The organism is Promicromonospora sp. NPDC110617 (assembly GCF_055598465.1).
This window is the reverse complement of sequence record NZ_JBVKBM010000001.1, coordinates 459,121-515,291: the sequence shown is the minus strand read 5'-3', so window position 1 is coordinate 515,291 and position 56,171 is coordinate 459,121. Positions and strand designations below refer to the sequence as shown.

Here is a 56,171-nt window from a genome sequence, read left to right as displayed (position 1 = left end):
CGTTGAGGGGGGTCGGAGCCATGGGCCGCGGCCGTCAGAAGGCTAAGCAGACCAAGGTTGCTCGCGAGCTGAAGTACTACAGCCCGGACACCAATTATCACGCCCTCGAGCAGGAGCTCAGCGGAGAGTCCCGCACGGATGTTGCGACACAGTCGCGGTGGGACTCCTCGGAGGACGAGGAGTACGACAACAGGTACTCCGACTGGGCAGACCAGGACGGCAACACGCGCTGAGGTGCCGGCGCTCTCGCGCCGGCCCCCAGGCCTGGTCCTCGGACCGGTCTGCCACCGCCTCAGCGGTAGTCGTTCACCAGTCTGACCGCGCCGCCGGACACGCCCTTCGTCCCCGCGACCAGGTCTTCCTGTGTCGTCGAGGCGTCCAGGGTCTCCACGGTGCCCAGCGTCCATGCCGGCACGCCCAGCGCCGACAGTCGTGCGAGCGCCGCGTCAGCGCCGTCGGCGCCGACCACGGCCACCATGCCGACACCCAGGTTGAGCGTGTTCTCCAGGTCGCGCCGTGGCACGCCGCCGAGGCTGCGCACCATCTGGAACACGGCAGGCACGTCCCAGGACGCGCGGTCGACGGTCGCCACGAGCCCGGCGGGCAGCACGCGCGCCAGGTTGGCCGCGAGCCCCCCGCCCGTCACGTGCGTGAACGCGTGCACCTGCGCCGCCTCGTCGGCGGCCAGCGCCAGGCAGTCCGAGGCGTAGACGCGCGTGGGCTCCAGCAGCTCCTCGCCCAGGGCACGTCCCAGGTCGTCCACGTGCCGGTCCAGCGTCCAGCCCGCGTGCTTGATCACGGCGCGCACCAGGGAGTACCCGTTGGAGTGCAGGCCGCTGGAGGCGAGGGCGATCAGGACGTCGCCGGGCTGCACCCGGTCCGGGCCCAGCACCTTGTCGGCCTCCACGATGCCCGTGGCGGCGCCGGCGACGTCGTACTCGTCCGGGTCCAGGAGGCCCGGGTGCTCGGCCGTCTCGCCGCCCACCAGGGCCGTGTCGGCCACCTCGCACGCCTGGGCGATGCCGCGCACGATGTCCGCGATGCGCTCCGGCACGACCTTGCCCGTGGCGATGTAGTCCGTCATGAAGAGCGGCTTGGCCCCCATCACGACGATGTCGTCCACGACCATGCCCACCAGGTCGAACCCGATGGTGTCGTGCTTGTCCATGGCCTGCGCGATCGCGACCTTGGTACCGACGCCGTCCGTGGACGTCGCCAGCAGCGGCGCGCGGTAGCTCTTGAAGGCCGACAGGTCGTACAGGCCGGCGAAGCCGCCCACCCCTCCGAGCACGGCCGGGCCCTGCGTGCGCCGGACGGCGTCCTTCATGAGCTCGACGGCCTTGTCGCCCGCCTCGGTGTCCACGCCTGCGGCGGCGTACGTCAGGCCTTCGGAAGTCACGGGTGCTCCTGCGTCGTTCGGGTGGTGTTCGTGGGTCACGGGTGGTCGAGCGCGGTCGAGCCGCCGGTGCTCACGGTGAGCTGCTTGAGCCCGTCCTCGGGCTGGCCCAGCGGCAGCTCCGCCTGCTCCAGGAGGTGCTTGCCGAGCTGGTCGTCCGGGGGCAGCTCGATCGGGTACTTGCCCGTGAAGCAGGCGGCGCAGAGCTGCGAGCTCGGCTGCTCGGTCGCGGCGATCATGCCCTCGGTGGTGATGTAACCGAGGCTGTCGGCGCCGAGCGACTGGCCGATCTCCTCGACCGCCAGACCGTTCGCGATGAGCTCCGCGCGCGACGCGAAGTCGATGCCGTAGAAGCAGGGCCACTTGACCGGCGGCGACGAGATGCGCACGTGCACCTCGGCCGCACCCGCCTCCCGCAGCATGCGGATCAGGGCGCGCTGGGTGTTGCCGCGCACGATCGAGTCGTCCACGACCACGAGGCGCTTGCCCTTGATGACCTCGCGCAGCGGGTTGAGCTTCAGGCGGATGCCGAGCTGCCGCAGCGTGTCGGACGGCTGGATGAACGTGCGGCCGACGTACGCGTTCTTGGTGAGGCCCTGCCCGAACGGGATGCCGGACTCCGCGGCGTAGCCGACGGCCGCCGGTGTGCCGGACTCCGGTGTCGGGATCACGAGGTCGGCGTCGACCGGGTGCTCGCGCGCCAGGGTGCGGCCCATCTCGACGCGCGCGGCGTGCACCGAGCGCCCGTTGATCGTGTTGTCCGGGCGGGCCAGGTACACGTACTCGAAGACGCAGGCCGCACGCTCGGCCTGGGCGAAGCGAACGGAGCGCATGCCGTCCGCGTCGATGCAGATGAGCTCGCCGGGTTCGACGTCGCGCACATAGGAGGCGCCCACGATGTCGAGGGCCGGCGTCTCGCTGGCGACCACCCAGCCGCGGTCGAGGCGGCCGAGCACCAGCGGGCGCACGCCCTGCGGGTCGCGTGCCGCGTACAGGGTGTTCTCGTCCATGAAGACCAGGGAGAAGGCCCCGCGGAGGCGCGGCAGCACCTCGAGGGCCGTGGCCTCCAGCGTGTGGTCGGCATCACCCGCGAAGAGCGCGGTGATCAGGGCCGTGTCCGTGGTGTTGCCCCGGGCGAGCTCACCGCGGCGCTGGGCGCCGTAGCGCTCGGCCACGAGGTTGACGAGCTCGGCCGAGTTGGTCAGGTTGCCGTTGTGGCCGAGGGCCACCGTGCCCGACGCCGTGGCGCCGAGCGTCGGCTGGGCGTTCTCCCAGGTCACGCCACCGGTGGTGGAGTACCGGCAGTGCCCGACGGCGATGTGTCCGGTCAGGGCGTTCAGGGCTGTCTCGTCGAAGACCTGGGAGACGAGTCCCATGTCCTTGTAGACGAGGATCTGCTCACCGTTGCTGGTGGCGATGCCCGCGGACTCCTGTCCGCGGTGCTGGAGGGCGTACAGACCGAAGTACGCGAGCTTGGCGACCTCCTCACCGGGTGCCCAGACCCCGAAGACGCCGCATGCGTCCTGGGGGCCCTTCTCGCCGGGCATGAGGTCGTGGTTGAGTCGGCCATCTCCGCGCAGAGGCATGTTCCGAGTATCCCATGCGGCCGGATCTCCGTGACCGGCCTCGCATGTGACCTCCGCGTCAGCGGCCGCGCAGGCTCCGGCGGTCCGCGATCACCGCGAACAGGCCGGCCAGCAGGGTGGTCACCATCGTGACGAAGGCGGTCAGCACCGTGACGTAGACGCCGGGCTTCATGAGCCCGGTGCCCGAGGGCGAGCTGACCAGGTAGAACGACAGGAGCAGGCCGAGCACGACGCCGACCAGCGCGCCGGTCAGGAAGAACGCCCTGTACCGCGGGGCACGGCGCACGGTCGCCGGGTCGACGACGTCGCGCACCTCCACGTCGTCGGCGGAGTCGCTGGCTGCCTGGGTCTCACTCACGCCACCCAGGGTACGCGTCCCGGCCCCGGCGGCCGAAAAGCCCGGTCGGGGCGGGACGACAGACCGCCGGCCGGGTGTGCCGGGACCTGGGTCCCGGCACACCCGGCCGGCGGTGCGGCCGTTCTCGGATCAGCCGATCAGCTTCCAGGGACCGTGCTTCTTGAAGCCCGGGATCTGGAGGATCGTCGGCCGGGTCGCCTCGTAGACCTTGCCCTTGTAGGACACCTGGTCGCCCCACCAGTAGAGCTTCCACGGCACCCATGCGGGAGCCTCGGGCTCCTCGGGCTCCGCGGCCTCGACGGTGATCGGCAGCCGGGCCGTGGTGCCCGACGGCGACGCCTGCACCACGAGCTGGTACTGGCCCGCGGCGGTGTTCGCCGGAATGGTGACGGACGTCGACGTCGCGCCGTTCGTCACCGTGCCGGTGCCGAGCGGGACGCCGTCCTCCGGCGCACCGCCCGACGGGACCAGGAACGTCTCGACGCCCGTGTTCTGGGGCGCGCCGAGCGAGGTCAGGTTCAGGCCGGACAGGCCGACCGTCGTCGCCGTGCCGGCCTGGACCGTGCCCGGCAGGGCCGAGGCCACCGTGCGGGTGCGGGCGAAGCTCGGCGTGACCGGGGACGAGTCCTTGAGGTACGTGATCCAGGCGTCCCGGTCCACCAGACCCGAGTCGCGACCGTCCGTGCCCTCGGTGAAGGCCCGGAAGTTGTCCCCGCCCGAGATCAGGAACGAGAACGTCGCGATGCGGTACTCCGCGGCGGGGTCCACCGGCACGCCGTCGATCGTGATCGACGAGACGTTGTCGCCCGGCGTCGCGTTCGGGTCGGCCGTCGTCGTGGTGTACGACACGTTGTCGGACAGCCCCAGCGCCAGGTACGGGCGCGACGGCCGGTTGCCGTTCGCGTCCGTCTGCCACTGCTCCTCGAGCAGGGTGTCGAGCTGCGCACCCGTGAGCGTGATCGTCCACAGGTTGTTGACGAACGGCAGCACCGCGTTGGCCTCGGCGTAGGTGATGATCCCGTCCGCGCCGAAGTACAGCTCGTTGCGCAGGCCGCCGGGGTTCACGACGCCGATGTCGGCGCCGCCCCGCTCGTCCGCGGAGAGCGAGTCGCGCAGCGAGTTCGCCACCAGGTTGCCGAGCGCCGACTCCGACGCGCGGTCGTCCCGGTTGCCGCCGGCGTAGCCGCCGTCGGTGTACGAGCCGCCCGCGAACGCCGTGGTCACGTCGGCCGTGACCTTGCCGACCGGCTGGGCACCGATCTCCTCGGCCTCGGCCAGCGCGGCGTCCACGATCGAGTCGACCTCGGCGACCGCCGGGTACGTCGCGATCAGCTCCGCGGCCGGGGTGGTCGTGCGCGCCACGTTCTCGACCGTGTAGTCGGTGACGTCGAACGTCTCCGTGTCCACGGTGAGGGAGACATGCCCGAGGAACTCGCCGTAGTTGCCGGTCTGGATGATCGGCCGGGTCTCCCCCGCCGCACCCGGGACCGGGGCGTCCCACGCGTACTGCTTGTGCGTGTGGCCGGTGAAGATGGCCGCGACGCGCGGGTCGGTCTGCTGCACCAGGTCGGCGAACGGACCGCCGGCGGCGATCTCCTCCTCCAGCGTGGCGCCGTCGGGCGTGCCCGCGCTCGCGCCGTCGTGCGCGAGAGCCACGACCACGTCCGCCTCGCCGTTCGCGGCGTCGCCGTCGAGCAGCTCGTCGGTGACGCGGTTCAGCGCCTCGACCGGGTCGCCGAACTCCAGGCCCTCGATTCCCGAGGGCGTGACCAGCGTGGGGGTCTCCTCGGTGACCACGCCGACGAAGCCGACGTCGACGCCGTTGACCGGCACCACCTGGTACTCGGGCAGGGCGGGCTCCCCCGTCGCCTCGTCGTAGACGTTGGCGCCGAGGTAGTCCCAGTCGGCGGCGTCGGTGACGCGGCCGGTGAGGTCGGACATGCCCTGGTCGAACTCGTGGTTGCCGACCGCGGAGGTCTTCAGGCCCAGCGCGTTCAGCACGTCGATCGTCGGCTGGTCCTGCTGCAGCGCCGAGGCGAACAGCGAGGCGCCGATGTTGTCACCCGCCGAGACGAACGCGGTGCCCGCGGGGTTCTGCGCCCGCAGCTCCTCCACGGTGCCCGCGAAGTTCACCGTGTTGGCGTCGATGCGGCCGTGGAAGTCGTTGATGGCCACGAGGTCCAGGTCCACCGAGCCGGGCTCGGTCGTGGTGTCGCCCAGGTCCAGGCCCACCAGGACCGGGTCGTGGTCGGACGACCGGAAGGGCGTCTCGTCGTAGAGGATCGTCGCGTTGTAGTTGTAGCGGCTGTACTCGTTCGCCACCGGCTCGTACGCGTTGATGTTCCAGATGTCCGTGCCGGACACGACCTCGGCCGCGGCCGGGGAGGCCAGCACGTGGTCGAGCGAACCGACCATGCCGTCGAAGTTGTACGAGTACTCGCCCGTGGTGGGGCCGAGGTCGGTGTACCCGGCGTCGGCAAGGACCTCGATCGGGTCCTCCTGCTCGTACGAGTTGAAGTCACCGACCAGCAGGACCTTGTCGGTCCCGGCCGCGGCCGCCCGGTCCTCCGCGAACGACACGAGGGACGTCGCCTGGCGGGTGCGGGACTCGTTCGAGGCGCCCTGGCCGTCGCCCTGGTCGGCGTCGCCGGGCCACGGTCCGGCCGAACCCTTCGACTTGAAGTGGTTGGCGATCACCACGACGTCGTCGCCGGCGCCGGCGGCGCCGTCCGCGGGCTGGAACGTCTGGGCCAGCGGCTGACGGGCGTTCTGGAACGCCTCGTCGCCGACGAGGATCGTCGAGCCACCGACCGGCTCCGCCGTGGCGGTCCGGTAGATGAAGGCGTTGCGGATGACGTCCTCGGCGTCCGGCACCTCGGCCGGGGAGGCCACGTAGGCCCACGTGCCGGCGCCCTCTGCCGCGTTCAGCGCGTCCACCAGGTCGCCCAGGGCCTGGTCACGGGGACCGCCCAGGGAGGCGGTGTTCTCGATCTCCAGCAGCGCGACGACGTCCGCGCCGAGCGCCGAGATCGCCGCGACGATCTTGGTCTGCTGCCGCTGCAGGTCCTCCTCCTCGGCCGCGCCGCGGGCGTCGCAGCCGCCCGAGACGGTGACCGGGTCACCCGCGCGGTCGGTGTAGTACGTGCAGCCCGTGAGCTCGTCGCCCGTGGTGGTGAAGTAGTTCAGCACGTTGAACGTCGCGACCTCCAGGTCGCCACCCACCTCGGCGGGCGCGTCCTCGCGGGTGTTCTCGAAGGTCGCGGGCTGCACGGCGTCGGCGACGTCCGGCGTCAGGTGCGACGTCGGCTGGAAGCCCCAGGCGTCGAACCGGTAGTCCAGGACGACCGGACGCGTGAACGTGACGGCCGCGCCCACCCGCAGCGGCGCGCCGCCGGTCAGCCAGGGCAGCGGCTTCGACTTGTTCGCGGTCGAGTTGTAGTTCGTGGACGAGCCGTCGTCGAGCTGCACCGCGCGCGCCGCGTTGTCCGCGACCTGCGCGTCGTACTCCGCCGAGCCGGGGCGCCCCGCCGTGGTGGGCTGCACCAGCGGGCTGTCGCCCGCCGCCAGCCCGACCGTGCCGTAGTAGTTGGTGTCGTAGTTGTCCGTCACCGTGAACGCGCCCTGCGGCGCGAGCAGCATGCCCTCGAGCGCCTCGCGGCCGGCCGCGGTGGCGGGCCAGGCGGTCACGGTCGGCTCGACCGTCGCGGGCTCGTCCAGGACGGTCCAGCCGCCCGACGACGGCGTGAGCTCCGTGAGGCCGTTGAACTCCGACACGACGCCGGTGACCTCCACGTGGTCACCCGCGGAGAGGTCGGCGGCAGCCGCCGCCGAGAAGACGAAGACGGCGTCCGACGCGCCGGGCGTCGGGTCCGCGCCGCCGCCCGTGCCCGCGGTCTGCAGGTAGAGGCCGTTGAAGCCGCCGGTCGGGTAGACGGCGGTGACGACGCCCTGCGTCGTGACCGTGTCGCCCACCAGCGGGCTGGTGTCGCCGGTGCCCTGGATCTCGGCGATCGGGGTAACCTCGCCGGGCTCGGTCGGCACGGACGGGCTGGGGCTGGGCTCGGGCTCGGAGCCCTCGCCGTTGGTGGGGGTCACCTCGGCGCTGAACACGAAGTCCGCCGAGTTGTCGCCCGCGTCGCCCGTGCGCTCCAGCGACCCGACCACGCCGGTGCCCTGGCCGGCCGGGCCCTGTGCGGTCTCGAACGTGTCGGCGGTGCCGTAGCCGAGCAGGTCGACGACGCCCGCTGCGCCCGCGGCCGGTACGGCGCCCTTGGCGGGCGTGACCGCGTTGGCCTGCGACGCGAGCGCGATGACGCCCGCCGTGCCGCTCAGGTTGAGGGTGCCGACGGCGTCGGGCGTGGGGAGGGACTCTCCGTTGGCCGCGTTCGAGGCGCCCTGCACCAGGTAGTGACCGCCGGCGGCGATGGTGCCGCTCAGCGCGGTGATCCCGGAGAACGCCGCGCCCGTCGCGGACTTGTACTGGACCGACCAGCCGTCGACGCTGACCGGCTCGTCCGTCGGGTTGTACAGCTCCACGAACTTGTTGCGGTACGGCTGGCCTGAGCTGCCGCCCACGAGGTAGGCCTCGCTGATGACGACGTGCCCGGAGTCCGGGCCGTCGGAGGTGGCCGCGGGCGCGGCGACGGCCGCCGTCGCGGGCACGGTGAGCGCCGCGGACAGCGCCACGGCGACGGCGGCTGTCCCACGGGGTCGGGGGTGCGGTCGCGGGGACCGGAGCGTGCTGGGTCTCACGCTGACTCCTTCTGCAATAGCCGACCGAGGGCCGGGCTGGAGTGCACTGCTGCTGGACGACGTGCTCGGCGGCATCGCCGCGGCCGGGCGCGCATCAGTTGCGCAGGCGGTCCGGCACGAGCGGCACCAACCAATCACTGCCTCGTGAACCGGCGGTTACGGTCGGGCACCCGCCGGGAAAACTGAGGTCCTGGCACCGGGTGAACCCGCCCGCGGCCGAACCACGAGATCGACGCCGAGGCTAGCGGCTGTCACCGACATCGCTGCCCGGTACACGCCGCCCGCGCAGGGTTCACCCGGGTACGGCAGGAGACCCCGGCTCGCCGCCCGACCCGGACGCCGCCCGGCGTCCGGCGGTCAGGGGCAGCAGGTGCGAGATGTCGGACCGGTCGCCCGAGGCGCGCACCCGCCCGTCCGCGACGACGTCCGCCCAGGTGACGGTGCCCGTGGCCAGGCCGAGCCAGGTCTCCGGGTCGGTCTCGACCACGTTCGGCGGGGTGCCGCGCGTGTGTCGCGGCCCGGGCACGGCCTGCACCGCGCCCGCGGGCGGCACGCGCACCTCGACGGAGTTCCCCGGCGCGACCGAGGCGAGCTCCTCCAGCGTGAACCGCACGGCCGTGGTGACGTCCCGGCGCTCCGCCTCGCCCCGGGCCCAGACGGCGACGGCGGCGCGCCCGGCCGCCGGGTCAGTCCGGCGCCGCGGGGGCACTACCGCACCGCCAGGAAGTCGCCGAGCCGCGTCCAGCCGGTCTGCTCGAGGCTCGTGAAGTCGGTGCCGGGCACGACGAACATCGCCTTGCTCGTGCCGTTCGACACCTCGGTACCCGTCGGGTTGGGCGTCATGGTGCAGCTCGACACGCCCTCCCCCGCGGCGTCGTCGACCAGGACGAGGCAGGTGGAGGCACCCTCGTTCGACCGTGCGGCGTAGAAGGTGGCGTCGTCGTCCGCGCCCAGGCGGCGGGTGGTGCCGCCGTCCACGGCGACGTCGTCGAGCACCGTGTCGGGGAGGACGTCCTCGGCGTGCTGCTCCTCGTCGAACAGCGCCTCCAGCTCCTGCACCCCGTCCGACGACGTGCAGCCGGTCAGCAGGGCCGCGCCGAGCACGGCGACAGCGCCCGCGCGCCGGGCGGCACCAGGAACAGCGTTGGTCATGGGGTCAGTATGGCCGACCGTCGCCTCAGTACCGGTACACGTCGGGCGTCGGGCCCTCGACCGCGAGCAGGTCCGCCGCCACCACCATCGGCAGCTCGCGCGAGGACACGGACGGGAACCTCGCGACCTGCACGACGCGCGGCAGGCCGCCCGTCCGCACCGCCGGCACGGGCTGCGACAGCGGCCCGGCGGCCGGCGCGTGCCGCGGCCAGGGTTCCGACAGCGGCATCTCGTCCCGGACCTGGGGCCGTACCGGCCGGCTGATCGGCGGGTAGTCCGCACGCCGCACGCGACGGGGGACCTCGGACACCGTCGGCCGGAATGCGGGCGGCTGCGGCTGCGGTGGTGCGGGCTCGGGGCGGGGCTGCGGTGTCGGACGCGGCCGCGGGACCGGACGGGGCTGCGGGCTGGGGCTCGGCTCCGGCCGCTGCCACGGCTCGGTGGCCACGACCGGCTCGGACCAGCGCCGGCGCTCCGCGCGCGACCGGAGCTGGGGCACGGGGCGGGGTCGCGGCTCGCCCAGCGACTGTGGTTCCGCCAGCGACTGCGGTTCCGCCAGCGACCGCGGTTCGAGCAGCGGCCGCGGCGACAGCAGTGAGTCGGGCGAGTGCAGGGGCTCGGGCGGGAGCGGGCGGTCCGGTCGCAGCTCCGTCTGTGCGCGCGGCGCCTGCCGGGCCTCCACGGCCACCTCGGGCCCGGGAGCCGCTCCGTCGCCTGGCGCCGCGAACGGCGTCGGGGCGGCAGCCGGGCCGCTCGGGCCCGCCGAGGCGCGCCGGGCCGCGCGCCGTCCGCCCCGCTCAGGTGCGCCGGGCGTGCCGGGCGTGCCGGGTGCACGAGGCGCACCGGCCGCTCCTCCGGCGCGGTGCTCCCCCCGACCGGCGGTGTCCGCCGCTCCCCCCGCCGGCGGGCCGCCGAGCGTGAACGTCACGCGCCGCTCGGCCACGTCGGCCTCGGCGAGCTGGACCCGTACCTCGTCGCCCAGGGGCAGCGCGGGACCCACCACGCGCGCCCGCACCGCCGGGTCGCGCAGCACGACCTCGCCCCGCTGCAGCTCCTTGTCCTGCTCGTCGACGTCGACCACCACGCCGTCGAACTCCTCGCCCAGGCGGTCCGCGAGGAGCGACGCCTCGACGATGTCCACGCACTCGCGCTCGAACGAGGAGGCGCGGCGGCCGGTGTCGGCCATGACGGCGGGCAGGGTCGGCAGCGCCTCCAGCACCCACGAGGGCACGGGGACGCCGGCAGAGACGGCGAGGCAGACCTCGGTCGCGTACCGGTCCACGAGGCGGCGCAGCGGCGCCGTGACGTGCGCGTAGTCGGCGGCGATCGCGGCGTGGCGGGTGTTCTCGGGCGTCGGCACGACGGCGCCGTCGGGCCCCGGCATGCCGAAGGCGACGTACCCCGCGCCGCGGAAGAGCGTGGTCGCCTCGTTGAGGAAGGCCGCGTGCTCAGGGATGCGCGAGACGAGCGTGGGGACGAGCCGCGCGTACGGGAGGTCGTCCGGCCAGTCGATGCCGAGCGCGCGGGCGGTGCGGTGCAGCCGGGCCAGGTCGCGCGGGTCGGCCTCGGGCAGCGTCCGCAGGATGCCCACGCCCGCCTCGCGCATGAGGTGCGCGGCGGCGATGCCCGTGAGCAGCGAGATCTGCGCGTTCCACTCCTCGACCGGGAGGTTGCGCCGGAACGACAGCGTGTACGTACCGTCCTCGCGCCGCTCCACCTCCTGCTCGGGAACCGACAGCGAGACGCCGCCGCGCGCGAGCTCCAGCGACTGGCGCAGGCGGCCGACGTCGGCCAGGAGCTGCAGCGACTCGCTCGCCGTGCCCGCGTCGAGGGTCGACTGCACCTCGGCATACGTGAGCCGTTCCCGGCTGCGCACGTACGCGCGCTCCAGGGCGGCACCCTTGATGATGCCGCGCGCGTCGAGGGTCACCGTCCACAGCACGGCCGGGCGGTCCTCCTCGGGCAGCAGGCTCGCCGCGCCCTCGGACAGGACCTTCGGGTGGAGCGGCGTGCGGGCGTCCGGCCCGTAGACGGTCATGCCGCGCCGGTGCACCTCCGCGTCGATCGCGCCGCCCGGGACCACGAACGCCCCCAGGTCCGCGATGGCGTAGTGGACCACGTAGCCCTCGCCCGACTGCTCCACATGGACCGCCTGGTCCAGGTCCTTGGAACCGGGCGGGTCGATCGTGACGAACGCGATGTCGCGGCGGTCGGTCCGGCCGGCGGAGACGTCGTGCCCGGCGGCCGCGAGGGCCTCCTCGAGCACATCCTGCGGGAACATCGCGGGCAGGCCGACCTCGGCGCGAAGAGCCGCGAGGGCACCGCTCACGTCGTCGGTGGCGGCGGGCGCGAGGCGCATCTGACGGGTGGGCACAACTGCGAACATAAGCCGGTTCCGCGCTCCCCGCGCGGTGTCGCTGTGCTATTCGACGACGACGGTCGCCACCAGCGCCCGGTGGTCGGTCCCGGGTACCTGCATGGACACCACGTCGGAGACGGGCATGTCCTTCTCCACCACCACGTGGTCCAGCGCGAAGAGCGCCGGGATCCGGCTGCCCTCCGGCCAGGTCACGGTCGGACCCGCACCCCACTCGCGCGTCGCGTCCAGGAAGCGCGACCCGAGCAGGTCGCGGAAGGTCGCGTGGTCGTAGCCGGCGTTGAAGTCGCCGGCCAGGATCTGCGGCGTCGCGTCCTCGTGGACCGTCTCCGTGAGCTCGACGAGCTCGGTGCGCCAGGTGGTGACGTCCTCCGGCATGGGCGGGTACGGGTGCACCACGGTGACACGGACGTCGGTGCCGCCCACGTCGACCAGGGCCGACGGCATCGCGAAGGTGGTGCCGCTCATCTGCTCCACGTCGGTCAGCTCTGTGGTCGACCAGAGCCCGCTGCCCGCAGGGGTGTCCTCGGCGGGGACGGTGAAGCTGTGCGCCAGCAGCTCGTCGAGGCCGGCGTCCGCGAGGGCCTGCTCGAAGTCGGGCGTGAGCTCCTGGACCGAGAGCACCTCGACGTTCTGGGACTCCACGAGCCCGACCACGGTCTCGGCGTCGGCCCGCCCGTACAGGGCGTTCACCGTCATGACCCGCAGCGTGCCCGCGTCGTCCGGGTCGGCCGCCGTGGACGACTCCGGCGGCATGAAGAAGGGCACCATCCAGAACAGGAAGCCCGCGAACGAGAGCCCGAGCAGCGAGGTCAGCACCCAGCGGCGCGAGAACAGCGCGACGATCAGCAGCGGCAGCGTCGCGAGCGTGGCCCACGGCGTGAACGCGACGAGCTGGGGCAGGGGCACCACGTTGTCGAACGGGAGCACCCGGGCGACCGCCACGAGGAGCAGGGGGATCGCGATGATCCAGAGCACGAGGGAGATGAGGCCACGGACAAATCGCACCCCCGGACCCTATCGGCTGCCCGGAAGCGCCTTGACCAGCCGGCAGGTCCACCGGCCGGTCAAGGCTCCTCGGATCAGCCGAAGATGCGCGGGAGGGTTCCCTCGTGGGCCGTGCGGGCCTCGTCGAGCGGGAGCTCGAAGTGGCCCTCGACCACCACGGCGTCGCCGCCGGTGGTGCCCAGGCGGAGCACCGGCACGCCGGCGTCCTCGGCCAGGTGGGTCAGCTCGCCCTCGTGCTCCGGGTCGACCGCGACGACCACGCGGCCCGTCGACTCCGCGAACAGCGCGACGAACGGGTCCACCTTGTCGCGGCCCGTCACGCCCTCCAGCGCCACCGAGGCGCCGACGCCGAACCGCAGCGAGGCCTCGATCAGCGTCTGGACGAGGCCGCCCTCGGACAGGTCGTGCGCGGCGGCCGCGAGACCCGACCGGCGGGCCTCCACGAGCACCGAGGCCAGGGCCTTCTCGGCGGCCAGGTCCACGCGCGGGGGCACGCCGCCGAGGTGCGAGTGCACGACGTCGGCCCAGGCCGAACCGTCGAGCTCGTCCCGCGTGGTACCGAGCAGGAGGAGCGACAGCCCCTCGGTCTGCCAGCCGGACGAGAGCGCGGTGCTCACGTCGTCGAGCACGCCGAGCACGCCGACCACGGGGGTCGGGTGGATCGACGAGTCGATCTGGCCCGGCTCGCCCGTGCCGTTGTAGAGGGAGACGTTGCCGCCGGTGACCGGGACGCCGAGCTCCTGGCAGGCGTCCGCGAGGCCCTCGATCGCCTCGACGAGCTGCCACATCGAGTCCGGGTGCTCCGGCGAGCCGAAGTTCAGGCAGTCCGTCACGGCCAGCGGAGCGGCACCGGTCGTGGCGACGTTCCGGTAGGCCTCGGCGAGGGCCAGGGCCGCACCCGCGCGCGGGTCGAGCTTGCCGTAGCGGCCGTTCGCGTCGGTCGCGAGAGCGACACCGAGGCCCGTGGTCTCGTCGACGCGCACGACGCCGCCGTCGTCGGGCTGGGCGAGCGCCGTGTTGCCCTGGACGAAGCGGTCGTACTGGTTGGTGACCCACTCCTTCGAGGCGAGGTTGGGCGAGGCCAGCAGCCGCAGCGCCGTCTCCCGCAGCTCCTCGCCGGACGCGGGGCGGGCGAGGCCCGCGGCCGTCGTCGTGTCGGCCTGCAGGCCGTCCTGCCACCCGGGACGCGCGTAAGGCCGCTCGTACACGGGGCCCTCGTGCGCCACGGTCTTCGGGTCGACGTCCACGATCCGCTGGCCGTGGTGGTCGATCGTGAGGCGGCCGGAGTCGTTGACCTCGCCGATGACGGCGGTCTCGACCTCCCACTTGCCGGTGATCGCGAGGAACGCGTCGAGCTGGTCGGGCCGCACGACGGCCATCATGCGCTCCTGCGACTCCGACATGAGGATCTCGCCGGCGTTCAGCGTGGGGTCGCGCAGCAGCACGTCGTCGAGGTCCACGTGCATGCCGCCGTCACCGTTGGAGGCGAGCTCCGAGGTGGCGCAGGAGATGCCCGCGGCGCCGAGGTCCTGGATGCCCTCGACGACCTTCGCCGAGAACAGCTCGAGGCAGCACTCGATGAGGACCTTCTCCATGAAGGGGTCGCCCACCTGGACGGACGGGCGCTTGGCGGGCACGCCGTCCTCGAACGTCTCGGACGCGAGGATCGAGGCGCCGCCAATGCCGTCGCCGCCCGTGCGGGCGCCGAACAGCACGACCTTGTTGCCGAGGCCGGTGGCGTTGGCGAGGTGGATGTCCTCGTGCCGCAGCACACCGAGGCAGAGCGCGTTGACCAGCGGGTTGCCCTGGTAGGAGCCGTCGAAGACGAGCTCGCCGCCGATGTTCGGCAGGCCGAGGGAGTTGCCGTAGCCGCCCACGCCCGAGACGACGCCGTGCACGACGCGCGCGGTGTCGGGGTGGTCGACGGCGCCGAAGCGGAGCTGGTCCATGACCGCCACGGGGCGCGCGCCCATCGAGATGATGTCGCGGACGATGCCGCCCACGCCGGTCGCGGCGCCCTGGTAGGGCTCGACGAACGACGGGTGGTTGTGCGACTCGACCTTGAAGGTGACGGCCCAGCCGTCGCCGATGTCGACGACGCCGGCGTTCTCACCGATGCCGACGAGGAGGTGCTCCTTCATCTCGTCGGTCACCTTCTCGCCGAACTTGCTCAGGTGCACCTTCGACGACTTGTACGAGCAGTGCTCGCTCCACATCACGGAGTACATCGCGAGCTCGGCCGCGGTGGGGCGGCGGCCCAGGATGTCCTTGATGCGCTGGTACTCGTCCTCCTTGAGTCCGAGCTCGCCGTACGGCTGCACCTCGTCAGGGGTGGCTGCGGCGGCCTCGACCGTGTCCAGTGACGGAACGGCGGGAGTCGGGCGGGAGGGTGCCTGGGACGCGGGCGCGGTCATGTAGTTCCTCGCGTGCGGGGTAGGTTTCTGGGCGCCGGAGCGCCCCGCCAGTCTACGACGTGGGCCCGCCACCACGTGTCAGACGCCCAGGTCCCTCCTGTGACCTGTGCGTCTGACACGTGAAGGGCGGGTCAGCCCTGGTCGTAGACGCGCACGTAGTCGACGACCATCTGCTGGGGGAACTGGGTGGTGCCGTCGGGGTAGCCGGGCCAGTTGCCGCCCACCGCGACGTTCAGCAGCATGAAGAACGGCTGGTCGAAGACCCAGGGGTTGCCGCCGGTGTCCGCCGTGGTGCGGGTCTGGTAGACGTTCCCGTCGACCGACCAGGTGATGCGGCCGGGCGCGCGGTCCACCGCGAACGTGTGGAAGTCGTCGGCGAAGGACCAGCCCTGCGGGTGCGTGTACGCCGCGCCGATCCCGGCGCCGCCGGAGTAGCCGGGGCCGTGGAGGGTGCCGTGCACCATGTGCGGCTCGAAGCCCACGTTCTCCATGATGTCGATCTCGCCGGAGTCGGGCCACGGGACGCCGGAGTCGATCTGCCCGCCGAGCATCCAGAACGCGGGCCAGATGCCCTGGCCGCGGGGGATCTTGATCCGGGCCTCGACGCGGCCGTAGGTGGGCTCCACCTTGCCCGCGGTGGTCAGGCGCGCCGACGTGTAGCCGCCGTTCCCGTCCTGGCGGGCGGTGATGACGAGGTTGCCGTTCCCGTCCAGGGCCGAGTTGTCGCGCGAGCTGGTGTAGTTCTGCAGCTCGTTGTTGCCCCAGCCGCCCGCGCCCGTCTCCTGGTTCCAGTTCGCCGGGTTGGGGGCGCTGCCCGCGGCGCCGTCGAACTCGTCCGACCAGGTCAGGGCGCCGACGGCGGCGGGCGCGGCGTTCTGCGCGGCCGGCGCGGAACCGCCGTCGGGCACCTTCTGCGTCGCCGCGGAGGCGACGAGCGAGGCGGACAGGACCAGGGTCAGGGCGGCGGTCGCCGTGACCGTGCTGCGGATGGTGCGGTGTCTGGTGGTACGCATCGGTCGCTCCTTCGCGAACATGTGTCTCCCGTTGCCCGCGACGCTACTTTTCACCCGCTCGGTGGAACAAGATCGTGAAAGTACGTAGTCATGGCCCGGTCACCGTTCAGCACCGCTGAACAATCGGCCAGTGATACGCGATGGACGCACCGGGTCGGGGCGGCCGACGATGACGCCATGCCCCTGCGCCACTCGCTCCTCGCCGTGCTCGTCATGATCATCTGGGGCACCAACTTCCTCGCGATCGACATCGGCGTCGACGACGTGCCGCCCGTGCTCTTCCTCGCGATCCGCTTCGTGGTGGTGCTGGTCCCCGCGATCTTCCTGGTCCCGCGCCCCGCGGTGCCCCTGAAGGACGTGCTGGTGGTCGGGCTGTTCCTCAGCCTCGGCCAGTTCGCGCTCATGTACACCGCGATCTGGCTCGGCATGCCGCCCGGCCTCGCCTCGCTCGTGCTCCAGGCGCAGGTGGTCCTCACGGTCCTGTTCGCGAGCGTCGCCCTCCGCGAGCGCCCGACGCCGCCGCAGCTCGTGGGCGTGCTGCTCGGCGCGGTGGGGCTCGTGATCGTGGGGCTCGGCCGGTCGGCCGCGACGCCGGGGCTGGCATTCCTGCTCACGCTCGGGGCCGCGGCGTCGTGGGCCACGGGCAACGTGATCGTCCGGCGGCTGGGGTCCGTGACGCAGGCGACCGGCGCCCGGCCGACGCCGCTGGCCGGCCTGTCCATGACGGTGTGGTCGGCACTGGTGGTCCCCGTGCCGATGTTCGCGCTCGCGCTCGTGCTGGACGGGCCCGCCGCCGTCGGGTACTCGCTGACGCACCCGACCTGGGCCGCCGTGCTGTCCACCCTGTACACCGCGTGGCTCGCGAGCCTGGTCGGCTACGGCGTCTGGAACACGCTGCTGGCACGGCACCGGGCGAGCGCGGTGGTGCCGTTCACCATGCTCGTGCCGGTGTTCGGCATGACGGCGGCCTGGCTGGCGCAGGGCGAGGTGCCGAACACGGCCGAGGTGGGCGGCGGGGTGCTGCTCCTGCTCGGGGTCGCGATCACGTCGGGGCTGCTGCGGTGGCCGGGCAGGCCGCGGTCCGGCGCGAGCGCCTAGCCCCTACAGGTCGAGCGTGTAGCAGAGCAGGTCCACGCCGGGCACGGGCGACCAGTCGCGCCCGGGCTCGCGCACGAAGCCGAGGCGCTCGTAGAGCCGGTGCGAGCCGTGCGCGACCGTCTGCGTCGAGAGCACGACCCGGCGCGTGCCGGAGTCCCGGTTGCGCGCCGCCCGCGCCAGGCACTCCCGCATCAGCGCGGTCCCGGCGCCGCGCCCCTGCGCGTCCGGCGCGACGCCGAGCATGCGGATCTCCGCCTCGCCGTCCCGCGCGATGTCGGCCATGGGGCCGCCGCGGGGCACGAACGTCACGCCGCCCACCACCGCGCCGTCGTCCAGCGCGACGACGATCTCCGCCGCGTCCGCGCGAGCGCCCACGTCCCGCAGGACGTCGGCGTAGAAGGCGGAGTCGGGCGCGTCGAGCTGACCGTCGGCGAAGAACGCCGCGACGACGATCCCGCCGATCGCCTCGTACTCCGCGGGGACGGCGTCCCGTACGTCGATGCTCATGCCGAAACGGTAGGCCGTGCCCCTGACACTCCCGCGGGTACGCGCCGCGCGCGGCCGCCCGCCCGGCGCCCCACCGGCCCGCCCGCTCGGCGCGGTGTCTGCCCCCGCACCCGGCCCCAGGGCTTGTAGACGGACAGCACGGTGGCCACCGCGAGGGCCGTGAGCGACACCGTGGGCGGGAAGACGAGGAACGAGAGGTCGGTGGCCGGGACCTGGCCGGCCTCGATCGCGCCGCCGGCCGCGCCGACGTCGGGCAGGCCGGGCCGCAGGGCCACCAGGATCAGGGTGCACAGCACCAGGTTCGTCACGAGCTTGACCGCCACCCACCAGTAGCGCACCAGGCCCCACCTGGTCGCGAGGCCGAGGAGCACGCCGGAGCCGAGGCAGACCAGCGCCGAGACCAGCATGGGCGTCACCACGAACTCGGCGAGGGCGCGCAGGGCCAGCCCGCGGACGGCGTCCGAGCCGCCGCCGAGCCCGATCCCGGCGAGCACCGCGACGAGCACGTCGATGCCGATCCACGCGCCCGCGGACACGATGTGCACGGTGAGCACGGCCTTCCGGACGCGCGGCGGCAGCGTCATGGCGGCCGATCCCCTGCGACTCATGATCCTGTCCCTTCCCCCGGGTGCCCGACCGGCGCCCACCTGCCCAGCGTCCCGGCCCCGGCCCGGTCCCGGATCGGCCGTGGGGCGGCAACCGTGCTGCGCTCGCCGGCGGCGCCGGACGGCCCGGCCTACGCCCCGCGACGTACGCCCGGCTACGACCCGTAGGGGGTGACGCGGCGTCCGGCGTCGGACACAGTGGGCCTGTCGGGCACAGTGGGGCCGGAGGTGAGACATGGGAAGGCTGCGTCTGGTCGACGTCGGTGTGAGCGCGGTGCTGACGGCGCTGGTGCTCGTGAGCCTGCCGTTCCTGGACGGCTCGTCGGCGGTGGACCGGCCCGTCGACGCGCTCGGCTACACCCTGGCGGTGGTCGCGGCAGCCGGGACGCTGTTCCGGACGCGCCGGCCCGTGCCCACGCTGGGCGTGGTCACGGCCGCCACGGTCGGCTACCTGCTGCTCGCCTTCCCGTACGGCCCGGTGATGCTGTGCCTGGCGGTGGCGGTCTACTCCCTGGCCCGACGGCGCCCGCTCCGCCCCGCCCTGGTCTGGGCGGCGGCGACGCTCGCGCTCCTCGTGATCCCCGTCTTCACGCACCCGGCCGGGCTGGGCGCCCCCGCCGGCCTCGTGCCCGCGAGCGCCTTCGTCGCGGTGCCGTTCAGCATCGGCGTCGCGCGGCGCACGTGGGACGAGGCCCGGTCGGCGCAGCACGCCGCCGCGGAGCAGCAGGCCCGCGACGACGAGCGGCTGCGGCTCGCACACGAGGTGCACGACGTGGTGGGGCACGGGCTGGCCGCCATCCAGATGCAGGCCGACATCGCCCTCCACCTGGGCCGGCCCGACGACGCGACCGCCGCCCTGGAGGCCATCTCCCGGGCCGCGAACGAGGCGCTGACGGAGTTGCGCACCACGCTGGCGGACATCCGGCCCGGCTCCGGGGCCGGCCCCGAGCGGGCGCCGACCGCGGGGCTCGCCAACCTGGAGGTGCTCGCGCAGCGTGTCCGGTCCGCGGGGATCGCGGTGGACCTCGCGGTCACCGGCACGCCCCGGCCGCTGCCGGACGCCGTCGACCTCGCCGCCTACCGGGTGCTCCAGGAGTCGCTGACCAACGTGGTCAAGCACGGGGTCGGATCGGCCGCGCGGGTCGAGGTGGCGTACGAGCCGGACGGAGTCCGGCTCGCGGTGTGCAACCCGCGCCCGTCCGGTGCCGCGTTCGTCGCCGGGTTCGGCATCACCGGGATGCGGCACCGGGTCGAGTCCCTGGGCGGGCGGCTCGACGCCGGTCCCGTCGACGAGTCGTTCGAGGTGCGGGCGGCGCTGCCCGCGGGAGGTGTCGCATGATCTCGGTGCTGCTGGTCGACGACCAGGACCTGGTCCGCATGGGCCTGCGCGCGCTCATCGCGGGCGAGGCGGACACGACGGTCGCGGGCGAGGCCGCCGACGGCATCGCCGCCGTGGCCGAGGCCAGGCGCCTGCGGCCGGACGTGGTGCTGATGGACATCCGGATGCCCGGCATCGACGGCATCGAGGCGACGCGGCGCATCGCCGAGGACCCCGGCCTCGCCGCGACGCGCGTCGTGGTGCTGACGACGTTCGAGCACGACCAGTACGTCGTCGACGGGCTGCGCGCCGGGGCGAGCGGATTCCTGCTCAAGAACACCCCGCCTGCTGAGCTCGTCACCGCGATCCGCACCGTGCACGACGGCGGGGCGCTGCTCGCGCCGTCGGCCACCCGGACCCTCATCCGGGAGTTCACCGCGGCGTCGCCGCGTGCCTTGGAACCGCACCCGCGGATCGGCGACCTCACGGAACGTGAACGCGAGGTGGTGGGCCTCGTCGCGCAGGGGATGAGCAACCACGAGATCGCCGAGGAGCTGGTGCTCAGCCCGGCCACAGCCCGCACGCACGTGTCGCGCGCGATGATCAAGCTCTCGGCGCGCGACCGGGCCCAGCTCGTGGTGTTCGCCTACCAGTCGGGTCTGGCGTGACCGGCCGGGACCCGTCCCGTTAAGGGTGAAACAAAGATGTCACGTAGGGGTTCCCGACGTTTACCCGAAAGTGGTTTCATTCGGACATGAAGCTGCTCCGGACTTTCCCGAAGGTTTCCTTCGAGTTCGGGCTGGCCTCGTGGCACTGGATGGGGATCCGCGAACAGACCCCGCGCTTCGCCACCTGCTTCGGCGACATCTTCCTGGAGTCACTGGACGGATGGTGGTTCCTGGACACGGTCGAAGGCACGCTCGAGCTGCGCTGGAACTCCGCCGTGACCATGTACGCGGAGCTCGAGTCCGCCGAAGGGCGCGCCACGTACCTCATGGACGACCTGGTCCGTGACGCCCGGAGCCGCGGCATCCGGCTGGGCGAGGAGGACGTGTACACGTTCAACCCGCACCCCGCGCTCGGCGGTGAGCTGGGTGTGGACGGCCTCGGCACCATGCGCTTCGAGCTCGCCCTGAACTGGGTGGGGCAGATGCACGACCGCGTACGGCACAGCTCGGGCGAGATCCGCCTGCCCCCGATGCCCGACGACGGCCGGCGGGCCGCCCCGGTCCCGGCCGCCGAACCGTGGGACTCGTCCTGGTCGCACGACGAGACCTTCGACGTCCCGTTCGAGCAGTACCTGGCCACGACCACGTTCGCGGCGGTCTCGGCGCCGCGGCGGAACGACGACGGCTACCCGTCGCTCCCGCCGACGCCCGGGCGGGAGGACGCGTTCGGCCAGACCCCCTATGTCGCGCAGAGCCACTTCGGCGAACAGGCCTACGACTCCCCGAACCGTGCCGAACCTGCCTACGGCGGCCGGCACGGTGACACCCGGGACGACGGCGCCCAGTCGTACCAGACGCCCAGCGCCCTGGACCGGCCGTGGTCGCAGGAGTACCCGGCCGCACCCCTCTGGACCGGACAGACGGAGTCGGCGCAGCCCTGGCTGGAACCGCACCAGCCCACGCAGCCGGCAACGCCGCCCGGGGGCTACGACGCCCCGTACGACCAGGACTACCCGGCCACCCCCGGGTACGGCGCCGGCGCGTCCGGCGAGCAGCCGGGCTCGCCGTACGGCGAGCAGCACTGGGCCCCGTACGACACCGCACAGGGCGCTCCTCAGGGCGGCGGTCAGGAGCAGCCGCCCCCGTCCGCGCCGGTGTGGGACGCCCCGGCCTGGGGCGGCCAGGCACCCGCCGGTGGCCAGCAGCCGAACCGGCACACCGACGAGGCCTTCACGGCGTGGGACGACCTGTGGGGAAGGCGCTGACCCGCTGACGCCGGGACCGACGCTCGGCGGGCGTCGCGACCTGCGGCTCAGCCCTCCGCACGGGACGCAGCCGCCGCTCCCGCTCGGCCCGCGCCACCAGGCTCAGCCCACCGGGCGTCGTGGTGCGCGCATGCTTGAGGAGGCGGGTCTCCAGGGCCACCCGGTTGCCCCGCCGCAGCCCGTCCGTGTATCCGAGGATCGTCTGCGCGTGCGCGTGCGTGATGTGCCCTCCGCGCAGCGCGGCGAGCGTGCGCGGGTGCTCGTGCACCAGCGCCCGGGACTCCTCGATGAGCGCGACCGCCGAGCTCTCCGGCACCCGGAGCGCCGTGGCCAGCCGCTCGACGAGCTCGGGCGCCAGGCCCGCGAGGTCGTCCGCCTCGACCTCGGGGGCGTCGAACAGGTCGGGCTGGTCGGCCACCCACTCCCGGACCGACTCCATCAGCACGGCGCGCGAGGCCGCGAGCGAGGAGAGCAGGGAGTCGATCGCCGCCACGGCGTCGACCGCCTCGGAAAGGTTCGCGAAACCGCTCGCGAACCCCGACTCGCGCGGCACGGACGCACCACGCGGAGACTGGTCCGGCACGTCGGCCGGACCGCGAGTCACCAGCACATTGTTCGAACGCATGTTCTAACTGTAGGGGGTGAGGTCGAGGCGCGCCACCCGGCACGCCGACCCGGGCCCACCTCCACACGGCCGCCACCCCGCACAATGGGCACGTGCAGATCCGCCGGGCCGTCGCCTCTCCCCTTGCCGCGTGCGCCGCGCTCGCGGCCGTCCTCGCCGTGGGCGGGTGCAGCCTGATCGAGCGCGCCCAGGGTTCGGACGGGGCCGGTGACCCGACGGCGACAGCATCGCAGCCGTCACCGACATCGACGTCGGCGCCGCCGTCCGAGCAGGGCGGCACCGGGCCGAAGGCACGGACCAGCACCGTCACCGTCGGCGACGTCGTCCTGGACGTCAGCTCGCGGAAGGCTGCCGACGTGCGGGAGGACGAGCTCGGGCCGGGCACCCGGACGGTCACGCTCTCCCTCGGCCCCGAGGGCTCCGCCCGGCTCTCCCTGACCTCGCCCGGCGCGCTCGACGTCGACACCGACGGGAGCATCTCCGTGCTCGACGGCAACGGCACGCCCGTCGCGGCGATCGCCCCGCCGGAACCGCCGTCCGACGCCGAGGACGCGCCGCGCATCGAGGTGACCGACATCGACGCGACCCAGGCCAGGCTGAGGATCGACGACCGCACGGCGACCTCCGGGACCGGCGGGCAGACGGCGCGCACCGAACCGGTGACCGTGACGTTCGTGGTCGGCACCGAGGCGATCGAGAGCACCACCTGGGGCGAGAACGAGGGTGGACGGTCCCTCGCCGTCGACCCGGCGGACTGGGCCCGGCGCGCCGGAGAGGCCGGCCTGGACCTGATCCGCACCCAGCTCGTGGCCGCCGAGCCGGAGGCGGACAGCGACACGATGGAGCACCAGCTCGTGTGCCACGCCGTGGGCGCCATGGACAAGGAGACGTGGAACCTGGAGCCCTGGCGGCCCGACGTCGGCCTGATCCTCACCGCCACCGCGCACTGCAACCCGGTGTGAGCGGAGCGGCCCGTACGGAGCCGTGACCCAGTCGTGACCAGGACCTGTGCTGTTCGGGGTGCGGAGCCGCGCAGGTTGGGGTTTCCTGGAAAAGCGGCGAGGCAGGCTCGCCACGAACAATCTGATGAGCCCCAGCTCGGCCGGGCCCCAGTACATGCTCTTCGTGCGCCCCCAGACGCCCGAGGGGCGTCCTCCGGAGTGCGGCACCACAGAGTTCCCCCCTGGGGTCAGGCAATTTCTCCTCGGAGACACCTTGGCAGGGAGGCTCCAGATGACCCGCGTACTCGTTCTCGGATCGTCCGTCGCGGTAGGCGTCGGCACGCTGCTCGGAATGACGCTCGCCTATCAGCTCGTACCGCTCGCAGTGCTCGCCGCCCTCCTGGGGCTGGCGGGCACTTTCGTCGTGGTCCGCGCGATACCCGAACCGGCGCCCGCCCCGGACGCCCCGATCACCCTCAGCGGTCCGCTCGCGCGCCCCGCCGACAACGAGGAGCCCGACGCCGAGGCCGAGCCGGTCCCGGTGCAGCAGCTCCCGGTGCCGGTCGTGGCCGCGGTGCCGGACGCCGCGTGACCCGCTGGTCGTGACCGCCTCGCCGGCGTAGTGCGGCGAGGTGGTCCCGGCCCTAGCGCGTCTGCTTGGCCTGCTGCTTGCGCAGCTCCTTCTCGCTGACCGGCGCCGTGCCGCTCGCGCGCAGCTCGCGGTAGTACGCGCGCGCCTCGTCCTGACGCACCTTCTCGGAGCCGTCGGCGATCGGCGCGCGGAGGTGCTCCTGCGAGAAGCCCCAGGCGTCGATGACGTCGAGCACGTGCGGGCGCAGCGCCTTGAGCAGGCGGTCGATCGTCGCCGTGACGGCCTTGGCGCGCCCCGTCGAGATGCGGCCGTTGGTCAGGTGCCAGTCGAGGTGCCGCTCGATCGTTGTGAGCCCGTAGATGTCGCGCAGCAGCGTCAGCACCTTGCGGTTGCCAGGGTCGGACACCGTGCCGATGGCCTTCGTGAACGCGTCCCAGCGCACGAGCTCGGCCCACGCGGCGGCGGACCCGATGAGGCTGACCTGGTTGTCGTCGAAGATCTCCTGCGCCTTGACCGGGTCGGCCTTGAGCGCCGGGCGCATGCCCATCGCGGTGGCCGCGACCATGCCCTCGTAGCGGCCGGCGATCAGGCCGCGCTGCACCTCGGCGTCGAGCAGACGACCCGCGGAGCGCGCGCCGCCGCCGTCGGCCACCGACTGGCCGAGCCGGCGCAGCGGGGTCTTGTGCAGCACCGCGTCGCGGGCCTGCCCGGCTACGATGCCCGCCATGCCCGCCGGGGACTTCGCGGCCCGCGCCATCTTCTTGCCGTAGTCCCCCACCAGGCGCTTGGCCGCGAGCTGGAGGAGCACGTGGTTGTCGCCCTCGAACGTGGCGTAGATGTCGAGGTCCGCGCGCAGCCCGGTGAACCGGTTCTCGGAGAGGAAGCCGGCGCCGCCGCAGGCCTCGCGGCACTCCTGCAGCGTGTCGAGGGAGTACCAGGTGGACGTCGCCTTGAGCGCCGCCGCCGTCGTCTCCAGGTCCTCGCGCTTGGCCGGGGTGTCCTCGCGGCCCGAGAACACGTCGTCGAACAGGTCCAGCAGCTCGTCGTGCGCGAAGTGCATCGCGTACGCCTCGGCGATGCGGGGGAAGAGCCGGCGCCGGTGCGTCGCGTAGTCCAGCAGCGTCAGCTCGTCGGCGCCGGTCGCGGGCGAGAACTGGCGACGCTGCTCGGCGTACTTCGTGGCGATCGCGAGGCCGATCTTCGCCGCTGTGATCGCCGCGCCGTCGAGCGAGACGCGACCCTGCACGAGTGCGCCGAGCATCGTGAAGAAGCGGCGGCCGGGGCTGTCGATCGACGAGGTGTAGGTGCCGTCCGCGGCGACCTGGCCGTACCGGGCCAGGAGGTCGCGGCGCGGCACCCGCACGTCCGTGAAGTGCAGCTTGCCGTTGTCGATGCCGTTGAGGCCACCCTTCTGGCCGTCGTCCTCGCCGCCCACGCCGGGCAGGAACTCCAGCGTCTGCGGGTCCCGGATCGGCACGTAGAAGCAGTGCACGCCGTGGTCCACGCCGTTGGTGATCAGCTGTGCGAACACCGTCGCGGCCACGCCGTGCTTCGCCGCGTTGCCGAGGTACTGCTTCCACGCCCCGCGGAACGGGGTGTTGATCACGAACTCCTCGGTCTCCGGGTCGTACGTCGCGGTGGTGCCGATGGCGGCGACGTCGGAACCGTGACCCGTCTCGGTCATCGCGAACGCGCCCGGGACGCTGAGGTCCATCGCCCCGGGGAGCAGGCGGTCCTTCTGCTCCTCGGTGCCGAGGTGGTTGATCGCGGAGGCGAAGAGGCCCCACTGCACGCCCGCCTTGATCTGCAGCGACGGGTCGGCCGCGACGAGCTCCTCGAAGCCGACGAGGTTGCCGCCGGCCTGCTCCCGGCCGCCGAGGCGCTTCGGGAAGGCCCGCAGCACCTGGCCGTACGGCACCATCTGCTTCATCTGGGCGAGCGTGATCTCCCGGTGCTCCTCCTTGGTGATCCCCTCCTGCTTCCAGAGCTCGGGGTGCGCGGCCACCATCCGCCGGGCCTCGGACCGTTCCTCGGGCCAGCGGCCCAGCAGCATCTGCTCCAGGGCGGGCACGTCCACACGGGTGCCCGACGCCGGACGGGTCGCCTCGGGCTGGGGCGCCACGGCCTGTGGCGCCGCCGCGGTGGTGGTCACGGGCTCGGAGGTGGTCGTCATCGGTTCTCCTCGGTGTTCGGCCAGGGGGCCAGGTTCTGGATGTCGGGAGGGTGGGTCGGGATCAGGCGGTCGCCGGTGTGGCGCCCGGGCGGTTGTGCAGCACGCCCACAGGCCCGGTCCAGAGCCAGAGGGTCACGCGTTCGGTGAGCTGCTCCCGCGTCAGCGGCGTCGACTCGACGGTGCGGTGGCCGAGCCACCACTCACCGGAGCCGCGCACGAAGCCGACGGCGCCCGCGGCCCAGGCCGCTGCGTCCGCCGGGGGGACGTCGGTGGCCCGCGCGAACGGCTCCGCGACGAGCTCGATCACCGAGTCGAGGTAGGCACCGAGCGGGTGCAGGTCGGCGGGGGTGCTCGGCACGCCGGCGTCGTCGGCGGGTGCCGGCGCGCGGCGGCCGCGACGGCCGCTCTCGACGGGCGCGGGCTCGTTGCCGCCGATCGCGGTCCGGGTGACGAACCAGTAGACGTTCGGAGAGCTCTCGATCATCTCGAGGTAGACGCGCACCATCTCGCGCAGCGCCATCTCCGGGTTGTCGGCCTGCTGCGCGGCGGCGCGCAGCGCGTCGTGCATCTGCATGACGACCGTCTCCGCGACGGCGAGCCGCAGGCCCGCCTTGTCGTCGAAGTACCGGTAGACGATCGACTTGGACGTACCTGCGGCGGCGGCGATCTCGTCCATCGAGACCGCAGGCCCCAGGCGGTGCACGGCCTTGCGCGCGGCGCGGACGAGCTCTGCCCGACGGGCCGTGCGGTGGTCGTCCCAGCGGGTCGAACGACCGTCGACTCCGATGCTCATCGGTCCGCCTCCCCACCTTGACTCGCTAGAGGTCTTGTGATTCGTCTCACGAGACTGAGAGTATCAGGTACTGTGAGTCCTGGGCACCACCCGGGGCGAACCGGGTCGCGGCCCGGCCTGGTCTCGACAAGGCTCGTCCCAACGAAGCCCTCTGCCCGACGATGAAGTGAGAAGGAACAGCGACGTGTCCACTACCCCCGCCCCCGTCCCGTCCACGCGCGAAGCCGTGATCATCGGCGGCAACCGCATCCCGTTCTCCCGCGCCGGCAAGAAGTACGTGCGGACCAGCAACCAGGACATGTTCACCGCGGCGCTGGAGGGGCTCGTCGCCCGCTTCGGCCTGCAGGGCGAGCGCCTGGGCGAGGTCGTCGGCGGCGCCGTGCTGAAGCACAGCAAGAACTTCAACCTCATCCGGGAGAGCGTGCTGGGCTCCTCCCTGTCGCCGACCACCCCTGCCTACGACGTGCAGCAGGCGTGCGCCACCGGCCTCGAGGCCGCCATCGCGGTGACGAACAAGATCAAGCTCGGCCAGATCGAGTCCGCGATCGCCGGCGGCACCGACACCGTCTCGGACGCGCCGATCGTGGTCAGCGACCGCCTGCGCGCCGCGCTCCTGGACGCGAACCACGCCAAGACCACCGGGGCCAAGATCAAGGCGCTGCTCCAGATCCGGCCCAAGGACCTGGCCCCCGCCACCCCGAGCACCGGCGAGCCGCGCACCCACCTCTCGATGGGCGAGCACCAGGCGATCACGACGGCGAAGTGGGGCATCAGCCGCGAGGCGCAGGACGAGATCGCGTACAACTCGCACCAGAACCTCGCCCGCGCCTGGGAGGCCGGCTTCTTCGACGACCTGGTCACGCCGTTCAAGGGTCTGACCCGGGACGACAACCTGCGCCCCGACACGTCGCTCGAGAAGCTCGCCAAGCTCAAGCCGGTGTTCGGCGCCAAGCTCGAGGACGCGGCCACCATGACCGCGGGCAACTCGACGCCGCTGACCGACGGCGCCTCCGCCGTCCTCTTCGCGTCCCGCACCTGGGCGGAGGAGCGCGAGCTGCCGATCCTCGCCAAGTTCGTGGACGCCGAGACGGCGGCCGTCGACTTCGTGCACGGCCACGAGGGCCTGCTCATGGCCCCGGTCGCGGCGGTCCCGCGCCTGCTGGCCCGCAACGGCCTCACCCTGGACGACATCGACTTCTTCGAGATCCACGAGGCGTTCGCGTCCACGGTGCTGACCACGCTGGCCGCGTGGGAGGACGAGGAATACTGCCGTACGGAGCTCGGGCTCGACGGCGCGTTCGGCAAGGTGGACCGCAGCAGGCTCAACGTGAACGGCTCCTCGCTCGCGGCGGGCCACCCGTTCGCCGCGACCGGTGGGCGCATCATCGCGACCGCCGCCAAGCTGGTCGCCGCGAAGGCCAAGGAGACCGGTCAGCCCGCACGGGCGCTGATCTCGGTCTGCGCAGCCGGCGGCCTGGGCGCGGTCGCCCTGGTCGAGTCCGTCTGAGCCCGCCCGTACCGCCCCGCAACGAAGAGGACATCGTGACCGACAGCTATCTCAACCTGGCCAACGGGACGCTCAAGCCCGTCTTCAAGAAGCTGGGCCTGCCCCAGCCGGCCATCCTCCGGCGCTACCGGCCCGGCAGCCCGCTCACCGTCGGCCCGGTCCTGGTGGTGTCCGACGACGCCTCGGCCGCCGACGCCGACGCCGTGGCCAAGGTCCTGTCCGGCTGGGACGTCGACGTGCGCCGCAGCCCGGAGACCGCCGACGGCGAGCGGTTCGGCGGCGTCGTGCTGGTGCTGACCGGTGCCGAGACGCCGGCGGCCGTGTCGGCCCCCGTGCTCACCGTCGCCGGCACGCTGCGGCGCCTGGCGGGCAACGGCCGGGTCGTGACCGTCTCCCGCGCCGTGGCCGAGGGTGACGCGCCGGTCCTGGCCGCGACCCGCGGCGGCGTCGAGGGCCTGGTCCGGTCGCTCGGCAAGGAGCTGCGCGGCGGTTCCACGGCCAACGGCATCCAGCTCACGGACGGAGCGGGCGTCGACTCCGCGTCGGCCGTGGCCACGCTGCGCTTCTTCCTGTCGGCCAAGTCGGCGTACGTGGACGGCCAGCTGCTGCCCGTCGGCCCGTCCGACGCCGCCGGCCCGGTGGACTGGGAGGTCCCGCTGGCCGGCAAGGTGGCCGTCGTCACCGGCGCCGCGCGCGGCATCGGCGCGGCGATCGCCCGGACCATGGCCCGGGACGGCGCCAAGGTGGTCGTGATCGACGTCCCGCCCGCCGGGGAGTCGCTCGCGGCCGTGGCGAACGAGATCGGTGGTGTCGCGCTCCAGCTCGACATCACCGCCGACGACGCGGCCGACAAGATCCTGGCGGCCACCAAGCCGCTCGGCGGCCTGGACATCCTGGTGCACAACGCCGGCATCACCCGCGACAAGCTGCTCGCCAACATGACGGCGGACAAGTGGGACCCGGTCATCGCCGTGAACCTCACGGCTCAGCTCCAGATCAACGAGCGCCTGCTCGCAGCCGGCGTCGAGGGCCTGCGGATCGTCTCGCTGGCCTCGACCACCGGCCTGGCCGGCAACCGCGGGCAGACCAACTACGGCTACACGAAGGCCGGCGTCATCGCGAACGCCGCCGCGGGCGCTCCGGTGCTCGCGGCCACCGGTGGCACCACGAACGCCGTGGCGCCCGGGTGGATCGAGACCGAGATGACCGCGAAGGTCCCCGCGCTCACCCGCACCGTGGCGCGCCGGATGCCGTCGCTGGGCCAGGGCGGCCTGCCGGTCGACATCGCCGAGGCGATCTCCTTCCTCGCGTCCGAGCCGGCGTCCGGCATCAACGGGCAGACCCTGCGGGTGTGCGGTCAGCACATGGTGGGCAAGTGACGGGACGTCGCGAGAGCGCGCCGACGGCGCCGCCGTCGTACGGCGTGACCGAGCTGCCCGCGCTGCCGAAGCTGGGCGGGCTCTTCACGAAGGGCGTCGCCGGGTCCGCCGGCAAGCGCCCGAAGGGCGAGGTGCGGCTGCCCGAGGTGGTCTACCGCGTCGCGCGGGTGGACACCTCGGGCGAGGCGGCGCACCTGACCGCGTACCAGGAGCTGCTGGGGGAGCCGTCGTCGGACGTGCTGCCCGCCGGGTTCCTGCACGTGCTGGCGTTCCCGCTGGCCACGGCCGTGATGGTGCGCGGCGACTTCCCGCTGCCGCTGCTCGGCATGGTGCACCTGAAGAACGTGGCCCGGGTGCTGCGCCCGGTGCGGCTGGGCGAGACCGTCGAGGTGCGGGCGTGGGCGCAGGACGCCCGGGCGCACCGCCGCGGCGTCCAGGTGGACCTGGTCGCGGAGGTGCTCGTGGACGGCGACCTCGCCTACCAGGGCGTCTCGACCTATCTCGCCAAGGGCTTCACGGCGCCCGACGGCGCGGCCCCGGCCGAGGAGTCGCCGCGCGAGGAGTGGACGGCGCCCCTGCCGACGGCGCGCTGGAAGCTCGGCTCCGGGACCGGACGGGCCTACGGCGCGGTGTCGGGCGACCAGAACCCGATCCACACGTCGAGCCTGGGCGCCAAGGCGTTCGGGTTCCCGCGGGCGATCGCGCACGGGATGTACTCCGCAGCCCGGGCGCTGGCCGAGGTCGGGCCGGCCCGGCGCGGCGAGGCGTACGAGTGGACGGTCGAGTTCTTCCGGCCGGTCCTGCTGCCGAGCACGGTCGACGTCGCGATCCGGAACGCGGCCGACGTCGTCCCGGCGAGCTCGGTGAGCTCGGCGAGCGGGAACGAGCCGGCCAGCGGCTTCGTGTACGACGGCTGGCGGTCCGGCAAGGGCACGCGACACTTCCGGGGCACGATCCGGCCCCTCTGACGGGCGCTCTCGCGCGACGGTCCGACGTCGCGCGGCTCGACGGACTCCCCTTTGAGGCCCGGGTTTCTTCGCTTTGGAGCCAGCCAAAGCGAAGAAACCCGGGCCTCAAAGGGGAGGGCGCGAACCCGGTTCGACTCGCAACCGCCCAAACGTCAGGCGGCGACCGGAGCAGTCACGCCGGGGCGCGGAGCGCCAGGCGCGGGAGCAGGATCTGCTCCCAGAGAACCGCGCGCTTCGGGCGGAAGAAGCCCGAGTGCCCGATGCGGGTCAGGCCGTGGTCGGCGGCGCGCATCTCGACGAGCTCCACCTCGGTGCCGGGGAACTCGCGGCTCCAGTACCGGATCGACTCCGGGGAGATCAGCTCGTCGTCGGCGGTCCACAGGGCGGCGACCGGGGTCTCGACCTTGGCGAACCGGTCGCGCAGCTCGGGGAGCTCGCTGAACAGGTAGTCCGGGTGCAGGCACCAGCGCCCCCATTGCCGCATGACGCCGCCGGGCAGATCGTCCAGGATCCGCAGCCGCCGGCCCGGGTAGTAGCCCACCAGCGCCGTCGCGGTCGGCGCGATGACGCGCCAGAGCAGAGGCGACCAGGTCCGGATGGGCGGCGCGGCCTTGCCCCGCCAGCCGGTTCCCGAGGTCACCATGACGCAGCGGTCGACGCCGACGTCGGCCAGGAAGCCGAGGCTCTGGCCGCCGAACGAGTGGCCGACCCAGGTGAGCGGGACGCCGTCGGCGTCGGCCCGGGCGCGCGCGTGCAGCGCGGCGGCCTCGGCGTCGTGGTACCAGTCCAGGGCGGTGACCGTGGAGTCCCGCAGGGGGCCGTAGAGCTCCGGCTCCGAGCCACGGTAGGAGAACGTGAGCACCGCGAACCCGCGCTCGGCGAGCCATGCGGCGGTGTGCCGGTAGAACCGCATCGGCATGGCCATGGCCGGCGCGACGGCCACGACGCCGACCGGGGCGCCGTCCGGCAGGAACCAGCGGCCCGCGACCCGCTCGCCGCCGTCGGCGAGGAAGCTCACGTCTTCGGTGCTCACGTTCGGGAGGCTACCAACCGGCCCGGCCCACCCGGCCCGCGCACTAGCGCAGACGGGACAAAAGCATCGAAGTGCACCCCTGGCGTATCCTCGCCACGGCACGGTGAAATTCATCCGGCGGGAGGATGACATGCTCAGTGACGTGCTCGGCCTGACCAAGTCGCAGTCGCTCGCGTATCGCGAGCTCGTGGCCTCACCCTCGCTCGACTCCGCGGAGCTGGCGCACCGGCTCGGGTGCGACCCGGGCGACGCCCTGGACGTGCTCCGCACGCTGGAGAGCCACGGCCTCGCGGCCCGGCAGAGCGCGGACGACTCCCGGTTCCAGGCCGCTCCCCCCGAGATCGCGCTGGGCGCGCTGCTCGCCCGGCGCAAGGACGAGATCCGCGCGGCGCAGGTCGAGCTGATCGAGCTGGAGGAGGACTTCCGGCGCTCGTCGGCGCTGCGGCCGGCGACCGACGTGGTCGACGTGGTGCGCGGGGCGGAGGCCGTGAAGCACCGCATCATGCAGCTCCAGCTCGGCGCGCGCGAGACGGTCGAGTCGTTCACCAAGCCGCCCGTCTTCGTGCTGTCCGCCGAGGACAACACGGCCGAGGACCAGGCCGTCGCCCGCGGCGTCCGGTACCGGGTGGTGGTGGACCGCGTGTTCCTGGACACCGGCATGATGCGCGTGGACGACGTCGCCGCCGCGATCGACAACGGCGAGGAGGTGCGGTTCTCCGAGCGGGTGCCGATCAAGCTGTTCATCATCGACCGCCGGCTCGCGTTCGTGCCGATCCAGACCGTGGTCGACGCCGAGGACTCCGACCTCACGCCTGACCTGGTGGGCGCACTGATCATCCATCCCTCCGGGCTGCTCGACGCCCTCATCGCCCTGTTCGAGGCCGTGTGGCGGGACGCCACCCCGTTCGCGCGGCCCGGCGAGCCGGACGGCGGCGGCGAGCTCGAGTACCAGGACGCCCGGATCCTCGGGCTCATGCTCGTGGGCCTCACGGACCAGTCGGTGGCCAACCAGCTCGGCCTCTCGCTGCGGACGGTGCAGCGCCGCGTCAAGGTGCTCATGGACATCGCCGGCGTCTCGACGCGCATCCAGCTCGGCTGGCACGCCGCGCGCAAGGGCTGGATCTGACGGCACCCCCGTGACAGCGTGTGGCCATGACCACACTGGCGTGCATCATCCGCCCCTCGACCCCGCCGTCCCGCGTCATCCCGCTCGCCCGCGTCGTCGAGGCAGCGGGAATCGAGGAGATCTGGCTCTGGGAAGACTGCTTCCAGACCGGCGGGATCTCCGCCGCGAGCGCGATCCTGGCCGCGACCGACCACGTCCGCGTCGGGATCGGCGTGATGCCGACGCCCCTGCGGAACGTCGCCCTCACGGCGATGGAGGTCGCCACGGTCGACGGGATGTTCCCGGGCCGGCTCGTCCCCGGGATCGGGCACGGCGTGCAGTCCTGGATGGCGCAGGTGGGAGCGAAGGCGGCATCGCCCCTGACCCTGATGAGCGAGTACGCGACGACGCTGCGCGCCCTGCTCGCGGGGGAGCGGGTGACGACGTCGGGCCGGTACGTGACCCTGGACGACGTGAAGCTCGACTGGCCGCCCGCCCGGCCCGTGCGGGTGCCGGTCGCCGCGACGGGGCCCAAGTCGCTGCGCCTCGCGGGCGAGGTGGGCGACGGTGTGGTGCTGGAGGGTTCCGTGGGCCTGGTCGGGCTCCCGGCCGCGCTGGAGCGGGTGGCCGAGGGCCGGGCAGCGGCCGGGCGTCAGGCCGAGGACTTCTCGGTGGTCCAGTTCGTCTCCGGCGGCACGGGCCCCGGCGCCGCCGAGCGGCTGCGCGCCGAGCTCACCACCTGGGGCCAGGACGTGGGGGACGACGAACGGCTCGCGGGCTACGCCGTCTGGGGCGACGCCCTGGCGCTGGCCGACGGCGTGCGCCGGTTCGGCGCGGCCGGCGCCGACACCGTGGCGATCCAGCCGACCGAGGACGACCCGGACCTGGAGCGGCTCGCCGAGGTGCTGGGCGAGGCGCGGGAGCTGTTGAGCCGGGACTGAGGACGCGAGCCCGGGGGCCGGACATTCGGCCTCACCCAAAGGACGTTGAGCCGCGTCCGCCCCTGACGCAGCGTGGACCGGGCCGGTGGGACGGTCCCTCCGGCCACGAAGGAGGTTCACGATGAACAAGCTCGTACGGGTGACCGCCGCTGGTACCGCGGCCCTGCTCACGACGGCCGCCGGGGTGCTCGGCGCCGGGGCGGCCGCGGCCGCCGACCGGGAGTACGGCACGGACGGCACCCGGGTGACGTCCGACAACAAGGACTGGTCGGCCGGGACGGACGGGACGCGCGTGACGTCGGTCCCGACCGGGCACGACTGGAACGACAGCGCCCCCGCCGACCGCGAGTACTGAGTCCGCACGGCACGACGCCGGGGTCGCACCGTCACGTGGCGGTGCGACCCCGGCGTCGTGCGGGTCAGGCGATCAGATGTCGCGCGGCGGGGCGAACGACCCCCCGGTGCCGGGTGCGACGGCGGGCGTGTTGTTCGGTTCCGCGACGGGCGCGGCGGCAGCGGCGCCGTCCGAGAGATTGCCCAGGAAACCCTCGACGCGCGACCGCATGGGGCCGATCAGCGCGCCGCCGACACCGACGATGAGAATTCCGGCGACCGTGGCCAGGAATGCCACGAGAACGGGCATTGTCACGGTCGTGCCGATGCCGATCTGGTTCACGGCGGCGATAACACCCAGCGCGATGATGAAGAAGGACACCGTCTTCGCCACCAGCGGGCCGTAGGAAACGCGGCTCATGGTGTTCATGAGAAGGTCCTTCACCGCATTCGCGATGGCGCCCGCGACAACCACGATGATGATCGCGACGACCAGGCTCGGGAGCCACGCCACGATCTGGTTGACGATCGCGCTCACCGGGTTGGTGGGCCCGAACGCGCTCAGCGCGAGCTGGAGCGTGATGAGCAGGATGAAGTAGTAGATGATCTTCGTGAGCAGCGCGATCGGCTCGATGCCCGACCCGGCGAGGAGGCGGTTCGCCCCCGCGCGCTCGAGCACCTTGTTGAAGCCGACCCGCGTGAGGATCATGCCCACGAACCGGGCGATCGCCTTGGCGATGAAGTACCCGATGAGGAATATCACCAGGAACACGAGGAGCTTCGGGATGAAGCTCGCGACCGCACCGAGCGCGTCCGTGAGCGGCGCCAGCCAGTCGACCGCGTTCGGCACGACGAGCGCCGTATTGAAGAATGTCATAGTGCTCTCCCCCTTCGAGATATTTCTGTGCACCTCGGGCGCACCGTGACGGCGCGGCACCAAAGTGACAGCTCCGGACGAACATATGCCGGAGAAGCGCATTCTGCGCGGCAGAATGGAAATACGTGGAGCGCCATTTGTCCGCACCGTTGGACATCGGTGCAGGTCACATCGTTGAATGCGATTCGTCAGACACCGTCTAGCCTGGCGGGATGGATGCCCTGCACGAGCGGACCGCCGTCGAGCTCCGCGACCTTCTCGCCGCCGGAGAGCTCACCCCCACCGAGGTCACCGAGCACTTCCTCGACCGGATCGAGCGGCTGAACCCCACGGTCGGCGCCTTCGCCACGGTCACCCCCGAGCAGGCCCGGAAACGGGCGGCCGAGCTCCAGGAGTCGCGCGGTTCGAGGCCCGACGGTGCGGGGCCGGACGAGGGCACGCCCCCGCCGTCGGGCAGCCTGTGGGGCCTGCCCACGGGGGACAAGGACCTGTGGAACCGGGCCGGCGTGCCGACCGGCTTCGGGTCGCGCGCCTTCGCAGGGCTGCCGCCGGCCGAGGAGAGCGACGAGATCGTGCAGGTGCTCGACGACGCCGGGATCGTCAGCCTCGGCAAGACCGCCGCGCCGGAGCTCGGCTTCCCCGCCTACACCGAGCCGGTCGGCGCCGCCCCGGCGCGCACCCCCTGGGACCTCGGCCGCGGGGCGGGCGGCTCCAGCGGCGGGGCGGCGGCCGCGGTCGCGGCGGGCATGCTGCCCTTCGCGCCCGGGTCCGACGGCGGCGGGTCGATCCGCATCCCTGCGGCGGCCTGCGGCGTCGTCGGCCTCAAGCCCACGCGCGGGCTGCTGCCCGCGGGCAGCGGCGTCGACTCGCTGGGTGGGCTGGTCGTGAACGGGCCGATCGCGCGCACCGTCGCCGACACCGCGCTGCTGCTGGAGGCGATGCTCCCGCGCCGCGCCGGGGGCGGCGTCGCGCACCCGTACACGCTGCGGGCGCCGTCGTACGCCGCGGGGGCCTACCTCGCGGCCGCGCAGCGCGCCCGCCTGCCGGAGGGCGCCGGCCTGGCCGGTCCGGAGGTAGCACGCATCGGCGTGACCACCTCGTCGGCCTGGGACGGGTTCTACGACATCGTCGTGTCCCCCGAGGCGCAAACCGCGCTGGACGCCGGGGTGCGCGCGCTGGCCGGGGCCGGGCATGAGGTCGAGCAGACGGTGCTGGCCGAGGCGCCCGAGTACGCACCGGCGTTCCGGACCTTGTGGATGGGCGGCGCGTCGGCGGTACCGATCGACGACCCGGCGACCCTGGACAAGCTGGAACCGCTGACGCAGTGGCTCATCCGCACGGGCCGCACGGTCCCGGCGCGGCAGCTCGCCGAGGCGGTGCGCACGCTCACCGGCTACGAGCGCTCGCTCGTGGCGCAGGTCAGCGCCTACGACGCCGTCGTGACCCCCGCGCTGGCGCTCACCCCGCGGCCGATCGGGTGGTACGACGCCGAGGACCCGGAGCGGAACTTCGAGCAGCAGTGCCAGTACACGCCCTTCACGTCGATGCTCAACGTCGCCGGGCTCCCCGCGATCACCGTGCCGACCCACTGGACCGCGCCCACCGCCGAGGCGCCGGCCGGACTGCCGATGGGGGTGCAGATCGTCGGCCGGCCGGGCGGCGAGCTCACGCTGCTGGCGCTGGCGGCGCAGATCGAGGCGGCACTCCCCCGCCCACGCGCCTTCCCGCTCTGACGTGTCAGACGTACAGGTCACCAGAGGGATCTGTACGGCTGACACGGGTTCGGCCGTGGCCGAATGTGGTTCCGCCGGCCCGGCGGCGCGTGCTTGGGTACCCCTAGCGGGTATCTGGACGCGACGGCGCCGCAGCGCCGGGACAGGGAGAACGGGACCATGGCCGAGACGTTCGAGACGACCGCCCCCCCGCGGCCGAGCCGGTGGACCGGGACCTGGCCCACCAACACCGCCTGGATCGTGCTGGGCGTGCTGACGGGATTCGGCCTGCTGGTGGGTGGGACGGCGATCGTCGGCGGCACCTGGCAGGACGCCGTCGCCGAGGACCCGACCACCGCGATCGGCGTCGCGACGCTGTGCTACCTGGCCGCCGCCGTGACCGGCGTCCGCTGGACGGCCTGGCTCGTCGCGCTCCTGGCGTCCGTGATCCCCGTCGCGTCCGAGCTGCTGGACACGCCGCGCTGGATCGCGTTCGTCCTGGTGGGGCTGGTCCTCGCCGGCATCGGGCTGGCCCGCGGACGCCGCGCGACGTGGCCGCAGGCCGCCGCGATGGCCGGCTTCTTCGGGGTCGCGACGGCGGCCCTGTTCCTGGAGCCACGGCTCGGACTGGCCCTCGCGGGCCTCGCCCTCGCCGCGCACGCCGGGTGGGACGTGGTGCACTACCGCCGCGACGTGGTGGTGAACCGCTCGCTCGCGCTGTGGTGCATCGGCCTGGACCTCACGATGGGCGGCATCTGCGTGGCGCTGGCGCTGTAGCCGTCAGTCCTCGTCCGGGAGGCAGCCGAAGGCCTCGTCGAAGCCCAGGGCGGCCGTCGCCAGCAGGCCCGCGAGGCCGGAACCCTCGGGCACGGGGCGCGGGTCGTCGGTCACGACCCACAGCCCGTCGACCACGTCGTACCCGGCCTGCGGGCCCTCCTCGACCAGGCGGCCGACGGCTGCGATCAGCCGTTCGATCTCCTCGCCCGCGGTGCCGACGCCGACCGAGGCACGCACCGCGCCGGCGTCGAACCCGAGCCGGCCGAGCAGCGGGTGCGCGCAGAAGCGGCCGTCCCGGACCCCGATGCCGTGCTCCGCCGACAGGTACGCGGCGACGAGGCCCGGGTCGTACCCGGTGACGGTGAAGGTGACGACGCCGACGGGGTCGACAGCGTCGGCCCACACCCGCACGACCTCGACGCGGGCGATCGCCTCGAGCCCCGACACGAGCCGGCGGCGCAGGGCGGTCTCGTGCGCCACGACCTCGGCCGGGTCGAGCGCCGCCAGCTCCTCGCAGGCGGCCGCGAGCGCCACCGCGCCGATCACGTTGGGCGAGCCGGCCTCGTGGCGGGCGGGCCCCTCGTGCCAGTCGGTGCCGCTGACGCGCACGCGCCGGACGGCACCGCCGCCCGCGAGGTACGGCGTGCCCTGGTCGAGCCAGTCGCGGCGGCCGACCAGCACGCCGGCGCCGAACGGGGCGTAGGTCTTGTGCCCGGAGAAGGCGAGGTAGTCCACGCCGGTGGACTCCAGCGAGATGCGCCGGTGCGGCACGAGCTGGGCGCCGTCGAGCACCACACGCGCGCCGAGCTCGTGGGCGACGGCGACGATCTCGGCGATCGGGAGGGACTCGCCGGTCACGTTCGAGGCGCCGGTCAGGGCCAGGAGGGCGTACGGGCGGTCCGCGGCGGCGTCGGCCAGCTCCTCCCGGATCTGGGCGACGGTCTCGGCCACGGTGGCGCCGCCGGTCAGCACGGTCGCGCCGGTGGTGCGCTGCCAGGGCAGCAGGTTCGCGTGGTGCTCCACGTCGAGCACGAGCACGCGGCCGGGCTCGCCGTCGGCCTGCGCGGGGACGCAGCCGGCGAGGAGGTTGAGGGAGTCGGTGGTGTTCCGGGTGATGATCGTCAGGTCGTCCTCGCGGGCGCCGACGAACGCGCCGATGGTGCGGCGCGCGGTCTCGTAGAGCGCCGTGCTCACCTGGGAGAGGTAACCCGCGCCGCGGTGCACGCTGGCGTACAGCGGCAGCACCTGGGTGACGCGGTCGGCGACGGCCTGGAGGGCCGGGGCCGACGCCGCGACGTCGAGGTTGGCGTACGAGACCTGCGTGCCGTCCACGAGGGGGACGAGCGTGCCGCCGCCGACGACGGGGCGCAGCGGGGCGAGCTCGGTCACCGCGGTGGCACGGCTGAGAGTGGGAGCAGACATGGCGTCCTCCAGCACAGTCCTGGGGGAGGTTCCCCCGCGCTTGCCGCACGCGGGCTGCGCGCGGCCTGGTCGTCACCCGGGGCACCCCACCGCGGAGGGAGGGTTGCCGGCCAGCGAGCCGGGGCTTGACGCTGGCGCTCATGACCTGCGGCCATCCTGTGCTGCGGGCAAAACACCTGTCAACGCATGTCTCAGATGCTGGTCCCACGATCCGGTCGGGCTGCGCGGACCGCGAGGGCGGCGACGCGGGCGGCGTCCGAGCGGTACATGGCGGCGTGGTCGCGCAGCTCGGCGTGCCCGCCGTCGTCGGCCCTGGCCTCGCTGAACGCGGCGAGCTCCGTGAGGCGCTCCGCCATCGCGCCGAGCACGTCGGCGCGCGACCACCCGGCCCCGTACGCGGCGACCAGCGTGTCCAGCCGGACCGACGGGTCCAGGTGCCCGACGTCGTAGGTCACCCCGGCGAACGCGTCGCCCGCGAACGGGGCCAGGCGGTAGGCGGTGTACGCCAGGTCCCACAGGCGCGGCCCCGGGGACGCCGTGTCCACGTCGATGAGGCCGACGAGCCGCCCCGCGCGGAACACCATGTTGTAGGGCGCGGCGTCGTTGTGGCAGATCACCTCGGCCGGCTCGCGGGCGGGCAGCTGCCAGACGGCGTCCGGCAGGTCGAGGTCGAGGGACGCGTCGTGGAGCCGGCGCAGGAGGCGCCCGGCGTCGCGCAGGTTCTGCTCGGACCACAGCCACTCCGGGGCCGGCCAGCCCGGGACGTCGCCCGGGAGGAACGAGACGACCTCGCGCCCTCGCTCGTCGAGCCCGAACGGTTCCGGCACCTCCGTGACGCCGCGGTCCCGAACGTGGCGCAGGTACGCGTGGATCGTGGCCGTCCACGGTCCGGCGGTCCGGCGGTCCGGCGCACCGTGTCGCCCGCGCGCACGACCTCGGACATGTTCCCGCCGGTCAGGGGCTCTTCGTCAGCGGACATCGGCGCCACCCTACCGAGGCTCGACCTTCCCTATCATTTTGCTCGGGTTACCTGTCGAGACGCTGTTCCACCCACCGGACACCATGTCGTAGGGTGGGCAACGACCATCCCGAGCGGCCGAGTGACGTGGCACGACGACGCCGCAGCAACCCAGCGTTCCCCGCAGCAGCGGAGGACGGACGAGGGTGCTACCGCCACGACCGATGGAGGAGCATCATGAGCGACCCCGCGCGCGTCGAAGCACGACCGGCCGACGGCTACGCCGGCGACATCACGCCCCAGCAGGCCTGGGACCTGCTCGCCGGCGACCCGGACGCCACGCTCGTGGACGTCCGCACCGAGGGCGAGTGGCGCACGATCGGCATCCCGGACACGGCGCCGCTGGAGAAGCAGCCCGTGTTCTCCGAGTGGGTGCAGGCCGGGGGCCGCCCCAACCCCCGGTTCCTGGAAGAGCTGAAGGCGGCCGGGGTCACGAACGGGCCCGTCGTCTTCCTGTGCCGCTCCGGCCAGCGCTCGATCGCCGCGGCGCGGCTCGCCACGTCGTCCGGCATCGCGCCGTCGTACAACGTGCTGGAGGGCTTCGAGGGCGCACCCGGGGCCGACGGCGTCCGGGACCAGCAGGGCTGGAAGGTCGCCGGGCTGCCGTGGACGGCGGGTCCGGCGTGACCGTCACCGGCGCGTACCCGCCCGGCGCGAACCCCGGCGGTTCCGGCCGCAAGCCGCTGCCCGACGGCGTCCGCCCGGCGACGCTCGCCGTGCGCGGCGGCCACCAGCGCAGCGAGTTCCAGGAGACGAGCGAGGCGCTGTTCCTCACGCAGGGCTACGTCTACGACAACGCCGCGGAGGCCGAGGCGGCGTTCAAGGGCGACGTCGACCGGTTCGTCTACTCGCGCTACGGCAACCCGACGGTGCACACCTTCGAGGAGCGCCTGCGCCAGCTCGAGGGCGCCGACGCCTGCTACGCGACCGCGACCGGCATGTCCGCGGTGTTCACGTCGCTGGCCGCGCTCGTGAGCTCCGGCTCCCGGATCGTGGCCGCCCGGGCGCTGTTCGGCTCCAGCGTGGTGATCTTCGAGGAGATCTTCAAGAAGTGGGGCGTGCGCACCGACTACGTGGACGGGCACGTGCTGTCCCAGTGGGAGGAAGCACTCTCGACGCCTGCGGACGTGGTGTTCTTCGAGACACCCTCGAACCCGATGCAGGACATCGTGGACGTCCGCGCCGTCGTGGACCTGGCGCACGCCGCCGGGGCGACGGTGGTGCTCGACAACGTGTTCGCCACCCCGCTGCTGCAGAAGCCGCTGGAGCTGGGCGCCGACGTGGTCGTCTACTCGGCGACCAAGCACATCGACGGGCAGGGGCGCGTGCTGGGCGGCGCGATCCTCGGTTCCACGGAGTACATCACCGGGCCCGTGCAGACGTTCATCCGCAACACCGGGCCGTCGCTGGCGCCGTTCAACGCATGGACCCTGCTCAAGGGCCTGGAGACGCTGCCGGTGCGCGTCGCGGCCCAGAGCGCCAGCGCCCTCGCCGTCGCGCAGGCCTTGGAGGACCTGCCCGCCGTGGGTACGGTGCGCTACCCGTTCCTCGACTCCCACCCGCAGGCCGACCTGGCGCGGTCGCAGATGAGCGGCGGCGGCACCGTCGTGACGTTCGACCTGGCGGTCCCCGAGGGCACGGACGACGACGCCGCGAAGCGGCACACGTTCGCGTTCCTCGACGCCCTGCGGCTGGTCGACATCTCGAACAACCTCGGCGACGCGAAGTCCCTGATCACCCACCCCGCGACGACCACGCACCGCAAGCTGGGCGCGCCGGGCCGGGCCGCCGTCGGCATCGCGGAGACGACGGTCCGCCTCTCGGTGGGCCTGGAGGACGTCCAGGACATCATCGAGGACGTGACCCAGGCCCTGTCCACGGCGAGCTAGGCCGTCGAGACCTGGCGGTCGCGCCGAGATCCGGTGGCGCGCCGCCAGATCTCGGCGCGACCACCGGATCTCAGCCCGTCGTCAACGACCGGCCCGGGTGAGGATCCTGGTCGCCTGGGTCTCGTGGCCCTCCAGGAGCGCCACGTCCGACGTCGCGATCGCTCTGGACGCCGCCGGCGGGACGCCGGTGGCCGGGTCGAGCACGTCGTCCTGCAGCGCGAGCCGCTGCTCGTCGTGGTGCGACGTGCGGCCGCCCGTCGACAGGCCCCAGCCGAACGGGAACAGCGGGTCGTAGTGCTTGTCCCCGACGTTCACCACCGGGTCGTCGGCCGACCGCGGCCACGAGACCGGCAGCTTGCCCGTGAACCGCCGTTCGCCGAACAGCACGTCCGCGACGCCGGCGCCCTCCGTGCCCGGCAGCCACGACGCGACCAGCGCGTCGATCGACCGGAGCTGGTCGGTGAGCACCTGCGGCCGGCCCGAGACCACCAGGACCACGCAGGTCCTGATCTCGGCGCAGACCTTCTCCACGACCGCGGCGTCGCCGGGCTGCAGCGACATCGACTTCTCCTCGCGAGGCACCCCGCCGTCGGCCGGGTCCCAGGCCCACTCGGGCCCGCCGACGTCGCCGAAGCCCTCGGCGTACGGCGTCTCGCCGACGACGACGATGCCGACGTCGGCGCCGTCGGTCGGCGCGGAGGCGTCCTCGCTGAACGTGACGTCGTCGGCCGCGGCCTCGATGCCCTGGAGGATCGTGGTGCCCGGCGTGACGTCGCCAGAGAAGCCCTGCCACGTGCCGGTCCAGCCGCCGGCCTGGTTGCCCAGGTCGTCGGCGTTGCGGCCCGCGACGTAGATGCTCTCGTCGTCGTCCAGGGGCAGGGCGCGGTGGCTGTTCTTGAGCAGCACCTGCGACTCGGCGACGGCCTTGCGGGCGATCGCCCGGTGCTCCGCCGAGCCGATGTCGTCGGCGTTCGACCGGTCCGCGAACGGCTCCTCGAACAGCCCCAGCTCGAACTTGGCGGTGAGGATCCGGGACACGGCGTCGTTGACGCGCTGCTCGCTGACGCGCCCGTCCTGGACCGCCGCGAGCAGCCGCGTGTGGAAGCGCTCGAACTGCGACGGCTCCATGAACATGTCGATGCCCGCGTTCACGCCGGTGACGATCTGGTCGGTGGTCGGGGAGTCGTCGGCGAGCGGCGGGATCTGGTGGATCCCCTGCCAGTCGCTGATCACGAAGCCGTCGAACCCCTGCTTCTGCTTGAGCCACCCGGTGACCAGCTCGCGGTTCGCGTGCATCTTCACGGGGTTGCCGAGGCCGTCGTCGGTCCAGTCGATGCTGGAGAAGCTCGGCATGACGGAGCCGACGCCGGCCTTGAGCGCCGCCACGTACGGCGGCAGGTCCACCTGTTCGACGTGGCGCCGGCTCTGCTCGGTGATGCCCTGGTCGATCGTGTAGTCGCCCTCGCCGGTGCCGAAGGTGGTGTCGCCGTCGCCCACGAAGTGCTTGGCGGTCGCGAGCACGGACGTGCTGCTGTCCAGGTCCCTGCCCTGGAAGCCGGTCACGGCGGCCGCGCCGAGCACGCTCGCGAGCGCGGGGTGCTCCCCGAAGGACTCGTAGGTGCGGCCCCAGCGGTCGTCGCGCACCACGCACACGCACGGCGCGAACGTCCACGGGATGCCGGTCGCCCGCGTCTCGGAAGCGACCATGCGTTCTGCCCGCGCGACGAGCAGGGGGTCGCGCGTGGCGCCGAGCCCGATGTTGTGCGGCAGGATCGTCGCGCCGTTCAGGTTGCCGTGCCCGTGCACGGAGTCCACGCCGTAGATCAGCGGGATCTGCAGCCGCGTCGCGAGGGCCTGCGTCTGGAAGCCGTCGATCGCGTCCGCCCAGGCCTCGGGCGTGTTCTCGGCGGGCGTCGAACCGCCGCCGCTGAGCACCGAGCCGAGGCCGAGCTCCGTGATGGCTGCCGGGTCGCTGGTGACGTTCGCGCGTTCCGCCTGCGTCATCTGCCCGACCTTCTCCGCGAGCGTCATGCGCTTCAGGAGGTCGGCGACACGCTTCTTGGTGGACAGGCGCGGGTCCAGGTAGGGCAGGCCGTGCGCCCGCACGACGACGGCGGGCTGGCGGGAGACCTGTGCGTCCCGGGACTCCAGGGTCACGGGCACGGTCTCCGCGGTCTCGCCGGAGTCCGAGGCGCGGGTGGTGATCCGGACGGTCCGCTCGGTGCCCGACGGCGTGCCGGCGGGGAACTCGAGCGTGCCGGAGCCGGCGGCGTAGTCGGCGTCGGCGGTGGCCGTGCCGGAGCCGGTGCGCCAGCCGACGGTGACGGGGGAGCCGAGCACGGCGCCGTCGGCGGCCTCGACCGTGACGGTGACCGTCGCGGTGGCGCCGTCGTCCACGAAGGTGACGGAGTCGGCGCTCACCACGGCCTCGGCGGTCGGGGCGGCGCGGGTGGCCAGAGGGGGTACGAACAGTGTCGTGGTGGCGAGAGCCGCCACGGAGATGAGTGCCGGTGTTCTGCGGACGCGGTAGTGCTGCGCCGCGCCTGAGATGGCGGACATCTAAGGTATTCCTCTCTTCATTGGGAGGTGATTTACCGATCACACACCGCCCTCCGGCGAGGCACAAGCGCTGCTGACCGCTGGATAGGGTGATTCGGTGGACCTCATTACCCCCTTTGCGAGGATGCTCCGGGCCGACAACCCCGGGCCGATGACGCTCGACGGCACGCGGTCGTACGTGCTGCGTGCCCCCGGGTCGCCCGGCAGCGTGGTGGTCGACCCCGGGCCGGACCAGACGCCGCACCTCACCGCGCTGGCCGACGCCGGGCCCGTCGACCTGGTGCTGGTGACCCACCGGCACGCTGACCACACCGGCGGGCTGGCACGGTTCCGGGAGCTCACGGGCGCCCCGTCACGCGGTGTGCTGGCGGAGTTCTGCGCGGGACCAGGAGGTCCGCTGGCCGACGGCGAGGTCCTGGACGTGGCCGGCCTGCGCATCGAGGTGCTGGCGACGCCGGGCCACACGGCGGACTCTGTGTGTCTCGTGGTCTCGGACGGCACGTCCACCGTGGTGCTCACCGGGGACACGGTGCTGGGCCACGGCACCACCGTGCTCGCCGAGCCGGACGGTTCGCTGCGGGACTACCTGGCGTCGCTGGACCGGCTGAGCGCGCTGGACCTGCCCGGCCCGGTGCCGGGACTGCCCGGGCACGGACCGGTGATCCCGGACCTGGGCGCCGCGGTCCACGCGTACCGCGAGCACCGCGCGGAGCGGCTCGACCAGGTGCGCGCCGCGCTCACCGCCCTCGGGGTGCGGCTGCCGGACGCCGCCGCCCAGCTCCCGGACCCGCTCCTGGATGCCGTGACCGGCGCGGTGTACGCCGACGTCGACGCGTCGGTGCTGCCCGCGGCTCGCTCGTCGGTGCGGGCGCAGCTGGAGTACCTGCGCGGGCGGTCGTAGCGCGGGGACCCGGCGGTCAGAGCGCCTTGCCCAGGAACAGGAGCTGGGCGTCGTCCGAGTCGTAGGGCGGGTACGGCAGCACCGGCCGGTAGCCGAGCTTCACGTACAGGCGCAACGCCGAGGGCTGCCGGATGCCGGTGTTGAGGTACACCGCCAGGCCGCCGCGCCGTCGGGCCGCCTCCTCGATGTGCCCGACCAGGGCCGAGGCGACACCCGCGCGGCGCACCGACGGGTCCACGAACACGCTCTGCAGCTCGAACCCGCGCGACTCGCCCGCCTCCGCGGCGGCCGTGAGGCCGCCGACGCCACGCAGCGGGTCGGCCGTGAGGTGCTCCGGACCCACCGGCGACGGCGCGAGGGTGGCACAGCCGACGGGCCGGCCGTCCAGCGTGGCCAGGACCGTCACCAGCGCGGTGTGCCCCCGCTCGGCGTCGACGAGGTCGTGGCCGCCGCGCGCCTCGACGATCCGCGCGAGCCGCGGGTAGAGCGGCTCGAGGAAGTCCCACATGGCGCGCCGCATGGCGGCGGCGTCAGGGTCGTCCCAGGGCACCTCGCGCAGCACCAGGGCAGGCGCCGGGGCCGGCGCGGGGGTCACGACAGGCTCGACCAGCGGTGCCGTGCCCACCGGGACCGCGGCCTGCGGACCGGCGTCCGCCACCAGCCGCTTGCCGAAGCACCGCGAACCCGGCTCGTCCGAGAACACGCCGAACGACTCGACGGGGTCGTACCCCAGCCGCAGGTACAGCCCGAGCGACTCGGGCTGCATGAGCCCGGTCTCCAGGACCAGGTGCCGCACGCCGGCGTCGCGGGCGACGTCCTCCGCGGCGGTCATCAGCGTGCGGGAGAGCCCGCGCCCGCGGAAGCCCGGCGCCACGTACACGCGCTTGACCTCGGCCGTGCCGTCCGGGTGCAGGCCGCCCTGGTAGTCGTCGCGGCCCGACAGGTCGCGCAGCGCGGCGTGGCCGGCCGGCGCGCCGTCGACCCGCAGCAGCAGCGTCGCGAACACGTTCGACGGATCCACCTGGTCGCGCGCGTCGGGCACGGGGGCGCCGTCGGCGTCCGTCGTCGACGGCCGCCCGGGCTGCGTGTACCGCAGGTCGATCTCGTGCTGCTGCTCGGCGCGCAGGCGGACGGCGTCCGCGTGGTCCCAGCCGACCGTCTCGATCGTGAGACCCGCGAGAACCTCAGCGACCATGCCGGCCCGCCCGGACCTGTCCGGTGGTCACGCGTGGACCAGGGAGGACAGCACCGACGTGAAGAACGTCAGCCCGTCCACACCGGCACGCGGCCCCTCGGCCGACGCCGGACCGAAGCCCGCCTCGACGGCGTGCTCCGGGTGCGGCATGAGCCCCACGACGTTGCCGCGGTCGTTGGTGATGCCCGCGATGTCGCGGCGCGACCCGTTCGGGTTCCAGCCGTCATAGCGGAAGACGACGCGGCCCTCGCCCTCGAGCTCGTCGAGGGTGCGCTCGTCGGCGACGAACTGGCCGTCCTGGTTCTTCAGCGGGATCGTGATCTGCTGCCCGCGGCGGAACTCGTTGGTCCAGGCGGTGCGCGCGTTCTCGACGATCAGCGACTGCTCCCGGCACACGAAGTGCAGGTGATCGTTCTTGACCATCGAGCCCGGCAGCAGGTGCGCCTCGGTGAGGACCTGGAAGCCGTTGCAGATGCCGAGCACCGGCATCCCGCCCTTGGCGGCGTCGACCACGGCGGACATCGCCGGCGCGAACCGGCTGATCGCGCCCGCGCGCAGGTAGTCGCCGTAGGAGAACCCGCCGGGCAGCACCACGGCGTCGACGTCCTGGAGCGACTCGTCGGCGTGCCAGAGCGAGACCGCCTCGGCACCGGCCAGGCGCACCGCGCGCACCGCGTCACGGTCGTCGAGCGTCCCGGGGAACGTGATGACACCGATGCGGGCGCCGGCGATCCCGGGCGCGGCCACGGCGACCGGAGTCGGCTCGGTGGCCGACATCAGGCGCTCACCGGGGTGCCGGTCGCCTCACCCGGGACCGCGGCGGCGTCGGAGACCGAGACCACGTCCTCGATCACCGGGTTGGACAGCAGGGTGGCCGCGGCCTCCCGAGCGGCGGCGAGGATCTCGGGCGTGACCTCACCGTCCACCTCGAGCTCGAACCGCTTGCCCTGACGCACACCGGAGAACTGGGTGAAGCCGAGGCGCGGCAGCGCTCCGACGACAGCCTTGCCCTGGGGGTCCAGGATCTCGGGCTTGGGCATGACCTCGACGACGACGCGTCCCACGAAGGCTCCTTGAAGGTGAGGGAATTCCGGGAAGAGTCTACTTGCGCGGCGGGGTGCCTCGCCGTCCGTGGACAGTGACCTGCGCCGCGCGGCCCCGGGGCCCCGCGTCCGGACCGGAGAACCCCTGATGAGAGAACTCTCATCGCGATCTCCTCACCGCCTCATCCGGCCGGGAGAGCGTGTGCGCGTCCGCATCACCACGGTCGAGGAGAACTGCACAGTGCGTACGCGAGCCGCCGCCGCCCTCGGGCTGGAGCACCGTCCTGTCGCCGGCCTGTTCGGCATGCTGGTCACGGTGGCCCTCGGCCTCAACGTGATCTTCCTGTCGCACTCGTTCCTGGGTGTCCCCGAGTGGCCCGGCTTCCGGTTCGCGATGGAGCGCAGCGTGCCCGAGGTGGTCGGGTACGTCTTCATCGCCTGGGCGGCCGGGCTCGCCCTGTATCTCGCCGTGGCGCACCGGCAGGCGGTGCTCGCCGCGTGGGCCGCGGTGTTCGCCGTGCTCCTCGCCGACGACTACCTCATGCTGCACGAGCGGATGGCCAAGGTGGTCTCGGCGAACGTCACCGTGCCGTACCCGTACGGGCAGCCGGTCGGCGAGATCGTCTGGCTCGCGTTCGTCGGCGGCGTGCTGCTGACCGTCGTCGCCGTCACCTACCGCTGGGCGGCGCCCGGGTGGCGCGCGTCGTCGCGCGTGCTCACCGTGCTCCTCGCGCTGCTGGTGGTGTGCGGGGTGGGAATCGACGCCGTGCACGGGTTCACGACGAACCGCGGCGTCTGGCACGTGCTCCTCAGCTCGCTGGAGGACGGCGGCGAGGTGCTCCTGCTCGCCGTCGTGGTCACGTTCCTCTACGCGCTCGCGTTCTGCGGCCACCGGTCGACGCCGGACACGCTGACCCGGCGCCGGGCACCGCTGCGGCCGCGAGCCGCGCGACCTCGACCAGTTGTCCGACTCAACTGACGCGCTTAAGGTAGTCATCATTTACGACTACGATTTCGTAGTCGGCGCAATCGACTACCAAAACGTAGTCGCCATATGGAGGTGCACGATGCCGTACTCCGGCAAGGTCACGAGCCCCGAGTCGCTCGGGCGAATCCTGCAGCAGGCCCGGCTCCTCAACGGGTGGAGCCAGCGCGACCTGGCGGCACGCATCGGCACCACACAGAGGTACATCTGGGAGATCGAGGCAGGCAAGCCGTCAATCTTCGTCGACCGGCTCTTCGCCCTCATGCGAGAGACCGGCACCGAGCTCACCGCCACGATCGATCCCAGGAGCTCTGATGGGTGACCTCGCCGTCGAGCTCTACGGCGTCGAGATCGGCGCGCTCGTGGGAACGGGTGCGAGCTTCGACTTCGTCGCCACCCCCACGGCGATCGAGACGTTCGGCCTGGACAGCACGGTGCTGTCCCTCGCCGTACCACTGGCCGTCATCCCGGCCCGCGCCCGGCGGGAACGGCGGCAGAACTTCTTCCGCGAGCTGCTACCGGAGGGGCGCATGCTCAGCCGCCTCGCCCAGAACGCGGGCGTCGCGGAGCATGACGTCGTCGGCATGCTCCGCCAGTACGGCCGCGATATCGCGGGCGCGCTCCAGATCTGGGATCCAGAAGCACCGGGAGAGCCGAAGATCCCGGCAACCGAGCCGCTGGCCTCTCCGGGTGTCGCTGACCTGTTGCGCAACGTGGCGACGTTCCCGCTGGCCAACAAGCCGATGAGCGGCAAGACCTCACTCGCCGGAGTGCAGGACAAGGTCGTCCTCGCGCATTCCGCACAGGGCTGGGCCCACGTCATGGACGGCTATCCGTCAACACACATCCTCAAGCCCGAGTCGCGCGACTATCCCACGATCATCTACGACGAGGAGTACGGCTCCCGTTTCGCACGCGCACTTGGCCTCGCGGAGTTCGATACGCGCATCGAGGAGTTCGACGGTGTCCCGGCGCTGGTCATCGAGAGATACGACCGCATAGGCGGCGAGCCTCCGAGCCGTGTTCACCAGGAGGACTTCAACCAGGCGCTCGGCCTGCGCGGGGATCAGAAGTACCAGCGCATCGGCGGGAAGGCGTCGTTGGCCCGCATCGCACGCGAACTCATTCTGACGGGTGGTCGCGAGTCCGTCCTCCGACTTGCTCGGATGACAACTCTCGCCACAGCAGTCGGAAACCTCGATATGCACGCCAAGAACGTGTCACTGCTGCACGCACCCGACGGCTCCGTCGAGCTGGCCCCGGCCTACGACGTCGTCCCACAGGCGCACCTGCCCAATGACGGGGAGCTCGCACTGGCCGTCGACCGCGTCTACCGCCACGCCGCGGTCACTCGAGCTCACCTTGCGGCAGAGTTCACGGCGTGGGGGCTGCGGGAGAGCGACGCCGTGGTCGAGCAGACGCTGACGACCGTGCTGGAGACGGCGAAGGATGAGGCACCGGATCGACGCGCTCATGCGCATCTCGCTGACGACATCACCAGGTTCACGACGAACCTCTTGGCCGGACTGCCCGCCGGCGGCCAATAGCTCGTCAGACCGTCAGGTACTGGTCCGCCCAGGCGCTGATGATGCGGGCCGCGCGCTTCGCCTGACCGGGTGCGGTCAGCAGGTGGTCGGCGCCCTCCAGGGAGACGAACGACCGGGGGTGCCGGGCCTCGCGGAAGATCTCCCCCGCGTTCGAGATGTCCACCGTGCTGTCCGTCGGCGAGTGCATCACCAGCAGCGGCGAGCCCAGCTCGCGGATCTTCGAACGCAGCTCGGCCCGCCGGACGTCCTCGACGAAGTGGCGCTTCAGCGTGAGCGCACGACCGCCCACCATCCACTGGGCGTGGCCGTCGTCGAACACCCGGCCCAGGACGGCGTCGTAGTTGTGCTCCGCGTGCCGCGGCTGCACGGGGGCGCCGATGGTCGCGACCGCCTGCACGCCCGGGACGTCGGCACCGGCCGCGATCACCGCGGCGCCGCCGAACGAGTGCCCGACCAGGAGGTGCACGGGCATGTCGTGGTCGGCCATGAACTCGGCGGCCCGCACGGTGTCGGCCACCTTGTGCGTGAACGAGCCGTCGCCCCAGTCGCCCTCGGAGTCGCCCAGGCCCAGGTTGTCGAAGCGCAGCATCCCGATGCCCTCGCTCGCGAGCTGCTTGCAGATCCGCGCCGCGGCCGGCGAGTCCTTGCCCAGCGTGAACCCGTGGGAGAAGACTCCCCAGCCCCGCACCTCGCCGTCCGGCCGGTCGATGATGCCCGCGAGGCGCGGCCCCGTGGTGCTCTCGAACGTGACGCGCTCAGCCACGGACACTCCCCTTCTCGACCCTTCTCGACGAAGCCGCGATGTTAACGCGACCCGAGTTTCGCCGAGATGACGCCGCCGCGCACCGAGACGGGCGGACCACACCCCTGACCCGGCGCGGTACTTGCGCCGAGTCAGGGGCGTGGTCGGACCAGCCGGCTGACTCGGCGCTGCGATCGCGGCGAGTCAGCCGGGTGGACCACGACGACGCCTAGCTGATCGCCGGGTAGGCGTTGGCGACCAGCATCTCGAACTGGGCCTGGAACCAGTGGCCCGACAGCGGGGCGTCCGCGAGCGCGCCCGTGAACCGCCCGCCCAGCTCGCTGGACTGGTACGTCGGGTCGCACATCCGGTCCAGGCGCTTGCCCTCGTCGTTCGGGATCTCCGTGGACGAGCCGTCCGACTCGCCCGGGGGCTTGACCCACACGTAGGCGTCGAGGTGCGACTCGGCGTGGCCGGACGGCGCGACCGTCGGCCGCTCACCGATGCCGGCGCCCGACGGGTTGCACCAGGCCCCGCGGTGGTTGCGGCGGTCCACCTTGGACTCGTTCACGTAGGTGTTGAGATCGGTGGAGGTGCTGACCGCCGTGGGACGGGCGGACCCGCCCCAGCCGTTGCGGCCGGTGTCGACGAGCATGCCGATGCTCGCCGGCGCGCCCTGCGCGACCATCAGGTCGTAGAGGTTCGCGGTCCAGTCGATCTCGTCGAAGTCGGGGTTCCACTCGAACCAGCCGGCGGACTTCACCTGGCCGCCGCCGACCTGGAGGTCGGGGTTGGTCAGGTACGTCTCCTCCAGCGGCGTGGTGTTCGCCGTGTTGGTGACGAACCCGGACACGGCGCTCCAGCCGTAGGTGCTGCCCTCGATGACGTTGGCGAACTCCTGCGCCGCGCCGCTGGAGTTGTTCGGCCAGCCGAGCCAACCCGAGTGGGCCGCGTCGATGTAGGAGTACACGTTGCCGACCTCGTACAGCTCGGAGATCGCGTACTGCACGCCCTCGCGGTAGTACGGGGCCGCCGCGACGCAGTCGGCGTCGGACTGGTTGGTCACGAGGTTGGGCAGCGAGTCCGGCTCGATCGTCGCGACGATCCGCAGGTTCGCGTACTCGGGCCGGTCCAGCAGCGCGACGATCGGGTCGATGTACTCGGTCTTGTACCGGGTCATCCCTGCCGCGGTGGCGGGCAGCTCGCCGTTCGAGGCGAGGGCATGGCAGTCGCGGCCGGGCAGGTCGTAGATGACCACGTTGAACACCAGGGGCGAGCCGCCGGACTGCGCCACCGCCTGGTCGAGGTGCCATTCGAGGCCGTGCTGGCGCTCGGTGCCCTCGATCGCGGCGATGCGGTCCATCCAGACCGACGTCGGCTCGTCGGCGATCGCCCGCATGTCCGCCGCGAGGCCGGCGTCGCCGACCTCGTCGGCGGCCGTCTCGACGAGGGCCGACCAGTCCGGGTTGACGTACTGCGCGGCGCCGACGAACGGGTTGTCCTCGAGCGCGACGGCTGGAGCGGTCGAGACGGCGACGAGCGCGGGAACCGCGAGCAGGACGCCCGCTGCTGCTGCCGCCACGGTGCGGGACCTGCGTGGGGACGTGCCGCGGGTGCGGCGAGGTGCTGATGACACGGTGACCTCCGTTGGCCGGACCGAGCGCGCGCCGCGCCGGCCCCGGGGCCGGACGACCGTCCGCGCACCACGGCGGCTCGTTCCGCCGCGGCATGGCGCAACTTTGCCTACCGTTTGGCTGCGGCAGAACCGTCTTAAACGATTAGCCGCCGGGCGGCGGCGCCGTCGAACCGCGCACCACGAGCCGCCCCACCGCCACGGTGCCCGACGGCGGCTCCGCGCCCGCGACCTGGTCCGCACCCGGCCCGGACCCCGCGCCGCGGCGGCCCGGACCGGTGCCGAGCGCGGTGCGCAGCGCCCGGCCGGTGGCCCGGCCCAGCTCCTCCACGGGGTAGGGCACGGCGGTGAGCGACGGCGTGGTGAGGTAGCACGCCGGCGAGTCGGTCCCGGCGACCACCGACAGGTCCCACGGCACGCCGAGACCCAGCCGCCGGGCGACGTCGAGCACGAGCCCGGCCGTGGCGTCGTCGTCGGTCACGACCGCCGTGGGGCGCTCCGCGGTGGCGAGCAGCGGGCGCAGCGCCGCCGCCGCGCGCTCGGGTCCGTCGCCCGCGACGGTGCGCAGGTCGATCCCGCGCCGGGCCAGCGCCACCTCCAGGGCGGCGGCCCGGCGGGCGGGCGAGACGAGGCGCTCCGAACCCGCGACCATCGCGACCCGACGGTGCCCCAGCTCAGCCAGGAAGCCGCCCACCTGCTCGAACGCGTCGCCGTCGTCGAGCACCACGTGCTGCCAGGTGGCGGGCGCGCCGTCCGGAGCGGTGCCCACCACGACGGCCGGCGCGGGCAGGGAGCGCAGGGCGGCGAGGCGCTCGTCGTCCGCCCGGACACCCGTGACCACGAACGCGGCGTAGCGCCGCTCGGTCCACCAGCGGTCCATGAGCTGCGCGGCCTCGGCCGTGGAGCCGGCCACGTGCACGGCGAGCGTGAGGGTGTCCGGTCCGATGGTCTGGAGCGCGCCGGTCACGAGGTCGAGCGGGAACGCGGCCCGGGTGCCGAACGGCTGGTCGTGCACCACGACCAGGGCCGCGGCGGCCGGACCGCTGCGCAGCGAGCGGGCCGCGGTAGCGGGCCGCCAGCCGAGCTCGTCCGCCGCGCGGAGCACGCGCTCGCGGGTCGCGGCGGAGACCCCGCGGCGGCCGTTGAGCGTGTACGACACGACGGCGGTCGAGACGCCGGCGGCCCGGGCGACGTCGACGATGGTCGGCCGTCGCGCAGGGGTCGAGTAATCGGACAGTTCAGGACGGTTCGGTCGCGACGTTGGGACCATAACCACGTAGCATGCACCCTTGGGTGAATTTTGCACAGCGTCAACGAAGACGGGTGTATAAGCATGCTTAACGGAAAGCGCAGGTATGTGATCGGGGTGCTGTCCCCGGTCGTCGGTGGCTACTACTTCGGACGGGTGCTCGCCGGGATCGCGCGCACCGTCCGCCCGGAGGGGCATCGCGTGGTCGCGGTGCAGACCTATCCGGCGGACCTGGAGCGCGAGCAGTTCCCGGACCGTCCGCCCGGCACCGCTGCCGTAAGCCTCGGCCAGCTCGACGGCGTCATCGTCATCACGTCGGCCGTCAACGAGGCCACGCTGCTGCGGATCGAGGCGGACGGCACGCCGGTGGTGCTGGTCAGCGAGCGCACCACCAGCATCGACGCCCCGGTGGTGACGCCCGACAACGAGGGCGGCACCCGGGCCGCGGTGGAGCACCTCATCGCGCACGGGCACCGGGAGATCGGGTTCCTCGGCAGCCTGCGCCAGGCCGACATCGTCGAACGGCATGCGGCGTACGTCGCGACGCTGGCCGCCCACGGCATCACGCCCCGGCCCGAGTGGCTCTACCGCACGGCCGACAACCAGGAGGCGAGCGCGGCGACCGTGGCGCAGGCCGTGGTGGGTGGCCCGGGCCTGCCGACGACGGCGACCGTCGCCGCCACCGACCGCAACGCGATCGGGTTCTCTCGCGTGCTCCGGGCCCAGGGCCTGTCCCTGCCCGGAGACCAGGCGATCGTCGGCTTCGACCACTCCGAGGCGGGCGCCCGCGTACGCCCCCGGCTCGCGTCCGTGGACCCGCACCACGACCAGGTGGGCGAGCTGGCCGTCTCCCTGCTCCTCGCCCGGATCCGCGGCGAACGCGTGGCGGGCCAGCACCTGTCGCGCTCCACGCTGGTGACCCGCGAGTCCTGCGGCTGCCTCGACGCCCGGGCAGGCACCCTCCTCGAGGGCCTGCCCTCGCAGGAGGGCTCGACGGCGTGGCGCCGGTTCGGCGAGGTGGCGCGTGCGACGTTCGACGGCGCCGAGGCGCGCCTCGGACCGGGCGCCGACCTGGACTCGTGGATGCGCGGCGTGCAGCGGCTGTTCCGCGGCGCGGCGGCGCTGGGCCAGCCACCCACGCAGGCGACGCTCACGAGCCTCGCCGAGAGCACACGTGTGCTGCGTCCCCACCCCGAGGCGCTGGAGCAGCTCATCCCCGCGCTGCGGTCGGTCGAGGAGGAGTTCCGGGAGGAGGTGCGCACCGGCCAGGTGGCGGCCGGCCCCGGCGGGGAGCCGGCGCCGTCGGCCAGGACGACGGCCGGCCCGGCGGGGCCGGCCCGCGCCCCGAGCCGGGCCGCGCGCGCCCGCGCCGTCACCCGGACCGCGACCGACGTGCTGGTCGCCCTCAGCGCCGGGTGCACCCAGACCCTCCTGGCCCGGTCGGGACAGCTCGAACGGACGATCACCGACCAGTACGAGCTCGACCTCGACCTGCTGCACGCCGACGGGCGCGCCATCCGGGCGCTGACCTGGCTCCCGAGGGGGCACCGCAGCCCGGCCACGCTCGCCCTGTGGACGGACGGCGAGGGCGCGCCCGGGTCGGCCGCGGCGTCCGGCCCGCCGTCCGGTCCGGTGGACGCGGCGCGGACCCTGGAGATCGTGGGCACCACCGCCACGTCCCGCCAGGCGACGGCGCTGGTGGGCAGGCGCATGCCCGTGGGCACGTTCCCACCGCCCGCGCTCTCGGGCGAGGGGGTCGTGTTCGTGGTGCCGGTGACGTTCGGGCAGAGCGACTGGGGCATGCTGGCGATCGGCGGCGGCGTGGACACGCGCGCCACGAGCTCGCGCGACAAGTACGACCACTGGGCGGCCATGGTCGCCGTCGCGCTGGACCGGGAGGACCGGCTGACGTCGCTGCAGCGGCAGCGGGCCGCGCTCGCCGAGGCCGCGGACCGGGAGCGGGCGCTCGTGCTCGACCTGCGCACCGAGGTGGAGCGCAACGCGCTGGTCCAGGACGTCGCCCTGGAGGGCACCTGGGACTGGGACATCGCGACCGGGCAGGTCTTCTACTCGCGCACCTGGCGCGCGCTGGTGGGCCTGCCCGACGACGCCGCGTGCACCGGCATCGAGGAGTGGACCGGGCGCGTGCATCCCGAGGACGTGCGGACCGTGCAGATCGCGATCGCCCGGCAGCTCGCGGGCGCGGCGGAGCCGCTCGACCTGGAGCACCGCCTGCTCGCCGCGGACGGCCGCGAGATGTGGGTGCGCTGCCGCGCCACCACCGTGACCGACGACGCCGGCGTGCGCGCCCGGATGATCGGCGTGCTGATCGACGTCACCGGCATGCCGGCGCGGGAGCGGCGGGGCGTGGCGCGGTGAGGCGCGGTGCCCGGTGCGCCGCCGTCCGGCACGGGCGCCGTCCTACGGGACGGTGACCTCGCCGCGCTCCGCCTTCAGCGCGATGTCCGTGCGGTGGTGCGACCCCTTGAGCTCGATGCGCGCCACGCCCTCGTAGGCCCGACGGCGGGCGTCCGCCAGGTCGGCGCCGAGCGCCACCACGGACAGCACACGGCCGCCCGCGCTGACCAGCTCGCCGGTCTCGGAGAGCCCGGTGCCGGCGTGCAGGACGTGCACGCCCGGGAGGGCCTGTGCGTCCTCGATGCCCGTGATCGGGTCGCCCGACCGGGCCGACGCCGGGTAGCCCTCGGACGCGAC

49 protein-coding genes and 1 riboswitch (1 of these 50 running past the window's edge) are annotated in these 56,171 nt (G+C 73.2%); of the genes, 22 read left to right on the top strand and 27 right to left on the bottom strand.

Features of this window, described 5'->3' with window-relative positions; translation table 11 throughout:
• The first annotated feature begins 20 nt into the window (after positions 1–20).
• Complete coding sequence (locus ACZ7LE_RS02210; protein ID WP_397393775.1) at positions 21–233, top strand: DUF3073 domain-containing protein; 213 nt, start codon at positions 21–23, stop codon at positions 231–233.
• 59 nt (positions 234–292) lie between these two features.
• Here the strand turns inward: ACZ7LE_RS02210 and purM are convergent, their stop codons facing one another.
• The 10 genes from purM to ACZ7LE_RS02160 form a co-directional block, all read right to left on the bottom strand.
• Positions 293–1,399: a phosphoribosylformylglycinamidine cyclo-ligase gene (purM, locus tag ACZ7LE_RS02205; RefSeq protein ID WP_470401757.1), complete on the bottom strand. Its 1,107-nt coding sequence runs from the start codon at positions 1,397–1,399 to the stop codon at positions 293–295.
• 35 nt (positions 1,400–1,434) lie between these two features.
• Positions 1,435–2,982, bottom strand: coding sequence for an amidophosphoribosyltransferase (purF, locus tag ACZ7LE_RS02200; protein WP_285108684.1), 1,548 nt, complete (start codon positions 2,980–2,982; stop codon positions 1,435–1,437).
• 58 nt (positions 2,983–3,040) lie between these two features.
• Positions 3,041–3,340: a hypothetical protein gene (locus ACZ7LE_RS02195; RefSeq protein WP_470401756.1), complete on the bottom strand. Its 300-nt coding sequence runs from the start codon at positions 3,338–3,340 to the stop codon at positions 3,041–3,043.
• Positions 3,341–3,469: 129 nt separating this feature from the next.
• Positions 3,470–8,026, bottom strand: a complete 4,557-nt coding sequence (locus tag ACZ7LE_RS02190; protein WP_470403268.1) for an ExeM/NucH family extracellular endonuclease — start codon at positions 8,024–8,026, stop codon at positions 3,470–3,472.
• Positions 8,027–8,384: 358 nt separating this feature from the next.
• Positions 8,385–8,801, bottom strand: coding sequence for a sterol carrier family protein (locus tag ACZ7LE_RS02185; protein WP_470401755.1), 417 nt, complete (start codon positions 8,799–8,801; stop codon positions 8,385–8,387).
• Positions 8,801–9,244, bottom strand: coding sequence for a hypothetical protein (locus tag ACZ7LE_RS02180; protein ID WP_470401754.1), 444 nt, complete (start codon positions 9,242–9,244; stop codon positions 8,801–8,803). Before ACZ7LE_RS02180 ends, ACZ7LE_RS02185 begins: the two co-directional genes overlap by 1 nt.
• A 25-nt stretch (positions 9,245–9,269) precedes the next feature.
• The gene (locus ACZ7LE_RS02175) at positions 9,270–11,618 is read right to left on the bottom strand and encodes an RNB domain-containing ribonuclease (protein WP_470401753.1); all 2,349 of its coding nucleotides are present in this window, start codon (positions 11,616–11,618) and stop codon (positions 9,270–9,272) included.
• Positions 11,619–11,666: 48 nt separating this feature from the next.
• On the bottom strand, positions 11,667–12,629 hold the full coding sequence (locus tag ACZ7LE_RS02170) for an endonuclease/exonuclease/phosphatase family protein (protein ID WP_470401752.1): 963 nt from the start codon (positions 12,627–12,629) through the stop codon (positions 11,667–11,669).
• Between the two features lie 74 nt (positions 12,630–12,703).
• Entirely contained in the window at positions 12,704–15,043 is a 2,340-nt protein-coding gene (purL, locus tag ACZ7LE_RS02165) for a phosphoribosylformylglycinamidine synthase subunit PurL (protein ID WP_470401751.1), read from the bottom strand.
• Between the two features lie 131 nt (positions 15,044–15,174).
• Positions 15,175–16,056, bottom strand: a complete 882-nt coding sequence (locus ACZ7LE_RS02160; protein WP_470401750.1) for a glycoside hydrolase family 16 protein — start codon at positions 16,054–16,056, stop codon at positions 15,175–15,177.
• A gap of 177 nt (positions 16,057–16,233) precedes the next feature.
• On the opposite strand from ACZ7LE_RS02160, the gene ACZ7LE_RS02155 reads away from it, so the two are divergent.
• Positions 16,234–17,154: an EamA family transporter gene (locus ACZ7LE_RS02155; protein WP_470401749.1), complete on the top strand. Its 921-nt coding sequence runs from the start codon at positions 16,234–16,236 to the stop codon at positions 17,152–17,154.
• A gap of 3 nt (positions 17,155–17,157) precedes the next feature.
• On the opposite strand, the gene ACZ7LE_RS02150 is transcribed toward ACZ7LE_RS02155, so the two are convergent.
• Both ACZ7LE_RS02150 and ACZ7LE_RS02145 read right to left on the bottom strand, forming a co-directional pair.
• Positions 17,158–17,661, bottom strand: coding sequence for a GNAT family N-acetyltransferase (locus tag ACZ7LE_RS02150; protein WP_470401748.1), 504 nt, complete (start codon positions 17,659–17,661; stop codon positions 17,158–17,160).
• Positions 17,658–18,269 (bottom strand): hypothetical protein, encoded by a 612-nt coding sequence (locus tag ACZ7LE_RS02145; RefSeq protein ID WP_470401747.1) that lies wholly within the window; start codon positions 18,267–18,269, stop codon positions 17,658–17,660. Before ACZ7LE_RS02145 ends, ACZ7LE_RS02150 begins: the two co-directional genes overlap by 4 nt.
• Positions 18,270–18,501: 232 nt before the next feature.
• Here ACZ7LE_RS02145 and ACZ7LE_RS02140 point away from each other — a divergent pair, with 232 nt between their 5' ends.
• The 3 genes from ACZ7LE_RS02140 (at position 18,502) to ACZ7LE_RS02130 (ending at position 21,517) form a co-directional block, all read left to right on the top strand.
• A complete protein-coding gene (locus ACZ7LE_RS02140) occupies positions 18,502–19,605 on the top strand; it encodes a sensor histidine kinase (protein ID WP_470401746.1) in 1,104 nt (367 codons plus the stop codon).
• A complete protein-coding gene (locus ACZ7LE_RS02135; protein ID WP_470401745.1) occupies positions 19,602–20,252 on the top strand; it encodes a response regulator in 651 nt (216 codons plus the stop codon). Before ACZ7LE_RS02140 ends, ACZ7LE_RS02135 begins: the two co-directional genes overlap by 4 nt.
• An 86-nt stretch (positions 20,253–20,338) precedes the next feature.
• On the top strand, positions 20,339–21,517 hold the full coding sequence (locus ACZ7LE_RS02130) for a T6SS immunity protein Tdi1 domain-containing protein (protein WP_470401744.1): 1,179 nt from the start codon (positions 20,339–20,341) through the stop codon (positions 21,515–21,517).
• Here ACZ7LE_RS02130 and ACZ7LE_RS02125 read toward each other — a convergent pair.
• The gene (locus tag ACZ7LE_RS02125) at positions 21,483–22,142 is read right to left on the bottom strand and encodes a hypothetical protein (protein ID WP_470401743.1); all 660 of its coding nucleotides are present in this window, start codon (positions 22,140–22,142) and stop codon (positions 21,483–21,485) included. The genes ACZ7LE_RS02130 and ACZ7LE_RS02125 overlap by 35 nt on opposite strands.
• Positions 22,143–22,234: 92 nt before the next feature.
• Here ACZ7LE_RS02125 and ACZ7LE_RS02120 point away from each other — a divergent pair, with 92 nt between their 5' ends.
• Both ACZ7LE_RS02120 and ACZ7LE_RS02115 read left to right on the top strand, forming a co-directional pair.
• Positions 22,235–23,104: a DUF2599 domain-containing protein gene (locus ACZ7LE_RS02120; RefSeq protein ID WP_470401742.1), complete on the top strand. Its 870-nt coding sequence runs from the start codon at positions 22,235–22,237 to the stop codon at positions 23,102–23,104.
• 271 nt (positions 23,105–23,375) lie between these two features.
• Positions 23,376–23,675, top strand: a complete 300-nt coding sequence (locus ACZ7LE_RS02115) for a hypothetical protein (protein ID WP_470401741.1) — start codon at positions 23,376–23,378, stop codon at positions 23,673–23,675.
• A gap of 52 nt (positions 23,676–23,727) precedes the next feature.
• On the opposite strand, the gene ACZ7LE_RS02110 is transcribed toward ACZ7LE_RS02115, so the two are convergent.
• Together ACZ7LE_RS02110 and ACZ7LE_RS02105 are read right to left on the bottom strand one after the other, a co-directional pair.
• The gene (locus ACZ7LE_RS02110; protein ID WP_470401740.1) at positions 23,728–25,848 is read right to left on the bottom strand and encodes an acyl-CoA dehydrogenase family protein; all 2,121 of its coding nucleotides are present in this window, start codon (positions 25,846–25,848) and stop codon (positions 23,728–23,730) included.
• A 61-nt stretch (positions 25,849–25,909) separates the two neighbouring features.
• Positions 25,910–26,641: a TetR/AcrR family transcriptional regulator gene (locus ACZ7LE_RS02105; protein WP_470401739.1), complete on the bottom strand. Its 732-nt coding sequence runs from the start codon at positions 26,639–26,641 to the stop codon at positions 25,910–25,912.
• Positions 26,642–26,825: 184 nt separating this feature from the next.
• Between ACZ7LE_RS02105 and ACZ7LE_RS02100 the strand changes: the two genes are divergently transcribed.
• Genes ACZ7LE_RS02100 through ACZ7LE_RS02090 form a run of 3 tightly spaced genes read left to right on the top strand, consistent with a single transcriptional unit; the run spans position 26,826 to position 30,495 of the window.
• Entirely contained in the window at positions 26,826–28,148 is a 1,323-nt protein-coding gene (locus ACZ7LE_RS02100) for an acetyl-CoA C-acetyltransferase (protein ID WP_470401738.1), read from the top strand.
• A gap of 35 nt (positions 28,149–28,183) precedes the next feature.
• Positions 28,184–29,527: a 3-oxoacyl-ACP reductase gene (locus ACZ7LE_RS02095; protein WP_470401737.1), complete on the top strand. Its 1,344-nt coding sequence runs from the start codon at positions 28,184–28,186 to the stop codon at positions 29,525–29,527.
• Entirely contained in the window at positions 29,524–30,495 is a 972-nt protein-coding gene (locus ACZ7LE_RS02090) for a MaoC family dehydratase (protein ID WP_470401736.1), read from the top strand. The genes ACZ7LE_RS02095 and ACZ7LE_RS02090 overlap by 4 nt, the downstream gene beginning before the upstream one ends.
• Positions 30,496–30,667: 172 nt before the next feature.
• Here the strand turns inward: ACZ7LE_RS02090 and ACZ7LE_RS02085 are convergent, their stop codons facing one another.
• Positions 30,668–31,528, bottom strand: coding sequence for an alpha/beta hydrolase family protein (locus ACZ7LE_RS02085; RefSeq protein ID WP_470401735.1), 861 nt, complete (start codon positions 31,526–31,528; stop codon positions 30,668–30,670).
• Between the two features lie 130 nt (positions 31,529–31,658).
• Between ACZ7LE_RS02085 and ACZ7LE_RS02080 the strand changes: the two genes are divergently transcribed.
• The 3 genes from ACZ7LE_RS02080 (at position 31,659) to ACZ7LE_RS02070 (ending at position 33,929) form a co-directional block, all read left to right on the top strand.
• Positions 31,659–32,654, top strand: coding sequence for a helix-turn-helix domain-containing protein (locus ACZ7LE_RS02080; RefSeq protein ID WP_470401734.1), 996 nt, complete (start codon positions 31,659–31,661; stop codon positions 32,652–32,654).
• A gap of 26 nt (positions 32,655–32,680) precedes the next feature.
• Entirely contained in the window at positions 32,681–33,574 is an 894-nt protein-coding gene (locus ACZ7LE_RS02075; RefSeq protein WP_470401733.1) for an LLM class flavin-dependent oxidoreductase, read from the top strand.
• 121 nt (positions 33,575–33,695) lie between these two features.
• On the top strand, positions 33,696–33,929 hold the full coding sequence (locus ACZ7LE_RS02070) for a hypothetical protein (protein WP_470401732.1): 234 nt from the start codon (positions 33,696–33,698) through the stop codon (positions 33,927–33,929).
• 72 nt (positions 33,930–34,001) lie between these two features.
• On the opposite strand, the gene ACZ7LE_RS02065 is transcribed toward ACZ7LE_RS02070, so the two are convergent.
• The gene (locus tag ACZ7LE_RS02065) at positions 34,002–34,886 is read right to left on the bottom strand and encodes a membrane protein (protein WP_470401731.1); all 885 of its coding nucleotides are present in this window, start codon (positions 34,884–34,886) and stop codon (positions 34,002–34,004) included.
• Positions 34,887–34,996: 110 nt separating this feature from the next.
• Between ACZ7LE_RS02065 and ACZ7LE_RS02060 the strand changes: the two genes are divergently transcribed.
• Positions 34,997–36,517: an amidase gene (locus tag ACZ7LE_RS02060; RefSeq protein ID WP_470401730.1), complete on the top strand. Its 1,521-nt coding sequence runs from the start codon at positions 34,997–34,999 to the stop codon at positions 36,515–36,517.
• 159 nt (positions 36,518–36,676) lie between these two features.
• Positions 36,677–37,273 carry a hypothetical protein gene (locus ACZ7LE_RS02055; protein WP_470401729.1) on the top strand — a complete coding sequence of 199 codons (597 nt, stop codon included), beginning with the start codon at positions 36,677–36,679 and terminating at the stop codon, positions 37,271–37,273.
• A 3-nt stretch (positions 37,274–37,276) separates the two neighbouring features.
• Here the strand turns inward: ACZ7LE_RS02055 and ACZ7LE_RS02050 are convergent, their stop codons facing one another.
• Together ACZ7LE_RS02050 and ACZ7LE_RS02045 are read right to left on the bottom strand one after the other, a co-directional pair.
• Positions 37,277–38,695, bottom strand: coding sequence for an aminotransferase class V-fold PLP-dependent enzyme (locus ACZ7LE_RS02050; protein WP_470401728.1), 1,419 nt, complete (start codon positions 38,693–38,695; stop codon positions 37,277–37,279).
• Between the two features lie 31 nt (positions 38,696–38,726).
• Positions 38,727–38,841: riboswitch (SAM riboswitch) on the bottom strand.
• A 45-nt stretch (positions 38,842–38,886) separates the two neighbouring features.
• On the bottom strand, positions 38,887–39,522 hold the full coding sequence (locus ACZ7LE_RS02045) for a phosphotransferase (protein WP_470401727.1): 636 nt from the start codon (positions 39,520–39,522) through the stop codon (positions 38,887–38,889).
• Between the two features lie 368 nt (positions 39,523–39,890).
• On the opposite strand from ACZ7LE_RS02045, the gene ACZ7LE_RS02040 reads away from it, so the two are divergent.
• Positions 39,891–40,340 carry a rhodanese-like domain-containing protein gene (locus tag ACZ7LE_RS02040; protein WP_470401726.1) on the top strand — a complete coding sequence of 150 codons (450 nt, stop codon included), beginning with the start codon at positions 39,891–39,893 and terminating at the stop codon, positions 40,338–40,340.
• Entirely contained in the window at positions 40,337–41,602 is a 1,266-nt protein-coding gene (locus tag ACZ7LE_RS02035; protein WP_470401725.1) for an O-succinylhomoserine sulfhydrylase, read from the top strand. The genes ACZ7LE_RS02040 and ACZ7LE_RS02035 overlap by 4 nt, the downstream gene beginning before the upstream one ends.
• A gap of 81 nt (positions 41,603–41,683) precedes the next feature.
• Here the strand turns inward: ACZ7LE_RS02035 and ACZ7LE_RS02030 are convergent, their stop codons facing one another.
• Positions 41,684–44,161 (bottom strand): glycoside hydrolase family 3 protein, encoded by a 2,478-nt coding sequence (locus ACZ7LE_RS02030; protein WP_470401724.1) that lies wholly within the window; start codon positions 44,159–44,161, stop codon positions 41,684–41,686.
• A 124-nt stretch (positions 44,162–44,285) separates the two neighbouring features.
• Between ACZ7LE_RS02030 and ACZ7LE_RS02025 the strand changes: the two genes are divergently transcribed.
• Positions 44,286–45,062, top strand: a complete 777-nt coding sequence (locus ACZ7LE_RS02025) for an MBL fold metallo-hydrolase (protein WP_470403267.1) — start codon at positions 44,286–44,288, stop codon at positions 45,060–45,062.
• Between the two features lie 16 nt (positions 45,063–45,078).
• On the opposite strand, the gene ACZ7LE_RS02020 is transcribed toward ACZ7LE_RS02025, so the two are convergent.
• From ACZ7LE_RS02020 to purS, 3 genes are read right to left on the bottom strand one after another with little or no spacing between them, the layout of a single operon-like run.
• On the bottom strand, positions 45,079–46,257 hold the full coding sequence (locus ACZ7LE_RS02020) for a GNAT family N-acetyltransferase (protein WP_470401723.1): 1,179 nt from the start codon (positions 46,255–46,257) through the stop codon (positions 45,079–45,081).
• A 27-nt stretch (positions 46,258–46,284) separates the two neighbouring features.
• Positions 46,285–47,034, bottom strand: a complete 750-nt coding sequence (purQ, locus tag ACZ7LE_RS02015) for a phosphoribosylformylglycinamidine synthase subunit PurQ (protein WP_470401722.1) — start codon at positions 47,032–47,034, stop codon at positions 46,285–46,287.
• Positions 47,034–47,321, bottom strand: coding sequence for a phosphoribosylformylglycinamidine synthase subunit PurS (gene purS / locus ACZ7LE_RS02010; protein ID WP_285101882.1), 288 nt, complete (start codon positions 47,319–47,321; stop codon positions 47,034–47,036). Before purS ends, purQ begins: the two co-directional genes overlap by 1 nt.
• Positions 47,322–47,541: 220 nt before the next feature.
• Between purS and ACZ7LE_RS02005 the strand changes: the two genes are divergently transcribed.
• From ACZ7LE_RS02005 to ACZ7LE_RS01995, 3 genes are all read left to right on the top strand, one after another.
• Entirely contained in the window at positions 47,542–48,279 is a 738-nt protein-coding gene (locus ACZ7LE_RS02005) for a hypothetical protein (RefSeq protein WP_470401721.1), read from the top strand.
• A gap of 88 nt (positions 48,280–48,367) precedes the next feature.
• Complete coding sequence (locus ACZ7LE_RS02000) at positions 48,368–48,607, top strand: helix-turn-helix domain-containing protein (RefSeq protein WP_470401720.1); 240 nt, start codon at positions 48,368–48,370, stop codon at positions 48,605–48,607.
• A complete protein-coding gene (locus ACZ7LE_RS01995; protein WP_470401719.1) occupies positions 48,600–49,832 on the top strand; it encodes a type II toxin-antitoxin system HipA family toxin in 1,233 nt (410 codons plus the stop codon). Before ACZ7LE_RS02000 ends, ACZ7LE_RS01995 begins: the two co-directional genes overlap by 8 nt.
• A gap of 4 nt (positions 49,833–49,836) precedes the next feature.
• Here ACZ7LE_RS01995 and ACZ7LE_RS01990 read toward each other — a convergent pair whose 3' ends face one another.
• The 3 genes from ACZ7LE_RS01990 to ACZ7LE_RS01980 form a co-directional block, all read right to left on the bottom strand.
• On the bottom strand, positions 49,837–50,601 hold the full coding sequence (locus ACZ7LE_RS01990) for an alpha/beta hydrolase family protein (protein ID WP_470401718.1): 765 nt from the start codon (positions 50,599–50,601) through the stop codon (positions 49,837–49,839).
• Positions 50,602–50,803: 202 nt separating this feature from the next.
• Positions 50,804–52,210 carry a glycoside hydrolase family 6 protein gene (locus ACZ7LE_RS01985; RefSeq protein WP_470401717.1) on the bottom strand — a complete coding sequence of 469 codons (1,407 nt, stop codon included), beginning with the start codon at positions 52,208–52,210 and terminating at the stop codon, positions 50,804–50,806.
• A gap of 142 nt (positions 52,211–52,352) precedes the next feature.
• Complete coding sequence (locus tag ACZ7LE_RS01980) at positions 52,353–53,477, bottom strand: LacI family DNA-binding transcriptional regulator (protein ID WP_470403266.1); 1,125 nt, start codon at positions 53,475–53,477, stop codon at positions 52,353–52,355.
• A 63-nt stretch (positions 53,478–53,540) separates the two neighbouring features.
• Between ACZ7LE_RS01980 and ACZ7LE_RS01975 the strand changes: the two genes are divergently transcribed.
• Positions 53,541–55,835, top strand: a complete 2,295-nt coding sequence (locus ACZ7LE_RS01975) for a substrate-binding domain-containing protein (protein WP_470401716.1) — start codon at positions 53,541–53,543, stop codon at positions 55,833–55,835.
• Between the two features lie 42 nt (positions 55,836–55,877).
• Here ACZ7LE_RS01975 and purD read toward each other — a convergent pair whose 3' ends face one another.
• Positions 55,878–56,171, bottom strand: partial view of a phosphoribosylamine--glycine ligase gene (gene purD, locus ACZ7LE_RS01970; protein ID WP_470401715.1) — the end only. It continues 996 nt past the right edge of the window; only the last 294 of its 1,290 coding nucleotides appear in the window; the start codon falls outside the window, past its right edge — the gene reads right to left on this strand; the stop codon is at positions 55,878–55,880.

Coding starts and splice junctions, on each gene's coding strand:
- ACZ7LE_RS02210 (WP_397393775.1), top strand. CDS start 21: ATGGGCCGCGGCCGTCAGAAGGCTAAGCAGACCAAGGTTGCTCGCGAG.
- ACZ7LE_RS02105 (WP_470401739.1), bottom strand. CDS start 26,641: ATGAGCATCGGAGTCGACGGTCGTTCGACCCGCTGGGACGACCACCGC.
- ACZ7LE_RS02075 (WP_470401733.1), top strand. CDS start 32,681: ATGACCACACTGGCGTGCATCATCCGCCCCTCGACCCCGCCGTCCCGC.
- ACZ7LE_RS01980 (WP_470403266.1), bottom strand. CDS start 53,477: ATGGTCCCAACGTCGCGACCGAACCGTCCTGAACTGTCCGATTACTCG.
- ACZ7LE_RS02060 (WP_470401730.1), top strand. CDS start 34,997: ATGGATGCCCTGCACGAGCGGACCGCCGTCGAGCTCCGCGACCTTCTC.
- ACZ7LE_RS02115 (WP_470401741.1), top strand. CDS start 23,376: ATGACCCGCGTACTCGTTCTCGGATCGTCCGTCGCGGTAGGCGTCGGC.
- ACZ7LE_RS02070 (WP_470401732.1), top strand. CDS start 33,696: ATGAACAAGCTCGTACGGGTGACCGCCGCTGGTACCGCGGCCCTGCTC.
- ACZ7LE_RS02180 (WP_470401754.1), bottom strand. CDS start 9,244: ATGACCAACGCTGTTCCTGGTGCCGCCCGGCGCGCGGGCGCTGTCGCC.
- ACZ7LE_RS02135 (WP_470401745.1), top strand. CDS start 19,602: ATGATCTCGGTGCTGCTGGTCGACGACCAGGACCTGGTCCGCATGGGC.
- ACZ7LE_RS01995 (WP_470401719.1), top strand. CDS start 48,600: ATGGGTGACCTCGCCGTCGAGCTCTACGGCGTCGAGATCGGCGCGCTC.
- ACZ7LE_RS02125 (WP_470401743.1), bottom strand. CDS start 22,142: ATGCGTTCGAACAATGTGCTGGTGACTCGCGGTCCGGCCGACGTGCCG.
- ACZ7LE_RS02080 (WP_470401734.1), top strand. CDS start 31,659: ATGCTCAGTGACGTGCTCGGCCTGACCAAGTCGCAGTCGCTCGCGTAT.
- ACZ7LE_RS02030 (WP_470401724.1), bottom strand. CDS start 44,161: ATGTCCGCCATCTCAGGCGCGGCGCAGCACTACCGCGTCCGCAGAACA.
- ACZ7LE_RS02145 (WP_470401747.1), bottom strand. CDS start 18,269: ATGAGTCGCAGGGGATCGGCCGCCATGACGCTGCCGCCGCGCGTCCGG.
- ACZ7LE_RS02050 (WP_470401728.1), bottom strand. CDS start 38,695: ATGTCTGCTCCCACTCTCAGCCGTGCCACCGCGGTGACCGAGCTCGCC.
- ACZ7LE_RS02055 (WP_470401729.1), top strand. CDS start 36,677: ATGGCCGAGACGTTCGAGACGACCGCCCCCCCGCGGCCGAGCCGGTGG.
- ACZ7LE_RS01975 (WP_470401716.1), top strand. CDS start 53,541: ATGCTTAACGGAAAGCGCAGGTATGTGATCGGGGTGCTGTCCCCGGTC.
- ACZ7LE_RS02040 (WP_470401726.1), top strand. CDS start 39,891: ATGAGCGACCCCGCGCGCGTCGAAGCACGACCGGCCGACGGCTACGCC.
- ACZ7LE_RS02150 (WP_470401748.1), bottom strand. CDS start 17,661: ATGAGCATCGACGTACGGGACGCCGTCCCCGCGGAGTACGAGGCGATC.
- purQ (WP_470401722.1), bottom strand. CDS start 47,034: ATGTCGGCCACCGAGCCGACTCCGGTCGCCGTGGCCGCGCCCGGGATC.
- purF (WP_285108684.1), bottom strand. CDS start 2,982: ATGCCTCTGCGCGGAGATGGCCGACTCAACCACGACCTCATGCCCGGC.
- ACZ7LE_RS02160 (WP_470401750.1), bottom strand. CDS start 16,056: ATGCGTACCACCAGACACCGCACCATCCGCAGCACGGTCACGGCGACC.
- ACZ7LE_RS02155 (WP_470401749.1), top strand. CDS start 16,234: ATGCCCCTGCGCCACTCGCTCCTCGCCGTGCTCGTCATGATCATCTGG.
- ACZ7LE_RS02110 (WP_470401740.1), bottom strand. CDS start 25,848: ATGACGACCACCTCCGAGCCCGTGACCACCACCGCGGCGGCGCCACAG.
- ACZ7LE_RS02025 (WP_470403267.1), top strand. CDS start 44,286: ATGCTCCGGGCCGACAACCCCGGGCCGATGACGCTCGACGGCACGCGG.
- ACZ7LE_RS02020 (WP_470401723.1), bottom strand. CDS start 46,257: ATGGTCGCTGAGGTTCTCGCGGGTCTCACGATCGAGACGGTCGGCTGG.
- purL (WP_470401751.1), bottom strand. CDS start 15,043: ATGACCGCGCCCGCGTCCCAGGCACCCTCCCGCCCGACTCCCGCCGTT.
- ACZ7LE_RS02130 (WP_470401744.1), top strand. CDS start 20,339: ATGAAGCTGCTCCGGACTTTCCCGAAGGTTTCCTTCGAGTTCGGGCTG.
- ACZ7LE_RS02140 (WP_470401746.1), top strand. CDS start 18,502: ATGGGAAGGCTGCGTCTGGTCGACGTCGGTGTGAGCGCGGTGCTGACG.
- ACZ7LE_RS02065 (WP_470401731.1), bottom strand. CDS start 34,886: ATGCGCTTCTCCGGCATATGTTCGTCCGGAGCTGTCACTTTGGTGCCG.
- ACZ7LE_RS02000 (WP_470401720.1), top strand. CDS start 48,368: ATGCCGTACTCCGGCAAGGTCACGAGCCCCGAGTCGCTCGGGCGAATC.